Source organism: Bordetella tumulicola (assembly GCF_054779135.1).
Genome location: NZ_BAAGYU010000019.1, coordinates 1 through 57,671 on the forward strand (window position 1 = coordinate 1; position 57,671 = coordinate 57,671).

The window sequence follows — 57,671 nt, forward strand, 5'->3', positions numbered from 1 at the left end:
TGACGACTAACGGCTGAGGCATTTCTTTAATGCGAGTCCCCGTCAGGCTCGGCAATAGGGGCCATCGGCGTCTTTGAGCGCGGGGTAGTCCCGCGCAGCGGGACCTCGGCCCCTGGTACGGGCCGAGCCCGCGCGATGACGCCGATGGCCCCTATTGCCGAGCCTGACGGGGACGCCTTAAGAACGAAAACCTAAGCCAGCAAACAGCGACCCACTACCGAGGAGGTAACCGCAGCAACCGATTGATCGTTTCGAGATCCGCTTCGGACAGGATTCCGCCAGCAGCCCTGAGGCGTAGGCCGTCGAGCAGGGTGGTGTAGCGGGCTTGGGCGAGGTCGCGTTGGGTGGCGTAGAGTTGTTGTTGGGCGTCCAGGACGTCCAGGTTGATGCGGACACCGATTTCGTAGCCGGTTTTGTTGGCTTCGACGGAGGCTCGGCTGGATTTTTCGCCGGCCTGCAGGGCGCGGACGCGAGCCAAGCCGGTCATGACGCCGGTGTAGTACTGGCGGGCGGATTGGGCGGCTTGGCGGCGGGCGGCCTGGTAGTCGTTGCGGGCTTTTTGTTCGAGTTGGACTTTTTCGGTGACGAGCGACGAGACGCCACCGCCCGAATAGATCGGGATGGACAGGATGATACCGACCGAGGAGTCGACGGCGCGGCTGCCGGCTTGTTCGCGGTTGTTGCCCTCGGCGTTGCCGCTGCTGGCGCGCAGGCTCAGGGTGGGGTAGTGGCCGCCGCGGGCGACCTGGATGCCGCGCTGGGCGATCTGGGTCTGTAGCTGGGCGCGTGCGACTTCCAGGCTGGCGGCTTCGGCCTGGGTGGACCAGTCTTCGAGTCGGGCGGGCTGCGGCGCGGGCAAGGCGACGCTGGCGGGTAGTTCGGCGAGAGCGCCGGGAGGTTCGCCGATGATTTGCGTCAGTTGGCCGCGCAGCACAGTCAGGGTCTGCTGTTGCTGCAATTCTTGGGCGACGATCAGGTCGTAGCGTGCCTGGGCCTCGTAGGTGTCCGTGATGGTCGCGTTGCCAAGTTCGAAGTTTTGTTTGGCCGACTCGAGTTGGGCGGCGATTGAGGCTTTTTCGCCTTCGGTGGCGGTCAATGCGTCTTCGACGCCCAGGATGCTGAAATAGGTATCAGAGACGCGCAGTAACAGATCCTGGTAGGCCTGTTGTAATTGTAATTCCGCGTCGGCGACACCCAGCTTGGCCTGCTCATAGCGCTGCCAGCTTGACCAGTCGTAGAGAGGCTGGGTGAGGACGAGGTCCCAGGTGCCGCGGGCGCCGTCTTGAGTACGTCGGGACAGGTTGCGGGTGGTGCGGGTGTCTTCGTAGACGCCACCGACTTCGGCGTTGACCGCGGGCAATAGGCTGGCGCGTGCTTGCGGGACTTGTTCGACCGAGGCGCGATACTGGGCGCGGGCTGCGGCGTAGACGGGGTCGTTGGCCAAGGCTGCGCGCCAGGTTTGCATCAGGTCTTGCGCGGCGTTAGCGGGTAATCCCCAAATGGCGCTCAGCGCCAAGCCCAGCGTCGCTGCAAGCGATCGGGCGCGCATGAGGATGCCCGATCAGAACTTGAACTGCGAGACAGTGGTGCCCCGCAAGGGCTTGATGACCGTTTCGAACAGATTGACGGTTTCGAAACTGGCGGCCGTGGTGCGCGTGATACGGCAGGCGGTCATGACGGGGGCCTGGCCTACGACGACGACCAGACGGCCACCGACGCGCAGTTGATACTTCAGCGCGTCGGGTACGGCGGGGACGGAGCCTGTCACCAGGATCGCGTCGTATTCGGTGGTGCCCCAGCCATTGCGGGCGTCACCGGTTTCGATCTTGACGTTGGTGACGTTGTTCAGTTGCAGGTTGTTCTGTGCGAAAGCGACCAGACGGTTGTCGATCTCGACTGAGGTGACTTGCTGGGCCAGGTGCGCGAGCAGGGCGGCCTGATAGCCCGAGCCGGTGCCGATTTCCAGTACGCAGTCCGTGGGGGTCAATTGCAGCTCTTGGGCCAGACGGGCCTCGACCTTGGGTGCCAGCATGTTTTGGCGCGTATTGGTCGCATTGATTTCCAATGGGAGTTCCAGGTCGGAAAAGGCGAGGGCGCGCAATGCCGGTGGCACAAATTGCTCGCGGCGAACGGCAAACAGAGCGTCCAGTACCTTGGGATCAAGCACGTCCCAGGGACGGATTTGCTGCTCCACCATGTTGAAGCGGGCTTTTTCTACATCAGGCAGGGTCGAAGCGTTCATGACAGCGAAGAGGAAATCAGGGAGAACAACGGGACATTGTACTGATTCGTTGCGAATCTGGGTGACCCGATGACAAGGGCGATCAGGCGAGACGGCGACGTGGGGGATCAGGCGAAACGGCGATCAGACGAAATGGCGATGAGGCGGCGTTTGTGGCCGCCGCGATATCCCGAGATCGCCTCCCTATCGCCGTACGTCGTCAGCGGTCACCACCAGGCGTGAAAATGATGTGTTGGCCCGTGGCCCGATCCAACTTGCAAGCGGTCGGCATGGCGCAAGGCCTCGGCCAGGTAGGCTTTGGCTCGGCGGGCGACTTCGGGGACGTCGTCGATTTGCGGCAGCAGCGCGGCCAGGGCCGCCGATAAAGTGCAGCCCGTGCCATGGGTGTTGCGGGTTTCGATGCGTTGGCCTGGCAGTTCGATCATGCGGTCGCCGTCGTGTAGCAGGTCGATGGTGTCGTTGCCCGGCAGGTGCCCGCCCTTGAGCAGGACCCAGCGTTGCCCTGAGTAGGCCATGGTGTTGCGCAGGCGTTCGGCGACACGGCGCATTTCCTTGACGGTCTCGACGGGGCGTTCGTCTAGCAGGACGCCGGCTTCGGGCAGGTTGGGGGTCAGCAGGGTGGCCTGGGGCAGCAGGGCCTCGCGCAAGGCGCCGACGGCGTTGCGCTCGAGCAGATGATCACCGCTTTTGGCGACCATGACGGGATCCAGGACGACGTGCGCGGGACGCCACTTGGCCAATTTTTCCGCGACGACCAGCGTCACGGGTTGCTGGCCCAGCATGCCGATCTTGACGGCATCGATGCGTACGTCGGCAAACAGCGTATCGATCTGCTGGCCGACAAACTCGGGCGGTACGGGCGAGATGGCGGTGACACCCTGGGTGTTTTGGGCGGTGAGCGCGGCGATCACGGCGCAGCCGTAGGCGCCGAGCGCGCTCATGGCTTTGATGTCGGCTAGAACGCCTGCGCCGCCCGAGGGGTCGACGCCGGCGATGCTCAGGGCGTTGGGAATAGGCCGGTCGCTCGTTTGCGCGGCGCGCGAAGCACTCATCGGGTGTTGGCCGGGGCGGCGGTGATCAGGCCTTCGGTGGGCGAGCTCGGCGCGCCACTGTAGAGCTTGCGGGGCATGCGGCCGGCCAGGTAGGCATCACGACCTGCCTGTACGCCGTTTTTCATGGCACGCGCCATCAGGATGGGGTCTTGGGCGCCCGCGATAGCAGTATTCATCAAGATCCCGTCGCAGCCGAGTTCCATGGCGATCGCGGCGTCGGAAGCCGTGCCCACGCCGGCATCGACCAGCACGGGAACGCGTGCCTGGTCGATGATCAGCCGCAGGTTCCAGGGGTTCAGGATGCCCATGCCCGAGCCGATCAGCGAGGCCAGCGGCATCACCGCGACGACGCCCAGGTCTTCGAGCATGCGGCACTGGATGGGATCGTCGGTGCAATACACCATGACCTTGAAGCCGTCATCGACCAGGACCTTGGCCGCCTCGAGGGTGGCGGGCATGTTGGGAAACAAGGTGTGCGAATCGCCGAGAACTTCGAGTTTGACCAGGTCATGGCCGTCGAGCAGCTCGCGCGCCAGTCGCAGCGTGCGCACCGCGTCATCGGCGGTGTAGCAGCCTGCCGTATTGGGCAGCAGGGTGAACTTGGACGGGGGCACATAGTCCAGCAAGCTGGGCTCGCCGGGATTCTGGCCGATGTTGGTACGGCGAATGGCCACCGTCACAATTTCTGTGCCGCTGGCATCCAGCGCGGCGCGTGTCTGTTCGAAGTCTTTGTACTTGCCGGTGCCCACGAGCAAACGGGATTGATATTCGCGCCCGGCGATGGTCAAAGTATCTGGAGTCGTCATTGTTCTGCGTGCAAGAAAAAAGTGCGATGGCCGGCTCGCAAGAGGCGACCGGCAAGTACTCCATGATAATCCACCCGGACATTGTGTCGGAACCGTCAGCGAGGGCGCGGCGAGCGGCCTTTTCTGAGGGGTCCTCTGAGGCGCCGTCAGCCTGTCGCAGGACGTCATGGCCGGGCGCGCATCGGGGGCGGGAGTGTTTGGCTGGAAACGAGGCCGCGACTTGACGAAACGTTACTTGACGAGGCCTCTTTGCCGGCGGACATGGTCCAGATGCTCGCATAGCTGCTCTGCCATGTCGATCAACCGCGGCCCCGGTCGATAGAGCGCGTCGGCATCCAGGTTGAAAACGTGACCATCCCGGGCGGCCGGCAAGCCGTGGCGTTGCCAGGTTTGCAGATTACGCTGGGCATCGTCCGTGTCTGTCGCGCCGGCGATCACGGCGTCCGGGCGCGCCGCCAGCACGCTTTCCAGCGAGAGTTGAGGCGCCAGCGTAGATAGATCGGCAAAGACGTTCACGCCGCCGCACACCTGTATCGCGTCGTTGATGATGCTGCGGCCGCTCAGCGTATAGATCGGCTGCAAGCCGGCCTGGATGAAAACTCGCACCGGTGTGCTGTCGGCATAGCGCGCCGATAGCGTGGCCAGGCGTGTGCGCATCGCGTCGGCCGCCGCATTCGCTTGCGGCTCGGTGCCAAACAGGCGACCCATCGTTTGCACCGCGTCGGCAATGGCGGCCAGCGTGCGTGGATCGCTGTAGAACACGGACACGTTGAGGCGTTGCATCCAGTCTGCCAGTGGGTCGGATGCCGCGGGCTGCCAGGCGATAAGCAGATCGGGGCGCAACGACGTCGCGATTTCGAGGTTCGGGCGCAGCGCCGTGCCGATGGAGGGTAGGGCGAGGGTTGCGGCGGGATAGTTGCTGCCCTCTGCGGTGCCGGCGAGATAAGCCCCCGCGCCCGCCGCGTAGACGAGTTCGGTCGCATGAGGGGCCGATGTAATGGCCCGCCGAGCGGGACTCGACAGCGTGACAATACGTCCCTGGTCGTCGCGCACGACGATGTCTGCGGCCAGCGCCGAGGTCGTCGCCAACAGAAGTGGCGCGAGGAACCGCGCGAAAATTCGCACGGGAACCTGCACAAAGAACCGCACGGCGGCCGATGTCCGGCCGAGCCGTCTGGCTAGACTGGTAAGCCGGGCAATATGCGTCGTGGGTTCAAGGGAGCGCATCAGTCACGGTATCAATAACGAATCGTCAGGGACGCCTGGACGTTTCGGCCGGCCGCCGGATACAGGTTGTAGGCGCCGGTCGCGCCCGTGCTGCCCGAACGGATGCCATACGTCGCGTAGTCGCGATCAAACAGATTGTTGACGGCCAGCGTACCTGAGATGTTCTTCGTAAAGTCGTAGCCGATTTTGCCGTTGACCAGGAAGTAGTCATCGATCTGCTGGTCGAACTGATTGGCTTGATCGTTATCCATGCGTGCTTTGCCTACGTACTGGCCAGACAGGCTGACAAACAGTTTGTCAGTGGGACGCCAGGTCGCGCCCAGGTTCGCCATCCATTTGGGGGCCAGGGGCACGGTGTTGCCTGCCAGGTCCACACCGCCATAGGTCCCTGAACGGAATTTTGCCTGCATCCAAGTGACGTTGGCATCCAGGGTCAGCGTGCGCGTCAGGTCGTGATGGCCTTCCAGTTCTATCCCTTGGCGGCGCGTCGGGTCCAGGTTGACGTTCGAGAACGTCACCGGGTTGTACTGGATCTCGTTGGTCAGGTCGTAGCGATACCAGGTCAGCCGGGCGCTGGATGTGTCCGATTGCCACAAGATGCCGAGTTCTTTGTCCACCGACGTTTGTGGCTTGAGTGGCGTGGCCACGTAGAGCAGTTCGTCGGAATTGGCAAAGCGAAAACTGCGGCCTATCTTTCCGTAAGCGCTAAAGCCCGCGGCGATGTCCTGACGTACCGCCAATTGCCAGGCGCCCAAATGGCGCGTCTCGTCCGAGTTGCCGCTAAAACCCGACAAGGTTTCCAACTGGTCGTTGGCGTACTGCCGACGACCGCCCAGCGTAACGCGGGTGGTATCAGTGGCCTGCACTTGGGCCTCGGCAAAGACGCCGTGCTGGTGTTGTTTGGCTCGCCATTGGTCAGGCATCGTGGAGAACGAGTACTGATTGGTGGCATCCAGATCACTGTCCAGCATGTCGGCACCCAGGATCAGCGCGTGCTTGCCGGCAATCGGCAACTGATAGCGCAGGCTACTGGTGGTTTCGTCCAGGTCCTGGGTGCGGGTCGTGTCGCCAAAGCTACTGCCGGCAAAGCCAGTCAGGGATTTATTGCGTTGATTCAACTCGGCATATAGCGTGCCCGCGCCCAGTCGCTGTTCGATCTGCACGCCGAAGGCGTCGGTCTGCGTGTTGACAAAATCATCAGGCGTCGAGGTGCCGCGTGGATCGTCTTCGTATTCATTCAGGCCGGTCGCCGGATCGACCCGACGAGGGCCGGGCAGGCCCAGTTTCTGGTGCGTGGTGCGGGCATACAGGCGGATGTCGCCGTTGTCATGATGAAACGCCAGCCCCACGCCGCCGCTGTCGCGACTTTCGCGGTTGTTGTCGCGATAGTTGTCGGTACGCAGCGTCTGACCATAGACGTCTACTGTCACGTGTTCGTTTTGCAGGCTGACGTTCGCATCGAGCTGGCGCAGGCCGTAGCTGCCTACCGTACCCGTTGCGCTGGCCGAGACCGGTTGCCCGCTGGGGTTGCCCTGTTTGGTAATGATGTTGATGACGCCGCCGGTCGTTCCTCCGCCGTACTGCACCGAGCCGCTGCCGCGCACGATCTCGATGCGCTCGATGCGATTCAACGGTACCGTCCCCAGTGACGGGGCGGACAGGTCATTGGTGTTTTGCGGCACACCGTCGATCAGGATCAGGGTATTGCTGAATCCTGCGATTCCAAAGCCGCGCAAGTCCACGAGCCCTTGTTCGGCAGCCCCTGTGTTGTTGATCACATGCACACCCGCCTGGGTGGACAGCAGTTCTTGCACGGTCATGGCGCTGCTGGTGTGGATTTGCTCCGCTGTCAGTACCGAGACTTGTACGGGCTGATCGCGGGTTTCGGTCCGCACACGGGAGGCGGTGACGGTAATGGCGCTGAGTTCGGGAATTGCAGCGGTCAGGATGGGTTGTTGGGCGACCGCCAGCGTCGGGGCGGTGCAAAGCAAGATACTGGCGGCATACCAGCAATAACGGGACATGATCGGTCTGACCTCGGTGTGACGCGCGACCCCGCACGTCGTTCTCGGAAATGGGGCGCGTCAAGCGCGACCCCGTGGGCGGACTGGCCGGTATCGGGCTGCCATGCGGCGTAACGCGGCATGGGGACCGTTGCGGGGGCAGCACAGGCTGGACGCGCAGGGCGTCTTCCTGTTTCCCGTTTATCTTCTGCACGCATGACGCGCCAGAAGCACCAGTTCGGGGCGAAACTGTATCACTGGCAGGCAGGGCGCGACCCGTTTTGTTACCATCAAAGATCGGTTTTCAGGCAATTTTTGCCTTTTCACCACATTTCCGAGATATCCCGTGCCGTATCCCCGCCTGCCCTATCCGCTGTCGTCCTACACCCGTGGTAGTGACTTTGCCCGCCTGCTTGGTGAGCGCATCCTGATCCTGGATGGCGCCATGGGCACTATGATCCAGCGCTACAAGCTGGGCGAAGCCGATTTTCGCGGTCAGCGTTTCGCCGATCACGGCAAAGACCTGAAAGGCGACAACGAGCTGCTGTCGCTGGTGCGGCCGGACATCATCGATGAAATCCATCGCCAGTATCTTGAGGCGGGCGCCGATGTCATCGAGACCAATACCTTTGGGGCGACCTCAATTGCACAGGGCGACTATGACTTGCCCGGCCTGGCCTACGAGCTGAACCTTGAATCCGCACGCCTGGCGCGCGTCGCCTGTGATGCCTACAGCACGCCAGAGCGTCCGCGCTTTGTCGCGGGCGCGTTGGGGCCGCAACCCAAGACCGCGTCGATCTCGCCGGACGTCAACGATCCCGGTGCGCGCAACGTCACGTTTGATGAATTGCGCGTTGCCTATGTCGAGCAGCTCAACGGCTTGCTGGACGGGGGCATCGACATCGTCCTGATCGAAACCATTTTCGACACGCTCAACGCCAAGGCGGCGATCTTTGCCGTCGAGTCCGTCTTTGACGAGCGCGGCGTGCGTCTGCCCGTCATGATCTCGGGCACCGTGACCGATGCGTCGGGCCGCATTTTGTCGGGCCAGACCGTCGAAGCCTTCTGGAACTCCGTCCGTCATGCACGGCCCGTCACCATCGGACTGAACTGTGCGTTGGGTGCGGCCTTGATGCGTCCGTATGTGGCCGAGCTGTCCAAGATCTGCGAAACCTACGTCTGCGTATATCCGAACGCGGGCCTGCCCAATCCCATGGCGGAAACCGGCTTCGACGAAACCCCGGCCGATACCTCGAGCTTGCTAGAAGAATTCGCGCAAGCCGGGTTGGTGAATATGTCGGGCGGCTGTTGCGGCACGACGCCGGATCACATTCGCGCTATTGCCGACAAAGTCGCCACGCTCACGCCGCGTGTGGTGCCGGAGATTCCCATCAAGACTCGCCTGTCGGGCCTGGAGGCGTTGAACATCGACGAGGAGTCGTTGTTTGTCAACGTGGGCGAGCGCACTAACGTGACAGGCAGCAAGATGTTTGCACGCCTGATCCGCGAAGAAAAATACGACGAAGCCCTGGCCGTCGCGCGTCAACAAGTCGAAAACGGCGCACAGATCATCGACATCAACATGGATGAGGCCATGCTGGATTCGGTAGCGTGCATGCACCGTTTCCTGAACCTGATTGCCTCCGAGCCCGATATCGCTCGCGTGCCTATCATGATCGACAGCTCCAAATGGGAGGTCATCGAGACGGGCTTGAAATGCGTGCAGGGCAAGTCCATCGTGAACTCGATCTCCATGAAAGAGGGCGAGGATAGCTTCCGCGAGCACGCGCGTTTGTGCCGACGCTATGGCGCGGCCGCGGTGGTCATGGCATTTGACGAACAAGGCCAGGCCGACACGCTAGAGCGTCGCAAGGAAATCTGTGCACGCGCCTACAAAATTCTGGTCGAAGAAGAAAACTTCCCGCCCGAAGACATCATCTTTGACCCTAACGTGTTTGCGGTGGCCACCGGCATCGACGAGCACAATCACTACGCCATGGATTTCATCGAAGGCGCGGGCTGGATTCGGCAAAACTTGCCGCACGCACGCCTTTCGGGCGGAATCTCCAATGTCAGCTTCTCGTTCCGCGGCAACGAGGCGATGCGCGAGGCCATCCATACGGTATTCCTGTATTACGCCATCCAACAAGGCCTGACGATGGGTATCGTCAACGCGGGCCAGCTCGGCGTGTATGCCGATCTGGATGCGCAACTACGCGATTTAGTCGAAGACGTCATCCTGGACCGCCCCGAACCCGTCGGCAAAACCGACCCGGTCGATGAGCGCTCGCCCACCGAACGGCTAGTGCAGTTTGCCGATAGCGTCAAAGGTTCCGGCGCCAAAAAAGAAGAAGACCTGACCTGGCGTACCGCGCCCGTGCGAGAGCGTTTGTCGCACGCGCTGGTGCTTGGTATCACCAACTTCATCGTCGAAGACACCGAAGAGGTTCGCCAAGAGATCGCCGATCGTGGCGGCCGCCCCATTGAGGTCATCGAAGGCCCGTTGATGGACGGCATGAACATCGTGGGCGACCTGTTTGGCGCCGGCAAAATGTTCCTGCCCCAGGTCGTGAAATCCGCCCGCGTCATGAAGCAGGCGGTCGCGCATCTGATTCCCTTCATCGAAGAAGAAAAGCGCCAGATCGAAGCCGCTGGCGGCGATGTGCGCGCCCGGGGCAAGATGGTCATCGCCACCGTCAAGGGCGACGTTCACGATATTGGCAAAAACATCGTGTCCGTGGTCATGCAGTGCAATAACTTTGAGGTCGTGAACATGGGCGTCATGGTGCCCTGCGCGCAGATCCTCGACAAGGCCAAAGAAGAGAAAGCCGACATCGTCGGCCTATCCGGCCTGATCACGCCCAGTCTCGAAGAAATGGCCTACGTAGCCTCGGAAATGCAGCGTGATCCGTATTTCCGCGATCGCAAGATCCCCCTGATGATCGGCGGCGCGACCACCAGCCGCGTCCATACAGCCGTCAAGATTGCTCCTCACTATGACGGTCCCGTGATCTACACTCCCGACGCCAGTCGTGCCGTCGGCGTGGCCGCCAACCTGGTCTCCGATCAGGCACAAAGCTATATCGACGAAATCGCCGCAGAATACGAGACCGTCCGTCGTCGCCACGCCAATCGCAAGGCCACGCCGCTGGTCTCGCTAGCCGACGCGCGCGCCGCCCGTCCGCAGATCGACTGGTCAAGCTATGTGCCGCCCCGCCCGAAATTCATCGGCCGCCGCGCCTTCAAAAGCTACGACCTCGCCGAAATCGCCAAGTACCTGGACTGGACACCGTTCTTCCAGACCTGGAGTCTGTTCGGCCAATTCCCCGCTATCCTGGAAGACAAAGTGGTGGGTGAGCAGGCCCAGAAAGTCTACGCCGACGGGAAAGCCATGCTCAAACGCATCATCGACGGACGCTGGCTGACCGCCAACGGCGTCGTGGCGTTTTATCCGGCCAATACCGTCAACGACGACGACATCGAGATCTATACCGACGAATCGCGCAGCGAGGTGCTCTTCACCTATCGCAATGTGCGCCAACAAGGCGTCAAGCGCGAAGGCGTCAGCAATAAGTGTCTGGCAGACTACATTGCCCCCAAGTCCAGCGGCGTCGCCGACTACATCGGCATGTTCGCTGTCACGGCCGGCCTCGGTATCGAGAAAAAAGAAGCCGAATTCCAGGCCGACTTGGACGACTATTCCAGCATCATGCTCAAGAGCCTGGCCGACCGCCTCGCCGAAGGCTTCGCCGAGTGCCTGCACGCACGCGTTCGCCAAGACCTGTGGGGTTATGCGGTCGACGAGACCCTCTCCAACGACGAAATGATCGCCGAAAAATACGTCGGCATCCGTCCGGCCCCCGGTTACCCAGCCTGCCCGGAGCACGTCGTCAAAACCGACATGTTCCGCGTTCTGGATGGCGATGATATCGATATGCTCCTGACCGACAGCTATGCCATGTATCCGGCTTCGAGCGTCTCGGGCTTTTACTTCAGCCATCCGCAGTCGCAGTACTTCAACGTAGGTACCATCGGTGAGGATCAACTCGCCGATTATGTTGCCCGCAGCGGTCGTAGCGAAGAAGACGTGCGGCGGACGTTGGGTCCTAGCCTCGGTTGATGTTTACCCGCGTGGCGGGGTTGGGTGCTGCTAATGGCGCCGCGGTCGTCCGTGTAAAGGCCACGCCGGCCAAATCGCGCCGACTCGGCCCGTGATCAGGGGCCTCGGTCCCGCTACGCGGGACTAAATCGGCGCTCAAAAGGCCGGCGTGGCCTTTACACGGACGACCGCGGCTTGCGTTGTTCCCACTTTCCCGAATCGTTTCGTGCAGGCACGGTCATTGAATTTGTTGCGGTTTATCTTCGGTGATGCTGGTATGCAATGATGATTGCATGCAGCGACGAAGACATGCAATCACTGTGAGTTTCTGGCGGGTTCGCGGATTGGCCGCGCTGGCCTTTTGAACCTCGGGCAGTCCCGCGCAGCGGGACCGAGGCCCCTGGTCGGGCCGAGCCGAGGTGATTAGGCCAGCGCGGCCAATCCGCGAACCCGCCAGAAACGCCTTCACAGCGATCCCCTCCGCCAGCAACATACCTCGCATCCCAACGAAGTAACATGCCCTCAACGTACAACAACTTCACTGCCCTGTATGAGCACTACAGCACAACCCGGTACGCCGGTATTACATGAGAGTTCGACCCGTCGACGGCATGCGTTGGGAGAGTTTGTGCGGGCGGCGCGAGCGCGGATCACGCCGCAGATGGCGGGATTGCCCGAGGGGATGCGGCGACGCACGCCCGGGTTGCGGCGCGAGGAGGTGGCGCAACTGTGTGGCATCAGCGTGACTTGGTATACGTGGATCGAGCAGGGGCGTGAGGTCTCGGTGTCGCCGGCGGTGTGGGCGCGGATTGCCGGCGTGCTGCAGTTGGCGCGTGCTGAACGTGCGTATTTGTTTGAGTTGGCGGAATGCGCGGATCCGCAGCATCCGCGTGATGATGGGAGTGAAGCGCCGGGGTTGCTGCGAGAGTGCGTGGATGCGATCACTGCGCCGGCTTATGTGTTGGATCGGGCCTGGAATGTCTTGGTGCATAACGCGCCGATGAACGACTTGTTTGATGCGTGGCCCGTGCGTGATCCGCAGCCGAATTTACTGCGATATATATTTTTGAATCCGGCGGCGCGCCAACTGGTGGTGGATTGGGAGCAGCGCGCGCGTCGGGTGGTGGCGGAGTTTCGGGCCGATGCGGGAGCGCATTTGGACGAGCCCGACGTGTTGACGCTGTTGGACGAGTTGAATCGTGACAGTGAGGTGTTTGCGCACTGGTGGACGCGACACGCCGTCGTCGAGCGCGAGGGCGGTTTGCGAGAGTTTCAGCATCCGCAGTATGGGCGCCTGGCTTATCAGCAAACGACGTTTCGGTTGGCGACGCATCCGGACTTGAAGTTGGTGATGCTATTGCAGGATGCGTGAGTGTGCATGGGTATCAGGCGTGCATGATTGACGCCTGAGTCGTCGATGCGGCGCGCGGACCAATCGCAGGAACGACCTCCTAGTCGGGTAAACCAGCTTCTAATAGGCCGTCAAGCAGTTTGCGGATGGGGGCCGGAAGTGCGAGCGAGGGGAGCTCTGCCTGGCTGGCCCAGCGCTGCGGCATTGCGGGTTTGGCGGACGCAGTGGCGGACGCTATGGCGGGCGGGGCCAAGGTTTTCCGGCTGGACGTGACGACGTCTTTGACGGGTAGATACCACGGTTTGATGTGCAGGCGATAGTGCGTGAACGTGTGCGCGAAAGCGGCGAGCTCGTAGCGTTGCTGGGGCTCCAGGCCTAATTGCTGCGTGGCCTGGGTGGGGTCACCGCCGGCGTCGAATTCGGGCAGGCTCCAGAGCCCGCCCCAGATGCCGGGCGAGGGGCGTTGTTGCAGCAAGATGGCGCCGCCGCGTTGCAGGATCAGCATGCCGGTTTGGCGTTCGGGAATGGCTTTGCGGACTTTGGGAGTGGGAAGTTCGCTTTGGCGCCCGTCACGGCGCGCGATACAGGTTTCGGTGATGGGGCAGCGTGCACAGTCGGGTTTGCCGCGGGTGCACAGTGTGGCGCCCAAGTCCATCAGGCCCTGGGTATAGGTGGACATGTTCAGGCCGGGGGCGTTGGCGACTTGCTGCTCTGCCAGGGTCCAGAGTTTTTGTTCTACCTCGCGTCGTGCAGGGTCGCCTTCGATACCGAAATGGCGTGTGAAAACGCGTTTGACGTTGCCATCGAGGATGGGTGAGCGCTCGCCATAGGCGAAGGCGGCGATGGCGGCGGCGGTGGAGCGGCCGATGCCGGGCAGGGTGGCGATTTGTTCGGCGGTGGGCGGAAAGCGTCCGTTCCAGTCGCTCATGATGGTCTGTGCGCAGCGATGCAGATTGCGCGCGCGGGCGTAGTAGCCCAAGCCGGCCCAATAGGGCATGACGTCTTCTTGCTCGGCCGCGGCCAGGGTGGCGACGTCAGGAAAGCGCTCCAGGAAACGTTGATAGTACGGAATGACCGTCGCGACCTGGGTTTGCTGCAGCATGATTTCTGACAGCCAGATCCGATAGGGGTCTTGGGTATGTTGCCAGGGTAATCCGTGGCGGCCCTGGCTCGCTTGCCAGGTGACGATTCGAAGGGCGAAATCCATAGGGCGGAATTATCGCACCTGGACGCCGGCCCTCTTGCATCGGCCCGCGGCGACGAGTACAACCGTTACATAACAACGGCATGCCTCCCGATCCTGCTCACGCCCGTTTTCATAAGAAAGGGTGCGTATCGCGGGGTTGGGCATTCAAAACCCTGGAGTAGACATGAACGCCCCTCTTTCGTCCGCCCACAACGCGGCGTTGGCTTCGGTACAGCTGGATGACAAATACACCCTGGAGACAGGTCGCGCCTGGATGAGCGGTATCCATGCGTTGGTACGCTTGCCCATGATGCAGCGCGTTCGCGATCTGCAGGCGGGGTTGAACACGGCGGGATATATCTCGGGCTATCGCGGCTCGCCGCTGGGTGGCGTGGATCTGAATATGTGGAAGGCCGCCAAGTATCTCAAGGCGCACCACATCGAGTTTCAACCGGGCGTGAACGAAGACCTGGCCGCGACGGCGGTCTGGGGGTCGCAGCAGGTCAATCTGTTTCCCGGCGCACGCTATGACGGCGTGTTTGGCATGTGGTACGGCAAGGGTCCGGGAGTCGACCGCTGTGGCGATGTGTTCAAGCATGCCAATGCCGCCGGGACAGCGCCGCATGGCGGTGTGCTGGTCGTAGCCGGCGACGATCATCCAGCGAAGTCATCCACCCTGCCGCATCAAAGCGATCACATCCTGAAAGCCTGCATGATCCCGGTGTTGTTTCCAGCCAGCGTGCAAGAGGTCATGGATTACGGCCTGCACGGCTGGGCCATGAGTCGCTACGCGGGCGTATGGGTGGGCATGAAATGCATTACCGACATTGTCGAGGTTTCGGCCTCGGTCGATGTGGATCCGCACCGTGTGTCTATCGTTCTGCCGCAGGACGTGCCGTTGCCGCCCGACGGACTGAGTATTCGTTTTCCGGATACCCCCTTGCAACAAGAGGCCCGCCTGCTTGATTACAAGCTCTACGCCGCGCTGGCCTATGCGCGGGCCAATGGACTGAACCGCGAGCTGTGGCAGGTGCCGGCAGATCAGGCGCGCTTTGGCATCATGACGTCTGGCAAAGCGTATCTGGATACGCGTCAGGCTTTGTCCGATCTGGGTTTGACCGAGGCGGTCTGTCGCCGCATTGGCCTGCGCTTGTTCAAGGTGGGCATGGTATGGCCGCTGGAGGCTACCGGTGTGCAGCAATTTGCCGACGGGCTGGACGAAATCCTGGTCGTCGAGGAAAAGCGCCAGATCCTGGAGTATCAATTAAAAGAAGAGCTTTTTAGCTGGATTGGTAGCGGCAAAAAAATTCCCCGCGTCGTGGGCAAGTTTGACGACAAGGACGGTGGGGAATGGTCCGTGCCGCAGGGCAACTGGTTATTGCCGGCGCATTACGAGTTTTCTCCTGCCATGGTGGCCAAAGCCGTGGGTGCGCGCCTGTTGCGCTTTACGTTACCCGATGACGTTCGGGCCGGCATCGAGGCGCGACTGGCGTTTATCACGGCACGTGAGCAGGCGCTGGCCAAACCGCGCGTCGTCGCCGAGCGCAAGCCGTGGTTCTGTTCGGGCTGTCCGCACAATACCTCGACCCGGGTGCCCGAGGGGTCGCGGGGCATGGCGGGTATTGGCTGTCACTATATGGTGACCTGGATGGGCCGCAATACGCAGACCTATACTCAGATGGGCGGCGAAGGCGTGCCCTGGCTGGGACAGTCGCCTTTTACGGACGAGAAGCATGTGTTCGCCAATTTGGGTGACGGCACTTACTTTCATTCGGGGTTGTTGGCGATTCGAGCGGCGGTCGCGGCCAAAGCCCCTATTACCTACAAGATCCTGTTCAACGACGCGGTGGCCATGACGGGCGGCCAACCCGTGGATGGCCCCATCGATGTGCCGATGATCACGCGTCAGGTGGCCGCCGAAGGCATCGACAAAATCGTCGTCGTGACTGACGAACCCGACAAGTACAACGGTGTGAGCGATTTGGCGCCGGGCGTTCCGGTTCGCCACCGCGACGAACTGGATGCGGTCATGCGCGAGCTGCGCGAGTATCCCGGCGTGTCGGTGCTCGTGTATGACCAGACCTGCGCGACTGAAAAACGGCGTCGCCGCAAACGCAATGCTTATCCGGATCCCGCTCGCCGCGTCGTGATCAACGAACGGGTGTGCGAGGGTTGTGGCGATTGTTCCGAACAATCGCATTGCTTATCCGTCGAGCCGCTGGAAACCGAGTTTGGTCGCAAACGCACCATCAACCAGTCCAGCTGCAACAAGGATTTTTCCTGTCTGAAGGGCTTTTGCCCGAGTCTGGTGACAGTCGAAGGGGGCAAGCTGCGCAAACCTCAGGCCCTGGCGCAAGACGGCGCCATTGATGCCGGTGTGCCCCAGCCTGATGTTCCCGGGTTGGAACGGCCCTATGGTGTGTTCATTGCAGGTATTGGCGGCACGGGCGTGATCACCATTGGCCAGTTGCTGGGCATGGCCGCGCATCTCGAGGGCAAGGGCTGCTCGGTGCTGGATATGGCGGGTCTGGCCCAAAAAGGCGGCGCGGTGTTCTCGCACGTCATGTTGACCCAGAGACCGGACGATCTGCTCAATACCCGTGTGGCCATGGGCGAGGCGGATCTGATGTTAGCGGGCGATCTGGTCGTGGCAACGAGTCAGGAGGCGGTGGCTCGCATGCGCGTCGACCGTACCCGGGTATTGCTCAATAGTGACGTTGCTCCCACTGCGGCGTTCGTGAACGATCCAGATTGGCGATTGCCAGCCGCCGATCTGCAAACGACGTTGCGCAGCGCTTGCGGTGAGGACGGTGTCGATAGTGTCGATGCGGCGGGCCTGGCGGTACGACTGCTTGGTGACGCGATCTACGCCAATCCGCTGATGATGGGGTACGCCTATCAAAAGGGTTGGTTGCCCTTGGGAGAGGCCGCGCTGCTCCGGGCGATTGAGCTCAATGGGCAGCAGGTGCCGAATAACTTGACTGCATTTGCCTGGGGCCGTCGTGCGGCGCACGACCTGGCTGCGGTGCAGCGTCTAGTTGCACCGGCTGCGCCCGTGGTCAGCATCGACCGCCCCGTGGGCGAGCTGGATGCCTTGGTGGCCGTACGCAGCGAGTTTTTGATGGCCTATCAGAATGCGGCCTATGCGAGGCGCTATCGGGACCTGGTGCAGCAGGTCGCCCAAGCCGAGCAAGCCGCGACGGGAACGACACGTCTGGCCGCGGCCGTGGCGCGCTATTACTTCAAACTGATGGCTTACAAAGATGAGTATGAAGTGGCGCGTCTCTATACCGATGGCGAGTTTCTCAAACAGGTGGATGCCCAGTTCGAGGGCGACTGGAAACTGCATTTCCATCTGGCCCCACCGTTATTGGCGCGCCGGGACGCGCAGGGCCATTTGATCAAGCGTGCCTACGGGCCGAGCATGCTCAAGGCATTCCGCCTGCTGGCGCGGCTGCGATTCTTGCGGGGCACGCCATTGGATGTGTTCGGGTATACGGGTGAGCGTCGGGCCGAACGTGCTTTGATCGACACGTATTACAGCGATATACAAGCCATTTTGGCCAAACTGAGCCGGGCGAATCTGGATCAGGCCGTGGCATTGGCGAGTCTGCCCGATACGATTCGTGGCTATGGCCACGTTAAGGAAGCCAATATGCAGCAGGCCGCCGCCCGCCGGGGCGAACTCATGCAGACTTTCAGTGCTGCGGTCACCACCCTTACACGCGCTCGCGCGGCCTGACAGGTTTTGGGGGCGTCAAAATGCGTTAATTATTTTTTCTTTATGTAAGAAAAAATAAAATATACGCTCTGCCAATCCGCGGTTGGAGGAACGAAATCACGGAGCCGCCGGAAATTCGAGTTGATGCGTCCCCAAAATATTTCGGGGATACGGTGCGTGTTGCACGGTATCCCCGTCAAGTCGATCTGGACCGTTGCTCCCGTTGCCCAGCCGTCAAAATCGCGTGCTGCGCGTGACCGACCAGCGAGCTGCCAAGGCACCCAGGATGCCGGTGCCCACGATGGCAACGGCCAGGATCGGCAGCCCTGGCAAGCGCAGGGAAAAATCCGCGCCATAGCTACGGGCCAGCCCAAGCAGGGCATTGTTCAGCGGCGTCAGGGCAGCGGCCGCGGCGGCGATGGCAATCAACGCAGCCAGTACGCCGGATAGTGCGCCCAGATACAAGAACGGGCGACGAACGAAGGACTCGGTGGCGCCCACCAGACGCGCGACGGCGATTTCCTCTCGCTGCAGCATGGCTTGCATGCGCACAGTATTGAAGACTGCCGCCAGCACGACTGCCGCGACGCACGCGGCCAGGAATATCAGGCCCACGCGGGCAAAGCGCAAGATGGCTTCCAGCCGTTGTACCCAGTCGCTGTCGAGTTGCACCAGGTCGACGTGCTCCCATTTTTGCCAGGTTTCGGCGAGTTGACCCGCGCGTTGCGCGAGATGTTCGCCCTCGGTCAGCGTGGCGACCACCGCGTCGGGCAAGGGATTGTTGGGTAAAACCGCCAGCGCTTGATCCCAGGTGGGGTCATTGCGCAACTGTGCCAGGGCCTCATCGCGGGGGACAACGCGCACGGCTTGTACCTGTGCCGCGTGATCATCACGGATGCGCTGTGCAATGGCGTCAGCGGTGCCTGCAGGGGCGGTCGTGGCCAGGTATACCGTGACCTCGGGGGTGACCGATAGCTGGCGAGCGACCGGTTGTGCCGACACGAGTATCGCCGCGCCGAGCAACGGCAGTGCCAGGGCCAACGCCATGACCAGCAGGTTGGCCAGCGACGAAAAGGGTTGCGCCGCCAAGCGACGCAGGGTCACCATGAGCGCATAGCGATGCAATCGCAGCCAGGATTTCATGCGTGGGCTCCCGTATCGAAGAACTTGCCGGGTTCCAATCGCAGGGTGCGTGTGGCGTACTGGGCCATCAGCTCTTGATCATGAGAGGCGATCAGGGTGGTTACGCCCACCCGGTTAAAGTCGCGAAATACATTCAAAATGCGCCGTGCCGTCTCGTGATCCAGGTTGGCGGTGGGCTCATCCGCAATCAAAATCGCGGGGCGGTTCACGATCGCGCGCGCGATCGCCAGGCGTTGTTGTTCCCCGCCGGAGAGCTCGATCGGGTTCATGTCTTCTTTACCGGCCAGGCCGACTTTGTCCAGGGCGGCGCGTGCGCGGGCACTGGCCGAGGCGCGGGCTTGGCCGGTGACCGCCAATGGCAGCATGACATTCTGCAAGGCGCTGCGATCAAACAGCAGATGGGTGTCTTGTAAGATCACGCCCACTGCGCGACGCAGATAGGGGCGCGCACGTGCCGAAAGCTTGTCCAGGCGCTGGCCATTGACCTGGATGGAGCCGCGGCTGGCGGGCTCCAGCCCACCGATCAGCTTGAGCAACGTGGACTTGCCCGCGCCTGAAGCGCCCGACACAAAAAGGAATTCGCCGGCGGTCACGCGAAAGTTGATGTCGGCCAGAATATTGCGGCCGCGCCCGTACGATTTGAAAACGTGCTGGAATTCGATCATGGCGGCAAAAAAGGGTGAAGCTGCAATAGTACCGCGCGTACTATGCGAGGTTGTGGGCTCCGTTGCATATTTTTTCTGTCCCTATTTTTTGCTTAAGTTGTCGAGGGATTTCCCCCATGTCCCCGAATATCCCGAGCCGCTACCATGCCGGCGATGCTTGATTTGCCGAGCCCACGACGCACCCAGGCATTCCCTTACAGGAGATCCATAACATGAAAGCACTGAAATTAGCCGCGGTGGCTGCTGCACTGTTTGCTGCATCAGCGACCGCCAATGCAGGCGCCACGTTCGACAACGTCAAGAAGAAGGGTTTTGTCCAGTGTGGCGTGTCGACGGGGATCCCCGGATTCTCGATGGCCGACAGCAAGGGCCAATGGCAAGGTATCGACATCAACATGTGCCGCGCCATCGCAGCCACCATGTTCAATGATGCCAGCAAGTTCAAAGTCACGCCGCTGAACACTCAGCAACGCTTTACGGCGCTGCAGTCCGGTGAAGTCGACGTGTTGACCCGTAATACCACCCAGACGCTAACGCGTGACACCACGCTGGGGTTGATCGGCGCTGGCGTCAACTATTACGACAGCCAAGGCATCATGGTATCCAAGGAGCTGGGCGTTAAAAGCGCCAAAGAACTGGACGGCGCCACCGTGTGCGTTCAGCCCGGCACCACCACCGAGCTCAACCTGGCCGACTGGTTTCGCGGCCAAAAGATCGAATTCAAGCCTGTCGTGATCGATAAGTACGATGAAATCATCCGTGCTTTCTCGGCAGGTCGTTGCGATGCTTTCACGACTGACAAATCGCAATTGGCCTCGAGCCGCACCACGCTCGAAAATCCCGACAACTTCATCATCTTGCCGGAAGATTTCTCCAAAGAGCCGCTGGGCCCCATGGTTCGCCAGGGCGATGAGCAATGGTTCAACATTGTTCGCTGGTCGCTGAACGCGATGCTCGAAGCCGAAGAGTATGGCATCACGTCCAAGAATGTCGACGAAATGACCAAGAGCCCCAACCCCAACATCCAGCGCATTCTGGGTGTGACGCCGGGCATGGGCAAGAACCTGGGCGTGGACGACAAGTGGGCCTACACCATCATCAAGCAAGTTGGTAACTACGGCGAAAGCTTCGAAGCCACTTTGGGCAAGGACAGCCCGATGAAGCTTGAGCGCGGCTTGAACGCGTCGTACAAGGACGGCGGTCTGATGTACGGTTGGCCGGTGCGCTAAGCATCGCTGCCGGGCAAGGCGGGTGTGCCCGTCTTGCCCTGTGCCCGCGCGAGACGGGCGGCAGGAGTAAGGTGGCCCACATTTCACCAGGCCATTCCTGTTTTGACTTCTGTAGAAGCTTTTGATGACGACAAACAACCCACAAAGTCCAGTGGCAGCGCCCAAGCGCCGTCTCAGCTGGAACGACCCGGGCGTGCGCGCCGTGGTCTATCAGGTTGTCGCGCTAGCCCTGGTTGCCCTGGGCGTGTGGTTCCTGGTGTCAAACACGCTGCATAACTTGCAGGTTCGTAATATCTCTACAGGTTTTGGTTTTCTCGACCGCGAGGCCGGCTTTGCGATCGGTGAGACCTCCATTGCCTATTCGCCCGCCGATACTTATGGCCGCGCCATTTGGGTGGGCCTGGTCAATACGCTGCGTGCCGCGGTGCTGGGTATTATCCTGGCGACGATACTCGGCACCATGATCGGCGTTGGGCGACTGTCCAAAAATTGGCTGGTCGCCAAAGTCTGCTCGTTCTATGTCGAGGTGATGCGTAACGTACCGCTGCTGTTGCAGCTGTTTTTTTGGTACGCACTCATTACCGAAAACATGCCCGGCCCGCGTCAGGCCTACAACCCGCTGCCCGGGGTCTTCGTTTCCAATCGCGGTCTGAAAATACCCGCCCTGGAAGGCAACTCCATGGACTGGATCCTGGGGGGAGTGGCGCTGGCGATTGTCGGCATCATCGTGTTGGCGCATTGGGGCAAAAAGCGCCAGGAAGCCACCGGCCAGATTTTCCCCTTGGGGCGTTATGCAATAGGGCTGTTCATCGCGCTTCCTATTCTGGGCTGGCTCGTGAGCGGCGCGTCACTGGCATTGAGCATGCCCGAACTGAAGGGCTTTAACTTCAGTGGCGGCCTGACGCTGTCTCCGGAGTTCGCGGCTTTGCTGGCCGGCTTGGTGATCTACACCGCGGCCTTTATTGCCGAGGTCGTGCGCTCGGGCATCCAGGCGGTCAATCAGGGCCAATGGGAGGCCGCTGGTTCCCTGGGTTTGAGCCGTGCCCGCGTGCTGCGCCTGGTGATCCTGCCTCAGGCGCTGCGCGTGATCATTCCCCCCATGACCAGTCAATACTTGAACTTGACCAAGAACAGTTCATTGGCGGTTGCGATCGGTTATCCCGACATTGTGTCGGTGGTCAACACGATGATGAACCAGACCGGGCAGGCCATTGAGGGCATCCTGATCATCATGGCGGCCTACCTGACCGTTAGCTTGTCGATCTCGATTTTCATGAACTGGTACAACAAGCGCATTGCGCTGGTGGAGCGTTGAGATGAGTACGACTACGCCTATCCCCAGCGAAGGTTTGCCGCCGCCACGTAGCGAAGTCGGTGTGTGGCATTGGTTGAAAGCGAGCCTGTTCTCGTCACCCGTGCACATCCTGGCCACCGTATTGGTTGCCTGGGTGTTGTTGATGGCCGTTCCCGCTATCGTCGACTGGGCTTTTTTGCAGGCTGACTTTACGTCGACGACGGCCCAGGAATGCCGCAAGGCGGCCGGCGCATGCTGGGCGTTTATCGTCGAGAAGCATCGCCTGATCCTGTTTGGCACATATCCCTATGATGAGCAATGGCGTCCGCTGATTGCCACGATCATTCTGATTGGGGTCATCGTGTGCAGCGGCATGCGCCGCTTCTGGAACCTGCGCCTGTTGTTGATCTGGGTAGTTGGCCTGACGTCCGTCGCGATCCTGATGTGGGGCGGCATGTTTGGCATGACCTACGTCGAAAACTCGCTGTGGGGCGGCCTGCCGCTGACGCTGATTCTGTCGACCTTCGGGATTGCCTTTGCTTTTCCAATCGGGGTGTTGCTGGCCCTGGGCCGGAAATCAAAAATGCCCGCCATCAAGGCATTGTGTGTCGTCTACATCGAGTTGATTCGCGGCGTGCCGCTCATCAGTCTGTTGTTCATGTCGTCGGTCATGCTGCCGCTGTTTTTGCCGGTCGGCTTCTCTATCGACAAGCTGTTGCGCGCGCAGATCGCCATCATCATGTTTGCGGCGGCCTACATCGCCGAGACCGTGCGGGGTGGTTTACAGGCAATTCCCAAAGGACAGTACGAGGGCGCGGATTCGCTGGGCCTGAACTACTGGCAGCAGATGCGCAAAATCATTCTGCCGCAGTCCTTGCGCATCGTGATCCCGCCTTTGGTCAGCATCTTCATCGCACTTTTCAAAGACACCTCGCTGGTGGTGATCATCGGTATTTTCGATCTGACGCTCGCGGCCAAGGCCGCGTTGTCGGACGCCGCGTGGCGCGGTTTCGGGATCGAAGCCTACGTGTTCATCTCACTCATTTATTTCGTGTTCTGCTTTTCAATGTCGAAATACAGTCAGCGGCTGGAAGGCCATCTGGCAGCCGGGCAGAAACGATAGTTGCCGGGCCCGAGCCCGCTATGAGCGGCTCGGGCAGGCGCACTTTTTGGGAGTACAGGCATGAGCGATGCCATCATCCGCATGCAGGACGTGAACAAGTGGTACGGTCAGTTTCACGTACTGCGCAACATTAATCTGGACGTCGCTCCGGGCGAACGCATTGTGGTGTGCGGTCCATCAGGGTCGGGCAAATCGACCATGATCCGCTGCATCAACCGCCTGGAAGAACACCAGCAAGGGCAGATCATTGTCGATGGCACCGAACTGACCAACGATCTGAAGCAGATCGAAACCATTCGCCGCGATGTGGGCATGGTGTTCCAGCACTTCAATTTGTTTCCGCACCTGACGGTGCTGGAAAACCTGACCCTGGGTCCCACTTGGGTGCTCAAGAAATCGCGCGCCGAGGCCGAAGCCGCCGCCATGAAGTACTTGGAGCGCGTGCGCATTCCGGAGCAGGCCAACAAATATCCCGGCCAGCTTTCCGGCGGCCAGCAACAGCGCGTGGCGATCGCGAGGTCTTTGTGCATGAGCCCCAAGATCATGCTGTTTGATGAGCCGACTTCCGCGCTGGATCCGGAAATGGTGAAAGAGGTGCTGGACGTGATGGTGACGCTGGCTCAGGAAAGCGGCATGACCATGCTGTGCGTGACCCATGAAATGGCGTTTGCCCGCAAAGTGGCTGATCGCGTGATCTTTATGGATCGCGGCGAGATCATCGAGCAAAACAGCCCGGATCAGTTCTTTGATAACCCTCAGAACGAACGTACGCAGCACTTCCTGAGCCAGATCCTGCACTAAAGGGCGGCTAGGGCTGCAACGGCTGGGCTGCCATAGGCAGCCCGGTTACCGTCCGATATACGTGAGCGGTGCCTTCCAGAAAGCGCTGCAGGCCGAACGATTCCAGGCTCTTAAGGCGGGCAGCCCGCCCCATTTCGCGCAAGTCGTAGGTGCCACGAGCGATGTCGCGCAGCAACTCAGCCAGCGTTTCGGGCCGGGCCGGGGGGATTACCCAGCCGTCGCGGCCTCGGTCAATGTTCTCGGGCAAACCGGCATAGTCAGTCACGATTACGGGTTTTGCCATGGCCATCATCTCGCGGCAGGCAAACGAGATCGTCTCCACCCGGGTAGACAAAACGAAGCCCACATCGATCGCGGCAATGAAAGCGCGGACATCCTTGAGCGAGCCAGCATAGGTGACGCGGTCTTTCACGCCTGACGCGTCGAGTTCGGCCTGCTGAGACTTGCTGAATGCTTCGCCAGCCAGTGCAATATGGAAGCGATCGGCGATTTCGGGGGGCAGCAGGGCGACGGCGCGCACGATGTCGAGCCAGCCCTTGTAAGAGGCGGTGCCTGCATTGCTGCCCAGCACGATACGGCCTTCGATGTGTTCGCCCAACAAGTTGCGGCGAGCAGCGGCGGCCTCGGTGTCATTAGTCGGGCTGAAGAACGTCGTGTCCACGCCATTGAAGACGGTGCTGATGGCGCATGCGGCATAAGGGCTGTTCTGCACGGACCGTTCGACGTGTTTGCATACCGCGATAACGTGGTCGGTGCCAAAACGGGCGCGTAATGTGGCGCTGACGCGCGAGATAGGAATATTGTTGTGCTTGGTGAAGACGATACGCGGCTTGTTTTTCATGAAGCGCGTTGCCATGATCACCAATCGATGGTCAGCTGATCCGTTGACGTGCACGACATCGAAACGTCCTGCTTTCAACAGGGCGCGCATTGTGCGCAAGGCGGCAGCAAGTTTGTATATCCGCGAAGGGTAGTCCTGCGCGTGTCGCGCGACGCCGGGAATCTGTCCGGCCAGCGCGTACAGCGCGCTTGAGGCAGGGGCTGCCACAGTGACGCGACATTGTCCTGATAAGCCAGCCGCCAGCCGCGATACATAAATGGTGTGCCCACCGGCGTCCGGACCCGCGTGAAAGTTGGTGTAGAGGATGTTCACTGATTGAAGCTAACGTAAACCTCGAACGTTACCTATCAATCCGCTGTCATTATTATTTTATAATGTAAAAATAAGCATCTTTGTTATGCTGTGCCGCCTGCAACGATGCCCGGATAAACAGCCTGTCCTATCACGCAAACGGGGCTGGGGTATGCTAGCGGCCGCACGCAAGTCCATACTGGAGACCAAAACAAATGCGTAACCCGCACTATCTCTCTGTTTCCTCTACCCGTCGCGCCTTGGTACGCGGCGTCGTGGCTCTGGCCGCGGCCTGGTCTTGTGTGGGGCCGGCTGTCGCACAAAGTATTGATTTCCCCAACAAGCCTCTGCGCTTTATCGTACCGTATCCTCCAGGCGGCCCGCTGGACACGACCGCCCGTTTCCTGGCCGAGAAAGTCCGCGTCTCGCTGGGTCAGCCCATCATTGTCGAAAATCGTGCCGGCGCCGGTGGCAACATCGGCGCTGATCTGGTGGCCAAGGCCGAGCCCGACGGTTATACCCTGGGTATGGGAGCTGTCGCGACGCAGGCCATCAATCCCTGGCTATTCTCGAATCTGCCCTTCGATCCGGTCAAGGACTTCGCGCCTGTCACCCTCGTCGCCTCCGTGCCCAACGTGTTGGTGATGAACGTCGACTTCGCCAAGACCAACAATATCAACTCGCTGGCCGACCTGATCGCCTACGCCAAGAAAAACCCGGATCGCCTGAATTACGGTTCGGGTGGCAACGGCAGCGCAGGCCACTTGGCAGGCGAACTCCTCAAGGCCCGCGCCAGCATCCAGGCTGTGCATGTTCCTTACCAGGGGGCATCCCCCGCACAACTGGCCCTGCTTGGCGGGCAGTCCGATTTCATGTTCGACAACCTGGCTGCCTCCGCGCCCATGATCAAGGACGGCAAAGTCAAAGCCATCGCCGTGACCACGCTGGAGCGTTCGTCCCTGTTGCCCGACGTCCCTACCATGGACGAGTCCGGGGTCAAGGGCTTTGACCTGGGGACCTGGTTCGGCATCATCACCACGGGCGGTACCCCGCCAGAGGTGGTGGCCAAGCTGAACAAGGCCTACAGCGATGCGTTGCGCGATCCGGAGGTCCGTAAACGCCTGTTGGCCATGGGCTCCGAAGCCGAGCCGATGACGGCCGAAGCCTTCGCCGAATTCGCGAAAAAAGAAAAAGAGAAGTACCAGGAAATCGTCAAACTATCGGGCGCCAGCCTGAACTAAACACGTTCAGCGGCTGGGGCGACCTCAGCCGCTGAACGAGGCCGGCGCAGCGGGCCCGTCGATTCAGGCGTCGTCCGGTTGTGCCCAGCCTTTGGCGTGCTCTACCGCCTGGCGCCATCGCGCCAACCTTGCCGTACGTTGATCGGTACTCCATTGGGGTTCAAAGCGGCGTTCGGCTGCCCATTGGCTGGCGAACTCATCCTGTCCGGACCAAAAGCCGACGGCCAATCCCGCCAGTCCTGCGGCCCCGCGGGCCGTGGATTCCGATACACGCGGACGCACGACTGCCACCCCTAGCAAGTCCGCCTGCATTTGCATCAGCAGATCATTGCGTGCCGCGCCGCCATCGACGCGCAGCTCTGACAGTTCGATACCGCTGTCGGCTTTCATGCAGGTCATCAGTTCGGCGCTTTGCAGGGCAATGGCCTCCAGTGTGGCGCGCGCGATGTGGGCGCGTGTCGTGCCGCGCGTGAGCCCGACGAGCGTACCGCGTGCGTAGGGATCCCAGTCGGGAGCCCCCAGGCCGGCAAAGGCAGGCACCAGAAAGATATCTTCGGTATCCGGTACGCTCGCCGCCAGCGCCTCGACTTGGTCGGAGCGCTGAATAATGCCTAGCCCGTCACGGAGCCACTGCACTGCGGCGCCCGCCATGAAGACACCGCCTTCCAGCATGTAGGTGGGCTGCCCGGCTGCGATGGGTTGACCGGTGCGCGCCCCGGTCGATGGCAGGCTCCAGCCGATGGTGGATAACAGGTTGTTATGCGATGCCACGGGCTGGTTGCCGACGTTCATGAGCATGAAGCAGCCCGTGCCATAGGTGTTCTTGGCCATGCCGGGCTCGAAGCAGGCCTGGCCAAAGGTAGCGGCCTGCTGATCGCCCGCAACGCCCGCAATGGGGATCGGCCCGCCAAACCACTCGGGTAGGGTACGGCCGATCTCGGCGCTGCTGGGCGCCACCGAGGGCAGGACGCTGCGCGGGATGTTGAGCAGCGCCAGGATCTCGTCGCTCCAGTCCTGGGTGTGGATGTCGAACAGCAGTGTGCGCGACGCATTGCTGGGGTCGGTGCTGTGTACGGCGCCACCCGTCAGGTGCCAGACCAACCAAGTGTCTATGGTGCCAAACGCCAGCTCGCCGCGTTCCGCGGCCGCGCGTGCGCCCGGGACGTTGTCCAACAGCCAGGCCAATTTGGTGCCGGAGAAATACGCATCCAGCACCAGCCCCGTGCGCGCTTGCAACAGGCGGTCGTGGCCCTGCGCCCGCAATTCGTCGCAGAACGGTGCGGTGCGGCGATCTTGCCAGACAAGCGCACGGGCCAGGGGGCGTCCCGTGGCGCGATCCCAGATGACGGTAGTTTCGCGCTGGTTCGTGATGCCGATCGCAGCGATGTCGGCCGCCGTGGCGCCGGCATTGCGCAGCGCGATGCGAGCGACCTCCAGCTGGCTTTGCCAGATATCGTTGGCGTCATGTTCGACCCAGCCGGGCTGCGGATAGTGCTGCTGAAACTCCCGTTGCCCGACGCCACGTGCCATGCCCTGGCGATCGAACACAATGGCGCGTGAACTGGTGGTGCCCTGGTCCAGGGCCAGAATGAACGCGTTTTTCATAATGATTGGACCTCGGCGTAAGCGGGTTGGCGTGCGGCTACGACTGCTGCAACTGGGCGCCGGCGGCCGGTGGCAGTCGCCGAAAAGAAAACGTCGAGGCCGCGCAAAGCAGGCCAATGACGGTAAAGGCGATCATGATATCGCTGCTGGCGATACGTGCGGCATCGCGTGCGGCCATGCTCAGATTGATCGTCACCGCCGCCACGCCGACCCCCAGGCTGATACCCAGTTGCTGGGCCATGGCCGAGAAACTGCTGGCGCGGCTCATGCGTTCGGGGGTCATATCGGCAAAGGTCAACGTGTTGACGGCGGTAAATTGCAGCGAGCGAAAAAAACCGCCGGCCAGCAAAATGGCGATCATCACCCACGCCGGCGTGGCGGGTGTAAAGGCCACGCAAGCGACAATGAACGCGCCGGTCAGGAGGGCGTTGACGGTCAGGACGCGCCGAAAGCCAAAATGCTGCACGATGGGCGTGGCGACGAATTTCATCAGCAGCGCTCCGGCGGCGCTCGCAAAGGTAATCAGGCCGGCGGCAAACGGCGTCATATTGAAGGCTACCTGTAGCTGCAGCGCCAGCAGGAACGGCATGGCGCCTACCGCGAAACGGCAGAGGTTGCCGCCCAGCACCGAAATCGCGAACGTGGGCTCGCGCATCAGCGTCAGATCCAGGATGGGGTGCTCGGCACGCTTGGCATGCCACACATAGAGTGCGCCGCACAGCAATCCCACGACAGCCAGGCCGATCACGACCGGTGGCGAGACCAGGCTGTGCCCCAGCGCCTCAAACGCGCTGACCAGGGTGGCCAGACACACGGCGCTCAAGATAAAGCCCGGCCAGTCCAATCGGGGCGTCGAGGCCTCGCGGATTTCGGGGACGTAGCGAGTCACCAGCCAAATGCCGATGACCCCGATAGGGATATTGATCAGGAAAATCCAGTGCCAGGACATGTAGGTGACCATGAACCCCCCGACTGGCGGGCCGATGACCGGCCCCAGCAGAGCGGGAATGGACAGAAACGACATGGCCTTGAGCAGGTCTTGTTTAGGTACCACGCGTAGCAAAATGATGCGGCCCACCGGCACCATCATGGCGCCGGCCATGCCCTGCGCAATGCGTGCCAACACGAGGTGCGTAACGGTTGCTGCCGCGGCACAGGCGATGGAACTGAGGGTGAACAGTGCAATGGCTGCCATGAAGACGCGTCGCGCGCCGTACCGGTCGGCCGCCCAGCCGCTGATTGGCACAAAAACCGCCACCGCCAGCAAATAGGACGTGATCGCCACATTCAGCCGCACGGGTGTCGAGTTCAGCGCCTGCGCCATGGCGGGCAATGCCGTGGCGACGACCGTGGAGTCGAGCATCTGCATAAACAGTGCGCATCCCACGATGAAGGGGATCATTCGGGCTGCGCGGGCAGTGTCCGGCGCAGAGGAGGGAGGCGAGGTGGTACTAGTGGATTCGGGCGGCATGTCGACAGAGGGCGGAGGGGCCTCCTGATTGTAACGCCCGGGGATGTGCCGGGCTGAAGTAAACTTGCCGTATCCGCAACCTGTTGACCCTAATGTCATGGCCAAGAACTACGAATCTGAAATCACCCGCTTCCTCAAGGCCTACAAGGCGTCGCATCCCGATACCGAGGAACGTCAGCTTGAGGGGCGTGCCCGCCTCTGGGACCAACCGCAAAACCCCGAACTCCTCGAAGGTTTCCGTGCTGCCCGCGTGCCGCAAAAGCCCTACGTGTACCAGGCCGACTGATCGTCAGTCGACCGCGACACGTCACGCACCCATATGCCTTCGAAACCACCCGTTTCCGGCGACGCCATGGCTGCTCTGGTGGAACCCCAGATAGACAGCACGCCCGACGTCGTCGATAGCGTGGCGTTCGCGCGCCTGTATGGCGAGCCGCTGTTTCAGCTGCCGACCGATCTGTATATCCCGCCCGATGCGCTGGAGATTTTTCTCGAGACGTTCGAGGGGCCGCTCGATCTGCTGCTGTATCTGATCCGCAAGCAAAACTTCAACGTGCTCGATATCCCAATGGCGGATGTCACGCGTCAGTACTTGTCGTACGTCGATCAGATTCGGCTGCACAACCTCGAGCTGGCCGCCGAGTATCTGTTGATGGCAGCCATGCTGATCGAGATCAAGTCGCGCATGCTGCTGCCGGTCAAGAAATCCGACACGGGCGAAGAAGCCGAAGACCCGCGTGCCGAACTGGTGCGCCGCCTGCTCGAGTACGAGCAAATGAAGCTTGCTGCACAAAAGCTCGACGCGTTGCCGCAACTGGGCCGCGATTTCAGCCGCGCCCAGGCCGTCGCGGATATCAGTTTTGAGCGCATGGAGCCCGATGTCAGCGTCGACGACTTGCGTGCCGCATGGGCCGATATTCTCAAGCGCGCCAAGCTCAACCAGCACCACCACATCACTCGCGAGCAGCTTTCCGTTCGCGATCACATGACGCACATTCTGCGACGTCTGAACGATGTGCGATTCATGGAGTTCGGCGAGCTGTTCATGGAGCGCATCCTCGAGGGCGCACCCGTGGCGGTCGTGGTGGTGCATTTCATCGCCATGCTCGAACTCGCCCGCGAGTCGCTCCTGGAAATCACCCAGGCCGAGCCCTACGCCCCCATTTACGTGCGCTTGGCTTATACCAGTGTTGCTGCTGCAGCCTGAGCGCGCGGCCTCTCTTGTTTTCGGAGATCCTCTTTGAAAGTCGTTCACACGATTGAAGAACTGCGTGATCAGTTGCGTGGTCAGAACCGCGTGTCGTTTGTGCCCACGATGGGCAATTTGCACGAAGGGCATTTGTCCTTGATGAAAATGGCTCGCCAGCATGGCGATCCGGTCGTTGCCAGCATTTTTGTGAATCGCCTACAGTTCGGCCCGAACGAGGATTTCAACCGTTATCCGCGCACCCTGCCGGACGACATCGCCAAGCTCGAGCGTGAGCGCGATGTATACGTGCTGTTTGCGCCGGACGAGCGCGAGATGTATCCCGAACCGCAAAGCTATCGCGTGCAGCCCCCCGACGATTTGGGTGACATCCTCGAGGGTGAATTCCGCCCAGGCTTTTTTGGCGGTGTCAGTACCGTCGTGTTAAAGCTGTTGTCGTGCGTACAGCCGCGCGTGGCGGTGTTTGGCAAAAAGGATTATCAACAACTCATGGTTGTGCGTCAGATGTGCCGGCAATTTCAACTGCCCGTCGATATCCTGGCGCACGAAACGGTACGGGCCGAGGACGGTCTGGCGTTGTCATCGCGTAATCGCTTTTTGTCTCCCGAAGACCGTGCCGAGGCGCCAGCGCTTTACGCGGCGTTGCAGTCCATCAAGCAGCGTGTGGCCGCCGGCGAGCAGGACTTGGCGACCATCGAGGGTGACGCCACCCAGGCGCTTGATGCGCGCGGTTGGCAGGTCGACTATCTGGCGGTGCGCCGCCAGCGCGATCTGCTGCGCCCCGAGGCCGCCGAGATCGCCGCGGGCGAACCCCTGGTGGTGCTGGCCGCGGCCAAGCTGGGCGCGACGCGCTTGATCGACAATCTGGAGCTCTGACTGGCGCGCTAGGCATCGGACGGGTCGCCTCGCGACCGGTTGCATGACAACGTGACCCTGTCAGGATTGACAGCTGTCAGGCGACCCGCGACGCTGGCAAACTCTCTTGCAATATTACGATGCAAGAGAGAAATGAATGTCGGATTTCCCCGCGCTGCCTGGCGCCGTTGCGCGTCTATTGACGCCTCGCGAATGCGAGGTGGTGCCGTATCTGGCGACGGGTCAACCTAACAAGGTGGTGGCCATCGAGCTGGGCATTTCATTACGTACGGCCGAGGCGCACCGCGCGCGTATCCTGCGCAAATTAGGCGTGCGCAACACCGTCGAGCTGGCGTGCTGCCTGTGTCGTCACGGCAGTTGTCGCTTGCCCTCATAGCTATTGATGACCGCCGTAGCGGTCATGCCGATAAAAGGCCCGCCTCCGGCGTCGGGCAGTGCCCCAATGGCCGAGGCCGTTGCCCAGATCCCCTCATGGTTGCGTGCCATGACCTGATAGGTCTGCAGATGGCCGGCGCTGCGGGCCACCACATACAGTGTGCCGTGCAATAGGCGCATGGCCGGCAACGATGCCGCCTGGGACTCCAGTTGTGTGGCTTGCCCATTCTCGACCAGCCACAGCGGTCCGCCCGGACGCTCAAGTACCGATGCCACGACCTCACCGTTCTGGTCCAGACCTATCGCAGGCTTGCCCACATACTCGATGCCCAGGTCGGTGGCGGCCATCCACTGTAGAGGCTGTCCGATGACCGATTCCGCCGTTGGCGGGATGCGCTGGACGATGCGTGTCAGGTGTCGATTGTTCTGGTTGCGCAAGTACAGTTCGATAAGCCCGTTGCCGTTGCGAATCGCGGCCAATCCGCCCTCACTGAGAGGAATCGACATGCGTTGCCACGGGCTCCAGGCGAATGCCGTGGGTGGGCCATGCTGCGTGCTGACAAACACGTGGCCCGACTGGTCGGCGGCAAAGGCGATGAAACTATTATCGCTCGTCTTGGCAATGGCCGCATTGCCGCGCGCGTGGGGCAAAGGGGGCAGGGCTTGCCAGGTGGACCAGCCACTGTCCAGCCCGGTCAGCGCGGTCCAATAATAGCGGCCGTCGTTGCCCATGGCGATTGCGGCGGCATCGCCGTGGGGGGCCACCGCCGGGGGACGCGTGACGCGCAGGCCCGCCATGGCCTGCCAGCCTTTCCACGTCCCGTCAGGTTTTTGTTTGTTGACCCACAGCCCGCCTAGCGTATCGCGGGCAAAGAGCCCTACCGTGGCGTCCGGATAGACAAAGGACACGAGCGGGCCCGCCGTGCGGCCGCCCAGCGTGCTCCATTGACGGTTGCGGCCGTCCCACATATTGACGGCGTCGTTGTTTTCGCCGGCGGCGAAGACCATCAGGCCGCCCTGAGGGTCCGCAAAGAGCTCCGGCGCTACATCCTGGCGAGAGACATAGTACGAGCGGCGCACCCATGCCGCAGCGGGACCGGCCGGCTCCTGGCAACCTTGTGGTCCGGCGCAATAGTGATAGTCGTTCCAGGCGTATTGCCGAAAGATTTCCGATTTGTGGGCGATTTCGGTTTCGGCCAGATTGGCCTCGTGCTCCTGGCTGGGATAGTCGATATAACCTGTCTCGGCATAGTTGCCGGGAGCTTGCGCAATGGCCTCGCGTACCAATCGCGCGCTGGCAATGTGGTCAGGGTGTCCGTGACCCGCGCAGCGCCAGCAGAGCTTGGTATACGGAACGGCAATCGTATCGTCCAGATGGCGTACGGTGGTTGGGTTATAGCCATTGATGATGTTGGCTAGTGTCTGCACCAGGTCATCGCGCGTGTAGACGTCGCGATAGGGCCCCAAGGTCTCGACGCTCATGCCGGGCACGGACTCTGCCTGGCTCAGTGGTGTCAGGCTGCCCCAGCCTTTTCCCAGCCAAGGGTCTTTCAGGCGCATGTGCCACAGTTGTACATGCGGATTGCCTTGCAGGGTAAAGCGGGCGATATGGTAGGTGCCCACCTGCACCATGTCTTCTTTCCATAAATCAGGCTGTTTGGCCATGTACGCGTAAGCGGCCCTTACCCCGCGTTCGCGTCCGAGCATATAGCCTTCGCCCTCGCCGGCGTCACTGGCCGTCAGGTACACCACCTGTACGCAGGCCCCTGCCTGGATATTCGAGGCGATATCAGGGTTCATGAACAACAAATCGTCGTCCAGGTGCGCGACAAACGTCAGGTCCTTGACGCCTTGGCACTCGATCAGCGATGGCGGGGGCGGCACGACGAGCGTCGGCGCTCCCAAGGCCGTGGCGGCAAACATCAGCCCAATGAAATAGGCGAGCGCGAGGCGAATCGTGCGAGGCACACTAGCCGAATAGCGGCGCATGACGACTGAGCGCTAGCGAGATAACGCGGTGTGTAGATTCAGGCGCGCATCAGACGCACTTGGGGGCGGCTTCTTTTGAGAGCTCGTCGATGGGGTCGAGATCGGGCTGGCGCTTCAGGCTGTAGTTCAGATTGGGCGTGACACCCAGGACCGAGCCGACACGCAGGACGTTATTCGCCGAGACGATCAGTTCGATGCGTTGATTGCCAGCCGCATCCGCCAGCAGCACGCGTGGCGGGCGTTCTGCCGTGGCATCCCAGCAGCCTTGCTGGGCAAAGGGCGTGCCCTGCGTGCCAGCGCTATCGATATTCGCCGATCGGCTGCGCCAGCGGCCATTCGGCGCCAGGGTCAGGGTGATGCGCTGGGCGGCGCACTGTGCCGACGGCGTCATGCAGGGCAGGGTGCCCGTGTACGTCTGGGCCTGCGGCACCAGGGCATGGGCCGCGGCAGAGGTGCTGCCCGCGGCTTCGGCCGAGGCTTCGGCGCGTGCGTCGGCCACCGCTTGCTTCTGTGCGGCTTGTTCGGCGGTGGGAGCGGATTTGCGAGCCTGGCCAGGGGGCGGGGCTTTCAGTTCGATCTGCAATTGCGAAGGGGCCTGTACCAACGGCAGGTAATCCGATCCCTGGGCCTGATTCCACGCGTCGCTCGAGGAGCTGGCCCGAGGCGGGTTGTAGTAACCCTCAGTGCGCTGCTTTGCACAGCCGGTGATCAGCACGGCACCAGCCAAGGCGAGCACGATCAAGGATAGAGGGCGACGGCGAGACTGGATAAGCACAGAGGTGGACATGGCTGAGCGCAGCAGTAAATAGTGAGTATGTGCGGAATTCTACGCATTTATGCCCGCCTCCGATACCAGTAGTCTGATCCTTGGCGTGAGCGGATAAACGCTGGACGGCAGAGGTGAAGGATCGTCTTTGCAGGATCAAGCGAAAACCGCCCGATCCGTTAAATTGCCATGGGTGGTTTGAACTATTTCGCGCATGCCGGAATAATGCGGCGTTTCCCTGTGGGCTTTCCCGCCCTGTACGAATGCTTATGTGGCACCTCTTTGCTGTTGATCCCGTGTGGGCCATTGCCCTGGCCGCGGCATTGGGCCTGCTGGTGGGAAGTTGGCTCACCGTCGTGGGACATCGCCTACCGCGCATGATGGAGCACGACTGGCAGCAACAGGTCCAAGCCTATCAGCAGGGACAGCAGGGCGACTCGGCCCACCATGAGACGCTGACATCGACGTCGGCCTACACGTTGTGGCGACCAGGCTGGCACTGCCCGGCTTGTGCAGCGCCAATACGCGATTGGCGACGCGTGCCACTCCTGGGCTGGGCGCTGTCGCGCGGGCGCTGTGCGGTCTGCCGTGGGCGGATCGGTTGGCGCTACCCAGTCACTGAAATTCTGACGGCGGTCTTGTTCGCCCTGTGTGCCTGGCGTTTTGGGCCGACCCCGATCGCACTCTGTGCCATGGGATTCTGTGCGGCGCTGGTGGCGTTGTCGTGGATCGATCTGCAGACGAGCTTGCTGCCCGATGTCATTACCTTGCCGCTGGTCTGGACGGGATTGCTGGTCAACTTGAGCGGTGCGCTGACACCGCTGCCGCTCGCGGTGCTGGGGGCTGCAGTCGGCTATTTCTTTTTATGGTTGTTATTCCACATGTTTCGATTATTAACGGGACGTGAGGGAATGGGGTATGGCGATTTCAAATTGCTGGCCGCGCTGGGGGCGTGGTTTGGCTTGGCGGCGCTGCCAGGATTACTGCTGGTCGCGTCGCTGGCCGGCGTGGCCGCGGCGGTCTGCTTGCGCTTTAGCGGGCACGCGCAGCGCGGTCAGGCACTCCCCTTCGGACCCTATCTGGCACTGGCCGGCCTGGTAACGCTGTTCGCCGTGGCGGGGCGTGCAGCATGGTTTTGAGGGCATTGCTGCGAAACGCCGGGGCAGCGTATGCTCGAGCAACCAGTATGACTTCGTAGGGGATCCAGGATGTACAAGATCGGCCTGACCGGCGGGATCGGCTCTGGCAAGACGCGTGTCGCGGACATGCTGGCCGAGTGGGGGGCCGCGGTCGTGGATACCGATGCCATCGCACATGACCTGACCGCGCCGGGCGGAGACGCCATTGCCGCGATTCGCGAGGCATTCGGCGACGTGGCGATCACAGCCGGCGGGGCGTTGAATCGCACCTGGATGCGTGATCTGGTCTTTCGCGAACCCGACGCCCGCGCGCGACTGGAGGGCATTTTGCATCCTCTCATCGGTGCGCAAACCCAGCGCGCGGCCGCACAGGCGCAGGGCGATTATCTCGTCTATGTCGTGCCGTTGCTCGTTGAATCTGGCCGTTGGCGTGATCGCGTCGACCGGATCTGCGTGGTCGATTGCGACCCCAAAACGCAGATTCGCCGGGTGCAGAGCCGCAGTGGGCTGACGGCGGAGGCTATCCAGCGTATTATGGCAGCACAGGCCGCGCGGGCAACCCGACTGGCGGCAGCGGATGACGTTATCGTGAATGATGGCGCGACCACTGTCCAGGCGTTGCAGGCGCGGGCAAAGGTTCTGCACGACCGCTGGTGCCAGTTGGCGACGGCAGCGCGCCGACCGCTCATTGATGTGGCCGGCTTTCCTGAATAACCCGGCCCACGGGGTCGATCACCAACAGGCCTGTAGCAAGCGTGATTCTTTACGAATACCCTTTCAACGAGCGCATCCGATCCTATCTCCGGCTGGAATATCTATTCGATAGATTGTTCTATTTTGCCCGTGAGGGCGATTCACGCCACCATCAGATTGCCATCTCGACCTTGTTCGATATCCTTGATGCGACCGAGCGGGCCGACATCAAAACCTCCGTCTTGCAAGACCTCGAGCGCCAGCGCATGGCCCTAGTGGCCCTGCGCGATCATCCCGGCGTGGCGCAAGACGCTCTGGAAACGATGCTAGGCGACATGGAGCGCACCGTCAGCACCCTGGCGAGCCAGGGCCGCGCAGGTCAGCCCCTGCGTGAAAACGAATGGTTGATCAGCCTGCGGGGGCGCCTGGCAGTGCCGGGCGGCGCGACGCAGGTCGATATGCCGTCGTACCATGCGTGGCAGCACAAATCCGAATCTGACCGCTGCGCTGACCTGCAAACCTGGAGCGCGCCCCTGCGGCCCATGTACGAGGCGGTGGCGATGGCGCTGCGCTTGCTGCGCGAGGCCGGCCGTCGCAGCGACATCGTGGCCGAGCAGGGAGGCTACCAGCAAATGCTGGCCGGCAAGTTGTTTCAGCTGTTACGGGTTTGGGTAGATCCGGCTCAAGGCGCTTTCCCTGAAATCAGCGCCAACAAATACATGATCTGGATTCGGTTTTCGTCCCAGGATGGTGAGTCCAAGCCACAACAGGTGGCGAAAGATATCCACTTCCAGATGTCGCTGTGCAGTGCGTGATTTCCATTACGGTGTATTTCAGTTCGATGGCTGACATGACGTAATCCAGTCGACTTAGGGGACAATAGCGGCTCCCGACGCCTATGCATTGCCTCCTATGTCCGAAAGTCGACCTGCTACACCTCGCCGCAAGTACCGATTGGTCGCCGTGATCCTGTTGTTGCTGGCTGCCACGATCGTTGCGTGGTGGGTCTTCTATAAGCCGGACAGCCAGACGGCATCGTCCAGCGCGTCCTCCAGAGCAGGCGGGCGTGGCCCCAGGGGTGGGATGGGGACGTCGCTCGCGACACCGGTGCGCGCGGCCTCGGCGACAACGCAAAAGATCGACGTGGTGCTGCCTGCCCTGGGCACAGTGACTGCCTACAACACGGTGACCGTGCGTAGCCGGGTTGATGGCGAATTGATGCAGGTCAATTTCGACGAGGGCCAGCGTGTCAAGGCCGGCGACGTGCTGGCGCAGATCGATCCGCGCTCTTTCGAGGTGGCCCTGGCCCAGGCACAAGGCCAGCAGCAGCAAAACCAGGCCCTCCTGGCGAACGCCCGACGCGATTTGCAGCGCTACCAGACGCTGTTCAAACAAGACTCCATCGCGCGTCAGCAGCTCGACACGCAGGCTGCATTGGTGCGTCAATACGAAGGGACTCAGAAAGTCGATCAGGCGGCAGTCGACGATGCGAAGTTGCAACTGAGCTACACCAAGATCACCGCGCCGATTGGCGGACGCCTGGGCTTGCGCAAAGTCGATCCCGGCAACCTGGTGTCTTCGGGTGATGTCGACGGTCTGGTGGTGATCACGCAAACGGAACCCATTGCGGTGATGTTCTCTTTGCCCGAGACGCAATTGCCCGAGGTACTGGAGCAGGTGCGTGCGGGCAAAACCTTGCAGGTGCAGGCCTATGATCGTGCCGGCACCAAGATGATTGCGACGGGCCAACTGGAGACGATCGACAACCAGATCGATATCACCACGGGTACGGTCAAGCTCAAGGCGCGTTTTGATAACACCGACGAAAAGCTGTTCCCCAATCAATTCGTCAACGTGCGCTTGTTGGTCGAGACGCGCGAGAATGTCACGGCGATTCCGACCGCCGCCATCCAGCAAGGAACGGCAGGGCCGTTTGTCTTCCTGCTGCGCGATGGCAATACGGTGGATGTCCGGCAAGTGCAGTTGGGACCGATCAACGGCGATCGTGTGGCGGTCAATGACGGACTGGTACCGGGCGATCGTGTGGTCATCGAGGGTACCGATCGCTTGCGGTCCGGCGCCAAGGTGGTCGTCGTGACCGACAATGCCACCATCCCTTCGACACCGGGTGAGTCGCTGGGGGCCAAGCGGCCCGGGCGCGCCGCGCAAGGGCAACCCGCAGCGAAAGCGCCGTGAGCCTGTCCCGCCTGTTTATCCTGAGGCCGGTCGCCACCACGCTCGCGATGGTGGCGATTCTGATCGCGGGCTTTATTTCTTATCGGTTGTTGCCGGTATCGGCACTGCCCGAGGTCGACTATCCCACGATTCAAGTGGTGACGCTGTACCCGGGGGCCAGTCCGGACGTGATGACGTCGCTGGTGACCTCGCCCCTGGAGCGCCAGTTTGGTCAGATGCCCGGGCTGAACCAGATGTCATCGGTGAGTTCGGGCGGGGCATCGGTGATTACGCTGCAGTTCAGTCTGGATCTGGCCCTGGATGTGGCGGAGCAAGAGGTCCAGGCGGCCATTAATGCCGCCTCAAATTTGTTGCCCAGTGACCTGCCAGTGCCGCCGATCTACAACAAGGTCAACCCGGCCGATGCGCCGGTACTGACGCTGGCCATCAGTTCGCCGACGATGCCGTTGCCGCAGGTGCGCGACCTGGTCGATACTCGAATGGCGCAAAAGCTCTCGCAGGTACCGGGCGTTGGCCTGGTCAGCGTGGCCGGCGGCCAGCGGCCCGCCGTGCGCATCCAGGTCAATCCCGTGGCCCTGGCATCAGCGGGCATGTCGTTGGGCGACCTGCGCTCGGCCGTGGTGGGCGCCAACGTCAATCAGCCGAAAGGGAATCTGGACGGACCCGAGCGCTCGACGACGATCGACGCCAATGATCAGCTCAAGTCGCCCACCGAGTACAACGACCTGATCATCGCCTATCGCAATAATGCCCCGTTGCGTCTCTCTGACGTGGCGACTGCTGTACAGGGGGCCGAAGACGTTCGTCAGGCGGCGTGGGCCGACGGACAACCGGCGATCCTGCTGAACGTGCAACGTCAACCTGGCGCCAACGTGATCGATGTGGTGGACCAGATCCGCGTCATGATGCCGCAATTGCAGGCAGCGATGCCGGCAACGCTGGACGTCAGTATCGTTTCCGATCGCACACAGACGATTCGCGAATCCGTCGAAGATGTGAAATTTGAGCTGTTGTTGTCGGTGGCACTGGTCGTGATGGTGACCTTTGTCTTTTTGCGCAGCCTGACGGCGACCCTCATTCCCAGTGTGGTGGTGCCCCTGTCCTTGGTCGGCACCTTCGGCATCATGTACCTGGCGGGTTTCAGCGTCAATAACTTGACCTTGATGGCGCTGACGATTGCGACAGGGTTTGTGGTTGACGACGCGATCGTCATGATCGAAAACATCGCGCGCCATCTGGAAAAAGGCGAGACACCCCTGCAGGCCGCCCTGAAAGGGGCCTCGCAAATCGGATTCACACTGATTTCGCTGACCTTCTCGCTCATTGCGGTGTTGATTCCACTGTTGTTCATGACCGACGTCGTGGGGCGCCTGTTTCGCGAATTCGCGATTACGCTGGCGGTGGCGATCCTGATTTCCCTGGTGGTATCGCTGACGTTGACGCCCATGATGTGCGCCCGTTTGCTGCGCCCCGAATCCGAGCAACGCTATGGGCGATTCCATCAGGCGACCAGCGCGTTCATCGATCGCTGCATTGCGGGCTATGACCACATGCTGAAGTGGGTGCTGGCGCATCAGCCCTTGACGCTGCTGGTGGCGCTGGCGACCTTTGTGCTGACGGTGCTCTTGTATCTCGCCGTACCCAAGGGATTTTTCCCGCAGCAAGACAGCGGCATGATCCAGGCGATTACGGAGGCGCCGGCGTCGATATCGTTTACGGCGATGGCCAAACGTCAGCAAGCGGCCGCGCGGATCATCCTGCAAGATCCCGATGTGGCTTCGGTGTCGTCGTTTATCGGGGTGGACGGCACCAATGCCACGCTCAACAGCGGTCGCATGCAGATTGCACTGACGCCCGATAGCGAGCGTGACGCGGATCTGGCGACGATTTCTCAACGTCTACAGGATGCCCTGGCCGACGAGCAAGGCTCTGTGCCGCTGACGGTATACATGCAACCCGTGCAGGATCTGACGATCGAGGATCGCGTCAGCCGCACGCAATATCAGATGACGCTGTCGAACCCCGACATCAACGTGCTGACCGAATGGGTGCCCAAACTGGTTTCGCGGCTGTCCGCGCTGCCCGAATTGGTGGATGTGACGGACGATCTGCAAGACGATGGATTACAGACGTGGGTCGAGATCGATCGCGACGCCGCCGCGCGGTTGGGCATCACGACATCGGCCATTGACGACGCGCTGTATAACGCCTTTGGCCAGCGACTGATTTCCACCATTTTTACGCAGTCCAATCAGTATCGGGTAGTGCTGGAAGTCTTGCCGCAATTCCGCCAGACGCCCGAGGCCCTGAATCAGGTGTACTTGACATCTACGGAAGGTACGCCGGTGCCATTATCGGCGGTGGCTAGCGTCTCGCAGGGGAACACCATGCTGGCCATCAACCGGCTGGATCAGTTTCCCATGACGACGCTGTCGTTTAACTTGGCGCCGGGCGTTTCGCTGTCTGCCGCCGTCGAGGCGATCGGCGCGGCGCAGGCCGAGATCGAATTGCCTGCCAGCATCGAGACGCGGTTTCAAGGGGCGGCGCTGGCGTTCCAGAATTCTTTGTCCAGCACGCTGTGGCTGATACTGGCTGCCATCATCACGATGTACATCGTGCTGGGTGTGCTGTACGAAAGCTATATCCATCCCATCACGATTTTGTCCACGCTGCCTTCGGCCGCGGTTGGCGCCTTGCTGGCGCTGCTGATCAGCGGCACGCAACTCGACATGATCGGCATCATCGGCATCATCCTGTTGATCGGTATCGTCAAGAAAAACGCCATCATGATGATCGACTTTGCACTCGAGGCCGAGCGCAAGCGCGGCTTGGCGCCGCGCGAGGCCATCCATGAGGCGGCACTGCTGCGCTTTCGGCCGATCCTGATGACGACGCTGGCGGCCTTGTTCGGCGCGTTACCCCTGATGTTGTCCTCGGGTACAGGCGCCGAATTGCGCCAGCCGCTGGGGCTGGTCATGGTGGGGGGCTTGTTATTGAGCCAAGTCTTGACGCTATTCACCACGCCGGTGATTTATCTCATGTTTGACCGTCTGGCCCGCCGTTATCGTGGTCAGACCAAGCCCGTGGCGGAGCCGCGATGATTCTGTCGGCGCCATTCATCGTTCGGCCGGTTGCCACGGTGTTGCTCACTCTGGGGCTGGTGCTGGCGGGAATACTTGCCTATCGATTGCTGCCGGTGGCGGCGCTGCCCCAGGTCGATCTGCCGATGATTTCAGTGACGGCCAGTTTGCCGGGCGCCAGTCCAGAAACGATGGCGTCCAGCGTGGCGACGCCGCTCGAGCGTTCGCTTGGCAGTATCGCCGGCCTGACCGAAATGACCTCGCGCAGTTCGCAGGGCTCCACGCGCATTACGCTGCAATTTGACCTCAGCCGTGATATCAATGGCGCCGCGCGCGATGTGCAGGCCGCGATCAACGCGGCCCGATCGCTGTTGCCGACGGGGATGCGCAGCAATCCCACCTACCGCAAGGTCAATCCGTCGTCGGCGCCCGTCATGGTGCTGGCGATGACGTCGGACTCGTTGAGTCAAGGCAAACTGTACGACCTGGCCTCGACGATCGTGGCGCAAAAGGTGTCGCAGATCAATGGCATCGGCGAGGTTTCCGTGGGAGGCAGTTCGCTGCCCGCGGTGCGGGTGAATCTGATTCCCGGCGCGCTATCGAGTCGTGGCGTATCGCTCGACGAGGTGCGCTCGACGCTCAGCGAGGCTAACGCCAACAAGCCCAAAGGTATGATCGAAAACGACGAGACTCACTGGCAGATCATGGCCAGCGATCAACTCGAGACTGCCGAGCAGTACCGGCCCTTGATTGTGGCATGGCGCGATGGCGCTGCGATCCGTCTATCGGACGTGGCAACAGTTGAAGACTCGGTCGAAGACCTGTTCCAGACGGGCTATTACAACAATCGCAAAGCGATCTTGTTGATTTTGCGGCGCCAGGCCGATGCCAACATCATCGAAACGGTGGAGGCCGTGCGCGCGCAGTTGCCGCAATTGCAGGCGTTATTGCCGGGGGATGTCGATCTGACGGTGGCACAGGACCGTACCCCAAGTATTCGCGCCTCGTTGAACGAAGCCGAGTTGACGTTGGTGGTCTCGGTGGGATTGGTGGTGCTGGTGGTGCTGCTGTTTTTACGGCATTGGCGTGCAGCGCTGATTCCCAGCGTGGCCGTTCCCGTATCGCTGATCGGCACGTTCTGCATCATGTACTGGTGCGGCTTTACCCTGAACACGATCTCGTTGATGGCGCTCATCGTGGCCACGGGCTTTGTGGTGGATGACGCCATTGTGGTGCTGGAGAACATCATGCGCCACATCGAGCGTGGCGCATCGCCATTGCGCGCGGCATTGCGTGGCGCGCGCGAGGTGGGTTTTACCGTGTTGTCGATGAGCGTGTCGCTGGTCGCCGTGTTTATTCCCATCTTGTTGATGGGTGACATCGTGGGACGCTTGTTTCGCGAGTTTGCAGTGACCTTGTCAGCCGCGATTCTGGTGTCGATGGTGGTGTCGTTGACGCTGACGCCCATGATGTGTGCGCGCTTGTTGCGTCAGCAAAAACCCGATCATGCCGAGCGTCCACCCAACCGTCTGTCTCGCGTGCTCGAGTCGGGTTTTCAAGCCATGTTGAATGGCTATCGGCGCAGCCTTTCCTGGGCGTTGGCGCATGGCCGCATCATGTTGTTGCTGTTGGTGGCGACGATCGGATTGAATGTGTACTTGTACGCAGTTGTGCCCAAGGGTTTTTTTCCGCAGCAGGATACGGGGCAGTTGATCGGTATGTTCCGGGCAGATCAGGGGACGTCGTTTCAGGCGACGGTGCCCAAGCTGGAATACTTTCGCGAGGCCATTCTGGCGGATCCCGCCGTGGCCAGCGTCACGATGTACTCCGGCGGCCGGGGCGGCAGTAATAGCAGCTTCATGATGATTCAGCTCAAGCCGCAGGACGAACGCAAGGTCAGTGCCAACGACGTGGTGAACCGGTTGCGAGGACAGTTGCAAGGCACGGCGGGCGCCCGCGTGTTTCTGGTGCCACAGCAAGACATTTTTTTGGGCGGCAGGCAGGGGAGTGGTTCGTATGACTACACCTTGCTCGCGGGGGAGTTGTCGCTCTTGCGCACTTGGGCCCCCAAGGTGCGGCAGGCCATGGCCCAGTTGCCCGAGCTCACCGACGTCGACTCCAGCGTCGAGGACAAGGGCCGCCAGGTGAATCTGGTGATCGATCGCGAGGCCGCCACGCGCCTGGGCATCAGTATGTCCGATATTTCAGCGGTACTGAATAACTCGTTCAGTCAGCGTCAGGTGTCGGTTATGTATGGGCCGTTGAACCAGTACCACGTGGTACTGGGCGTCGATCAGCGTTTTGCGCAGGATGCCGAGTCGCTCAAGCAGGTGCATGTCATCACCCAAGATGGCGCGCGTGTGCCATTGGCCTCATTCGCGCGTTTCGAGACGGGTAATGCCCCGCTGAGTGTGCAGCATAATGGCCTGTTCGCCGCCGAGGAGATTTCCTTTAATCTCGCGCCCGGCGTCTCGCAGGGTGAGGCGGTTGCGGCTATCGACGCGGCGGTGGCGCGTATCGGGTTGCCCTCGGATCAGGTTCAGGCCGGTTTTCTGGGTACGGCCAAGGCGCAGCAGAAGATGCAGGCGCAACAACCGTGGCTGATCCTGGCAGCGCTGGTCACCATGTATATCGTGCTGGGGATGCTATACGAGAGCTGGGTGCATCCCCTGACCATTTTGTCGACCCTGCCGTCCGCGGGCGTCGGTGCGTTGCTGGCATTGATGCTGGTGGGCAGCGAGTTCACGATCATTGCCTTGATCGGGGTGTTCCTGCTGATCGGTATCGTCAAGAAAAACGCCATCATGATGGTCGACTTTGCTCTGGACGCCGAACGGCGCTTGAACCTGTCGCCGCGCGACGCGATTTTCGAGGCCTGCCTGACACGCTTTCGGCCCATCATGATGACTACGTTGGCCGCTATCTTTGGCGCGTTGCCGTTGCTGCTGGCCACCGGGGCCGGCGTGGAGATGCGCCAACCGCTGGGGGTCACCATCGTGGGGGGGCTGATTGTTAGCCAGGTATTGACGCTGTACACCACGCCCGTAGTCTATCTTTATCTGGACCGTTTCCGTTTATGGGCCCGCCGTCGTGCTGCGTATCGCACGACGAACCCGCAACCTGATGTAGATCGACCATGAGCCGCGCATCAATTTCGCCTCTAGCCTTCCCGTTCACCTTGTTTGCCCAAGCACGTCTGTTGCGTGGCGCGATGGTTGCCCTGTGCTGCGCCCTGTTGGCTGCGTGTGCCGTGGGGCCCGACTATCAGCGACCTGAGATGGATGTCGGCGAGGTGTACAAACAGGCGCCGGGCGACGCTGGGCAGGACGCGCAACCCGTGGAGGGCTGGACGCCCGCTCGACCGGGCGATCATATTGAGCGCGGCGCCTGGTGGCAAGTCTATGGCGATACGACGCTCAGTGGCCTGATGGACCAACTCAACACCGCCAATCAATCCATCGCTCAGGCCGAGGCCAACTACCGGCAGGCACAGGCCTTGGTCAGGGGCGCGCGCTCGAGCTTTTTCCCGACGGTGGGCGCCGGGGCGGGTGCGACGCGCTCGGGTGCGGGGAGTGGTTCCACGAGCGGTTCGGGGAATCAATACGACCTGAGTGGGTCCGTCAGTTGGGAGGCCGATATCTGGGGACGTGTGCGCCGCGAAGTCGAAGCCAGCCGGGCCGAAGCGCAAGCCAGCTTTGCCGATCTGGCCAATATTCGCTTGAGCTCTCAGGCCGCGCTAGCGCAAAACTACTTCCAGTTGCGTGTGCTGGACGAGCAGAAGCGCCTACTGGAAGCCACGGTGGCGGCGCATGAGCGCTCATTGAAACTGACGCAAAATCTCTATGATGCTGGTGTCGTAGGCAAGTCTGACGTGACGTTGGCGCTGGCGCAGTTGGAAGGCACACGTGCACAGCTAGTGGATCTGGCGTGGCAGCGTGGGCAGTTCGAGCATTCGATTGCGGTCTTGATCGGCTTGGCGCCCTCACGCTTTACGCTGCCCGCGCAATCGTTTGCGCAGGCAATTCCGCAAATCCCCGCCGGTTTACCGTCTCAGTTGCTCGAGCGCCGTCCCGATGTGGCCGCCGCCGAACGCCAGACGGCAGCCGCCAACGCGCAGATCGGCGTCGCGCAGGCGGCCTGGTTCCCTGATCTCGTGTTGAGCGCCGATGGCGGATTTCGCAGTGGTCAGTTTGCACAGTGGTTGACCGCACCCGCGCGCTTCTGGTCGTTGGGTCCGGCATTGGCCCTGACCCTGTTTGACGGAGGCGCGCGCCAGGCCCAGGTGGACCAGGCCCGCGCGGCTTATGATGCCCAGGCGGCGGCCTATCGCCAGACCGTGTTGACGGCCCTGCAAGAGGTCGAGGATTATCTGATCCAGTTGCGCGTCCTGGGCGAAGAGCAGGTCGTACAGCGCCGTGCGCTCGAGGCGGCACGTGAGGCATTGCGCCTGGCGCGTAATCAGTATGAGGCCGGCACGATCAACTATCTGGACGTGGCGACGCTGGAGGCAAGCGCCCTCAATAGCGAACGCACCGCGCTGACGCTGATGGCCAATCGCCTGACCGCCAGCGTGCAGTTGATTGCCGCGCTGGGCGGTGGATGGGACGGCTTGCCGGCGCAGGAGTAATGCCGCGGGCCACTGCACCCGCCCTTGTCGGGGCAGGGCTCGATGGCAGCGGACTAAATCAGTCCTCGAATCCCGGCGATGCCGTGCGCGCCATGCCGATGGGCGTCGTTCAGCGTATCGTCTGATTGGCCGCCCAGGGCGTACACGGGAAGGCCCGCATCCTGATTTCCGGCCACAAAGCCCTCCCAGCCCAAAGCCGGTTGTCCGGGGTGGGATGGGGTTTCGAGTACCGGACCCAGCACGGCAAAATCGGCTCCAAGCTCTCGTGCGTGCACGATCTGGGCATTGTCGTGGGCAGAGACGCCTACCAGGGCCCCCTCGGGCACGGCGGGCCGTTCTGACAGCGTCGCCGCATCTTGCCAGCGCAAATGCACGCCATCGGCCTGGCGCCACCACGCATCGGGATGCACGCTATTGATCAGCACGCGTGCGCCCGCGGCATGACAGTGTTTGATGATTGTCCTCGTGGCGTCGCGCAGTGATGTCGCGCCTGGACCATCGGGCCAATCGGGTTCGCGTAATTGCACGAGCTTCAGGCCACGCGCGAGCGCGCGTTCCAGGCGCTCCAGAAACGCGGGCAGGCCCGCGCGTCCGCCGATGGAGGTAATGCCGTAGGTCGTGGGTAGCTGCAGCCAGCGTAGCGGAGGCAGGGTAGCGGGTAATAGATCGCCAACCGTGTCGGCCTCGGCGGGATTGACCCACGCGAGTCGCTGGTTTTCCAGCCCGCGCGGTTCGCCGTTCCATCCCGTCACATGGCAAAACGCCAGTCGCACCGTGGTATGTGGGTAGGCATGGACGTAGGTGACCCAGGGCACGGCCCGGGTGACTTCGATGCCGATTTCTTCGCGTAATTCGCGGCTGAGCGCCTGCAGCACGGTCTCGCCAGGCTCGAGCTTGCCACCGGGCAGTTCCCACCATCCGGCCCAGGGTTTGCCTTCAGGGCGCTGCCCCAGCAGGAGCTGGCCATCAGGGCGCAGAATCAGGCCCGCGGCGACATTGATGATGCCGTCAGACATGGCGGGCCGCCCAATCGCGAGCAAACTGATAGGCCACCCGGCCCGAGCGGGATCCCCGCTCCAGCGCCCACTGCAACGCCTCGGTACGGCTGGCTTCGATATGCTCGGTGGGGCAGTTCAATTCTCGTAGCCAGTGATAGACGATATCCAGATAGTCATCTTGCTTGAAGGGATGAAACGACAGCCACAGACCGAAACGTTCGGACAGCGAGATTTTTTCTTCGACGGTTTCACCGGGATGAATTTCGCCATCGGCCTGATGTTGGGCCTGCAGGTTTTCGCTCATGTATTCCGGCATCAGGTGGCGCCGATTGGATGTCGCGTAAATCAGCACGTTATCGCCTGAAGCGGACACCGAGCCATCCAGCACGGATTTCAGGGCCTTGTAGCCGGCCTCGCCTTCTTCGAAGGACAGATCGTCGCAAAAGACGATGTAGCGTTCAGGACGCGCCGCGACCAGCTCGACGATGTCGGCCAGGTCGCCCAGGTCGGACTTGTCGACTTCGATCAGGCGCAGGCCCTGGTCGCCATAGGCGGCCAGCATGGCCTTGACCAGCGAGCTTTTCCCCGTGCCGCGCGCACCGGTCATCAGGACATTATTGGCCGGCTTTTGCTGGAGAAATTGACGGGTGTTGCGATCGATGATGTCTTTCTGGCGTTCGATATGCTGCAGATCGTCGACCTCGATCCGGGCAATATGGCGCACGGTATCCAGCCATCCGCGCGCACCGCGCTTGCGCCAGCGGTAGGCATGGGCGGACCAGTCGATCTCGGGCGGTGCGGCGGGCAGCCAGGCTTCGAGTTGCGCCAGCACGCGTTCGGCGCGTTCGATCAAAATAGAAAAATCAGCAGCACTCACGTCAGTATTTTCCAGCAGGTACAGTCACGGATAATCAGGAACGGTAATCAGCGTTGATGCTGACATACTCGTGCGAGAGGTCACAGGTATAGACCGTATCAGAGGCTTGGCCGCGCGCCAATGCCACCCGAATGCTGATTTCCGCCTGCTTCATCACGCGTTGGCCGTCTTCTTCCTGGTAGTCCGGATTGCGGCCGCCATCGCACGCGACCAGGACGTCGTCCAGCCACAGGCGCAATTTCGAGACATCCAGATCATCGACACCGGCGTAGCCGATAGCCGCCAGGATGCGGCCCAGGTTGGGATCCGATGCGAAGAACGCCGTCTTGACCAGCGGCGAATGCGCGATCGAGTAGCCGATCTTCAGGGCTTCGTCGGTGGTCAGGGCTTCTTCGACGTGAATCGTGATGAACTTGGTGGCGCCTTCGGCGTCGCGTACGATTTTCTGCGCCAGATCCAGGGCGGCGGTGGCCAGTGCGTCGCGCACAGCCGAATAGTGCGGATCGGCTTCGGAGGTGATCTCCAGGCCCGACTGGCCGGTGGCAGCGATGATGAAGGAGTCGTTGGTCGACGTGTCGCCATCGATGGTAATGCGGTTGAACGACTGGTTGGCGATTTCCAGCGCGAGCTTGCGCAGCACCGGTTGAGAAATCCCGGCGTCAGTGGCCAGGAAGCTCAGCATCGTGGCCATGTTCGGGTGGATCATGCCGGCGCCTTTGCTGATGCCGGTCAACGTGATGGTCTTGCCGTCGATCTGCATGCGCCGCGAATGGATTTTGGGCAAGGTGTCGGTGGTCATGATGCCGTGGGCGGCATTGAACCACTCGTTCGGGCCCAAATTGCCTAGGGCGGCGGGCAGGGCGGCGGTCAGGCGGTCCAGGGGGAGAGGTTCGAGAATGACTCCCGTCGAGAATGGCAGAATTTGCTGCGCGGGAACGTTCAGCAATTGGCCCAGGGCTGCGCAGGTGTCTTGGGCTTTTTTCAGGCCCTCATTACCGGTGCCTGCATTGGCGTTGCCGGTATTGATGACCAGCGCGCTGATCGGGCCGCCGGCTGCCAGATGCGCTTCACAGACCTGAACCGGCGCCGCGCGGAAACGGTTGCGGGTAAACACCCCGGCCACAGTGGTGCCCGGGGCCAGGCGGAAAACGGTCAGATCGCGTCGGTTGGCCTTGCGAATGCCGGCTTCGGTGACGCCGATATCAACACCGGCAACGGGAAAAATGTCGGACTCGGAGGGGATCTGCAGATTAACGGCCATGACAACGCCTCTGTGGCTGAGCGGTAAGGGATCTTCGGAAAACCCGCCGGGTGAGCGGGGACTTTCGCGTATTATCCCATCATCACGCGACCGGTCTGCCTCGGGCTGCCACGACCTGCAATTTCAATTCCCCCAGCGCCTGATACAAGGCGTCCCGGTGCGCTTCGGGCAGGTCGGTGAACATCCCCTTTACCCAGCCTTCGTGCGCGCGCGCCATGCGCGTGAAGAGCCGACGCCCCTGTGGTGTCAGCTTCAAGACGGAACTACGCCGGTCGGTTTCGACTTTGGCGCGCATCACCAGCCCTTCTTTTTCGAGCTGATCGGCGATGCCAGTGATGTTGCCGTTAGTGACCATCATGCGGCGCGATAGCTCGCCCATTTTCATGCCTTTGGGCGCGCGCTGTAGTTGTGCCATGAGATCGAAACGGGGCAACGTGGTGTCGAATTCGGTGCGCAGACGGCCACGGATTTCGGACTCGATGAGATTGCAGCACGTCAGCATACGTAGCCACAGACGCAGCGCGTGATGGTCGTCGGGGGCGGCGCGTGTTTCCAGGTCGGGCGTGTCAATCATGGTATGGCGCAGAGCGAGCCTCGGTAAAACTAGTCATGTATTGCCAGATACTTTAAATCTAAACTATGTGGCGCGCCAGCCCTGCCCTTCGCCGATCCTGTCGAATTCGGTATTGCTAATGATATATCGGGATCGTTCTCCGCGCAGCGCGCAGTCAGCCAGCAGATTGCGCCGCGCTGGATACGGATCGTGGCGTCCGGGAGCGGTACGTGCACGTTTAGTTCAATCTCGGTTGCGAGGTATTCACCACGCTTTTGAGTTCAGTGTTTTCCCTAGGATAGGCCTTTGCCGACCTATGGGTACTAACCATTAGTCGGCGAGGCGCTGCGCTGGGTGAGGGTCCCCGTTACGACGAGGGATATAACCCTGGGGAATAGATGCCGCACTCAGGCGACTTTGACGCCATGGCATAGCAGTTCTACCTTGACTCCCGTTGTCACGTTATCGCTGTCCTTCGCAACGTCGCTCCCAAGGGGAATCATGAAACGTCCTGCACTTTCCATTCTCGCCACCGGTCTGTTTGTGTTCGGCGCCGGGCTACCCATCCACGCTGATGCTCAGGAGCGCCCGATGCTGCGTATCAGTTCCGGCGCTGCCGACAACGCCACGCTGGATCCGCATCGCGCGACGTCCACCGTCGACAAAGGCGTTGCTTCCGAAATGTTCGACGGCTTAGTGCGTTTCCCGCCAGGCAGCGCTGATCCACAGGCATTGGAGGCCGATCTGGCCGAAAGTTGGGAGACATCATCCGACAGCAAGGTCTGGACTTTCCATCTGCGTAAAGGCGTGCGGTTTCATGGTGGTTATGGGGAAATGCAAGCCGAAGATGTGGTGTATTCGCTGCAGCGCGCCGCGGACCCGAAGCGATCGAGCTTCGCCGCGACCTTCGCCGGCGTAGACAAGGTGGAAGCGGTGGATGACTACACCGTGCGCGTCACGCTGAAATACCCTGATGCCGGTTTTCTAGGACGTGTGTCGGACTATCACGGTGGCAACATCGTCAGTAAAAAGGCTGCCGAGAAATTGGGCGACAAGTTCGGTGCCGCGCCTATTGGCACGGGTCCCTTCGCGTTTGGTGAACACGTGACGCAGCAGTACGTGAAACTAGTGGCCAACGATGAGTACTTCCGCGGAAAACCGAAACTGGGCGGTTTGATCTATCGCATGATTCCCTCGGATAGCGCGCGCGAATTGGCGTTTGTGTCCAATGAGATCGATCTTATGCAAGGCAAGCGCGAGCAGCGCTGGGTCGAGCGATCCATCAAGCGCGACATGAAAGTCGATGTGTTCGAACCCGCCGAATTCCGCACGCTACACCTGAATCGCACCGTCAAACCGCTGGACAATCTACAAGTACGCCAAGCGGTGGCGGCCGCTGTCAATGTCGACGAAATCGTGAGATATGTGGGCAAAGATGTGGCCACGAAAGGCTGTTCGGTCGTGCCCAACGGCTATCAAGGGCACGATTGCAGCGCCGGAGCCTATCCCTATGATGTGGAGCGCGCGAAGCAGTTGCTGGCCGAAGCCGGCTTTCCGAACGGTATCACCCTGAAATCGGTGGTGTCGAACATTGCCGCCCAACAACCGATTATGGAGATCGTCCAGGCGCAGTTGGCCAAGGCAGGCATAAAGCTCGACATGGAGGTGGTAGACCACGCGACTTATCAGGCCAAGAGCCGTAAAGATCAAAGCGCCGTGGTCTTCTATGGTGCTGCGCGTTTCCCTGTGGCCGATTCCTATCTGACAGAGTTCTACGATTCCGCCTCGGCCATCGGCGCGCCTACCGCCATGTCGAATTTCTCGCATTGTTCCGTGGCCGATGAGGCGATACGGGCGGCACGCGTCGAGCCTGATGCCAAGCGGCAATTGGCTTTGTGGAAAGAGGCACAGACCAAGATCCACGCCGACGTTTGCGGAATTCCGCTATTTGGCCTGAAGCAGGTTTGGGTGCATAGCGATCGGGTCGATTACGGCTACGACTTCCAGGGCGCGTTGAATTTGCAGCCGCCGGTGACTGAACGGACGACCGTCACTGCCCCTTGAGGAGCTCACGGGAAACCTGTGCCGCCACGGCACGGGCTTCCTGGACGAAGGCTTCCACCAGGACCGCATTGCGAGAGGCCTGCACGCGACATAACTGGAAGTGAAAGAGCATTTCCGGATCGAAACGCCGCAGTACCAGGCGATTCTGCAACCCATCGGCAAATAGTGGATGAATAAGCGAAACTCCCAAACCGGACGCGACGAATTCGCACAAGGTAGGCGCGGTATCGGTGCTGAGCACAACGTTCAGCTCGACTTGTGCGTTTTCGAAAGCCTTGACGACCAGGCTTTGCGTCTGGCTGTCAGTGCCGAACGACAGGAACGGTTTACCCGCAAGGTCCTTCGGTCGAATCACACGTTTGCGCGTCAGCTCATGATTGACCGGCATTGCGCAGATCAGCGGATACTGGAACAACGGTTCCCGGTCAATATAGGGGTTGTCGGCGCGACTGCCGACCAACGCAACGTCGATTTGTCGAGTGGCCAACCGATCGACCAGAAACAGCGAACCGCGCGTGTTGATGGATACCCGCACGTCAGGGTGATGTTTCAGAAAGTTCATGGTGGTACGACGGATGAACGAACCCGACAGGGCCGGCAGTACGCCGACGTTAAGCGTTCGCTGTTCGTCGCGGCGGATCGAGTCGACGGCTTGTTCGACTTGGCGCAAACCGCTGAACACGCGGTCGATTTCACGGTACAGCCGCATGCCGTGAGGCGTACAGGCCAGTTTGCCGCGTACGCGGTCAAACAACGTCAAACCGGTTTCTGCCTCCAGGTGTGCCAGCAGCTTGCTGACCGCTGGTTGCGTTACCCCCAGCACCTCGGCGGCCTGGCTGACAGTGCCCTGTTCGATGATTGCCTTGAAGGCTTCGACCTGACGCAGGTTCAGTGTGTGCCGCATGTTGGTATCCACAAGAAGCGCAGCTCGGAAACCTGGCCGCGAGTACGAAGAATAATGACAATGCCGGTCGCTAGATTACCGCATGCCCGCGCGACTACTGGAGCAGCGACATGACACATGACTACGACGTCATTGTGGCCGGTGCCGGTATGGTCGGCTCGGCCATTGCCTACGGTTTGGCCGGGGCGGGACGACGCGTGCTCGCGCTGGATGGCGCCGACACCGACTATCGGGCCGCCAAGGCCAACTTTGGACTGGTATGGGTGCAAGGCAAGGGCCTGGGAAACGCGCATTATCAGCGTCTGTCCTATCAGGCGGCTGCGCTATGGCCGGCGTTCGCGCGTGATCTGGAACGCGAGAGCGGGGTACCGCTGAATTACGAAAACCGTGGAGGTCTGCATTTTTGTGTAGGCGAGGCGGAGTTCATGCAGCGTGCCCAGCGCTTGGAGCGCTGGCAGGCGCAGGCGACCGAACTGCCGCCCTGTACCGAAATGCTGGATCGCGGCGCGTTGCAGCGCCTGTTTCCGCAGTTGCGTCTGGGGCCGCACGTGACGGGAGCCAGTCTGGGTACCCGTGATGGTCATGTGAATCCGCTGCGATTGTTGGCTGCTATGCAGGCGGCATTTGTGCGGCGTGGCGGTCAGTTGTATCACGGGCAGGCGGCCGAACGGCTCGTTGCTTTGCCCGGCGGTGGTTTCGAGGTGCAGAGCGCAGGCCAACGCTGGCGTACGCAGCATCTGGTCATTGCCGCAGGATTGGGTTCGCGTACGTTAGGCCCCATGGTCGGTCTGAGTGTGCCACTGCGGCCGCAGCGCGGCCAGATCCTGGTCACTGAGCGGATTGCGCCGTTGCTGCCATTGCCCGCCAGTGGCATTCGCCAGACAAACGAAGGTTCAGTGCTGGTGGGGCTGACCCAAGAGGAGGTGGGCTACGACCTCGCAACGACCACTGAGGCTGCCGTGCGCATGAGCCGCAAGGCGCTGCACGTGTTGCCAGATTTGGCGCGGGCGCGGCTGGTGCGCCACTGGTCGTGCCTGCGCATCATGACTCCCGATGGCTGCCCGGTCTACGCCGGGGCGGCCGATTATCCCGGCGCGTGGATCGCGCTGTGTCACTCCGGCGTGACGCTGGCGTCGTTTCACGCAGGGCCGCTGGCCCATGCGCTGGCCGGCGGCACGTTGCCAACTTTCTTGGATGTTTTTCACCATGAGCGCTTCAATGTTCCGCAAGCTGCATGATGCTGGCGCACCCACGTTGACCTTGACCATCGACGGTGCAGCGGTGTCCGCCACGCCGGGCGAAACGGTCGCAGCCGTTTTGCTGCGCCAGGAAACCCCGGCCACGCGGACCACGCCGGTGTGCGAAAGTCCGCGTGCCCCGTATTGCATGATGGGTGTCTGCTTTGATTGCCTGGCTATTGTCGACGGTGTGGCCTCGACCCAGACCTGCCTGGTGACGGTACGTGATGGCATGCGCGTCGAGCGCCAATTCGGCAAGCGGAGTGTGCTGTCATGACACGTGATGTGGATGTGTTGATCGTGGGGGCCGGGCCGGCCGGCATGAGTGCGGCAATTACGTTGCGCGAGACCGGTCTGGATGTGATGGTCGTGGATGAGCAGCCCACCCCGGGTGGGCAGATATGGCGCGCCGTGGAAACGGTGGCCGCAACGCCGACGGGGGCGTTGCTAGGCGACGAATACCGTGCAGGCGCGGCGCTGGCCGAACGCTTTCGCGCTTGCGGCGCCGAGTATCGTCCGGCAACTCAGGTTTGGCAGATCGAACCCGGCTGGCATGTCTACATGAGCAGCGCGGGTCAGGCGGAAGTCTGTCGTGCCAGGCAAGTATTGCTAGCCACTGGTGCACAGGAACGCCCGGCGCCGTTTCCCGGCTGGACGTTGCCGGGAGTCTTGACGGTGGGGGCGGCACAGATCTTGTTGAAGACTTCGCACCAAGTGCCCCGTGAGCCCATCTGGGTAGCGGGCAACGGGCCGCTCGTGATCTTGTATATGGCGCAATTGCTGCGCGCAGGCGGTCGCATCGCCGGCTGGCTGGATACGACGCCCGCGGGGCAATGGCGCCGTGCCTGGCCACACTGGGCGGCTGCGGCGTCGCGCTGGCGCGATTTGACCAAGGGCCTGGGGTGGCTGCGCCAGTTGCGGGCGGCGGGGGTCAAGCGAGTTCGGAATGTTGTCAGTTTTCGCGCAGTGGGCGACACCCACCTAAGTGACATTGAATACACGCTGGGCAATGGCCGCAGCGAACGGGCGCCGGCTCGCGTACTGTTGGTGCACGAGGGCGTGGTCCCCTCTATCCATATGACGCGCGCCCTGGAATGCCGACACCATTGGAACGCGGCGCAGGCTTGCCTCGTTCCTGATGTGGATGATTGGGGGCAGAGCAGCCAGGCGGGCGTCTACGTGGCGGGCGATGGCGTCGGTATCGGTGGCGCCCAGGCGGCGTGCGTGCGAGGAGAGCTAGCCGCCATCGGGTTGATATTGGGGGCAGGGAAACTTAGCGTCGACCAAGCGCAAGATCGCGCACGGCCGCTTCGTCAACGCCTGGTTGCTGAATTGCAACTGAGGCCGCTTCTCGATGCCATGTACCCGCCGCGTGCGGCGATCTTTGCCCCCAGTGACGACACGGTCGTGTGCCGTTGCGAAGAACTCACTGCCGGAGATATTCGCAAGGCCGCGGCGATAGGGCGCCCAGGTCCCAACCAAATCAAGTCGATTACCCGGGCGGGCATGGGACCTTGCCAGGGGCGGCAGTGCGGCTACACCATTGCCCACATCCTGGCGCAGACACAGCAACGACCCGTGGCGGACGTGGGGTTTTATCGCATTCGTCCACCGTTAAAGCCACTGACGCTGGGTGAGTTGGCGTCGCTGGATGTCGAGGAAAAAGCACCATGAGCAATCGTCAATGTGACGTGATTATCATCGGCGGCGGTTTGCATGGTCTGTCGGCGGCCATGCATCTGGGACGCGCCGGCCAGCGCGTCACTGTGCTGGAGCGCTCTTGGGTGGGGCGGCATGCTTCGGGGGCGACCGCAGCCGGCGTGCGCACGCTCAATCGCGATCGCGGCGAGCTGGATTTGTCGTTGGAGGCGATCGAGATGTGGCATCGTCTGCCCGAGTTGGTGGGCGACGATTGCGGTTTTCATCCCAACGGGCAGATCTGTGTTGCCGAGACGCCAGCCGCGCTGCAGCGCCTGCAAGCGCACGTGCATGCCTTGCGCACCGACGGCTACACCCATGAAGAACTGATCGGATCGGCCGAGTTGCGGCAGTGGCTGCCGGAGTTGAGCCCTCATTGTCTGGGTGCATCGCTGGCCCGTCGCGATGGTGCCGCCGATCCGCACCAAGCGCTGCGAGCCTTTCGTCGTGCTGCCGAGACGGCTGGCGCCAGCATCGTCGAGCAATGTGGCGTCACCTTCATCGAACATCATGGTGACGATTGGCGAGTGCAAGCCGGCGGCAAAGAGTGGCGTGCGCCGGTACTGGTTAACGCTGCCGGCGCTTGGGGTGCAAGGGTCGCGGCGATGGTCGGCGATGAGATTCCGCTTGCGACCAAGTCTTCCATGATGATGGTGAGCGAACGGCTGCGTCCATTCATCAAACCGGTGGTTTCGATCATGGGGCGCTCGTTGTCGTTTAAGCAGTCCGATCAGGGAACGTTGGTGATTGGTGGCGGTCTGCAGGGCGTGCCCGACCTTGATCGCGAGACGTCCACGGCCCGGATGGGGGTGTTGGCCAAAGGTGCGCGTGCGGCCACTGACCTGTTTCCGCTCGTGCGCGACGTACGCATCGTGCGAGTTTGGTCGGGCTTGGAAGCCAAGACCGAAGATATGTTGCCCGTGATTGGAACGTCGCCGAACGCCCCGGGCGTGTTCCACGCTTTTGGATTTTCCGGCCATGGTTTTGAATTGGTACCTGTGGTGGGAGCGGCATTGACCGACCTGGTGGTACGCGGCACTACCACGCGCGCCATCGGTAATCTTTCGGCGCAACGCCTGATGGCGCCCGCCGCCAAGGAGAATCGTCCATGATGCGCTATGCGATACGGCGTCTGTTGCTGGCCGTACCCACGTTGCTGGCTATGTTGACGGCCGTGTTTATCTTGGTGCGTTTGGTGCCGGGCGATCCTGCCGCTGTCATGCTGGGGGATCAAGCGAGTGCCGAGGCGCTGGCCGCGCTGCGCGATCGCCTTGGCCTGGATCTTCCCACGCATGTGCAGTACCTGCACTTCCTGGGCGACATGCTGTCGGGCAATTTCGGCGTGTCGATGGCCAGCGGCCGCACGGTGCTGCAGGAAGTCATGCTGGTACTACCCTGGACACTGGAGCTGACGATGGCCGCCATGTTGATCGGCGTGCTATTTGGGCTGCCCATGGGGATATGGGCGGCGTTGCGGCGCAATGCCTGGCCGGACTACCTGGGCCGCGTGCTGTCGCTGACTGGTCTGTCGTTTCCGGCGTTCGTATCGGCCATCCTCATGTTGCTGATATTCGCCATTCACCTTGGATGGTTTCCGGTGATCGGTTCATCGATATCGGGCGATTGGGGCACACAACTGCGTGGCTTGGTGTTGCCGGCATTCAATCTGGGCTTGATCATGACTGCCTACGTCATGCGGGTGACGCGCTCATCCATGCTGGGGGTCATGGGCGAAGATT

General features: G+C 61.5%; 44 protein-coding genes and 1 riboswitch (1 of these 45 running past the window's edge). Of the genes, 25 read left to right on the forward strand and 19 right to left on the reverse strand.

Annotation, left to right across the window (positions count from 1 at the left end; genetic code table 11):
• Positions 1 to 214: 214 nt before the first annotated feature.
• The 6 genes from ACYVDM_RS26090 to ACYVDM_RS26115 form a co-directional block, all read right to left on the reverse strand.
• A complete protein-coding gene (locus tag ACYVDM_RS26090) occupies positions 215 to 1,549 on the reverse strand; it encodes a TolC family outer membrane protein (protein ID WP_415792292.1) in 1,335 nt (444 codons plus the stop codon).
• 12 nt (positions 1,550 to 1,561) lie between these two features.
• Positions 1,562 to 2,242 (reverse strand): protein-L-isoaspartate O-methyltransferase family protein, encoded by a 681-nt coding sequence (locus ACYVDM_RS26095; protein ID WP_415792291.1) that lies wholly within the window; start codon positions 2,240 to 2,242, stop codon positions 1,562 to 1,564.
• A 206-nt stretch (positions 2,243 to 2,448) separates the two neighbouring features.
• Entirely contained in the window at positions 2,449 to 3,294 is an 846-nt protein-coding gene (gene thiD, locus ACYVDM_RS26100; RefSeq protein WP_415792290.1) for a bifunctional hydroxymethylpyrimidine kinase/phosphomethylpyrimidine kinase, read from the reverse strand.
• Complete coding sequence (locus ACYVDM_RS26105; RefSeq protein ID WP_415792289.1) at positions 3,291 to 4,100, reverse strand: thiazole synthase; 810 nt, start codon at positions 4,098 to 4,100, stop codon at positions 3,291 to 3,293. The genes thiD and ACYVDM_RS26105 overlap by 4 nt, the downstream gene beginning before the upstream one ends.
• Before the next feature lie 231 nt (positions 4,101 to 4,331).
• On the reverse strand, positions 4,332 to 5,327 hold the full coding sequence (locus ACYVDM_RS26110) for a cobalamin-binding protein (protein WP_415792288.1): 996 nt from the start codon (positions 5,325 to 5,327) through the stop codon (positions 4,332 to 4,334).
• 11 nt (positions 5,328 to 5,338) lie between these two features.
• Positions 5,339 to 7,351 carry a TonB-dependent receptor gene (locus ACYVDM_RS26115; RefSeq protein WP_415792287.1) on the reverse strand — a complete coding sequence of 671 codons (2,013 nt, stop codon included), beginning with the start codon at positions 7,349 to 7,351 and terminating at the stop codon, positions 5,339 to 5,341.
• 68 nt (positions 7,352 to 7,419) lie between these two features.
• Positions 7,420 to 7,583, reverse strand: a riboswitch (cobalamin riboswitch).
• A gap of 93 nt (positions 7,584 to 7,676) precedes the next feature.
• Here ACYVDM_RS26115 and metH point away from each other — a divergent pair.
• Entirely contained in the window at positions 7,677 to 11,450 is a 3,774-nt protein-coding gene (gene metH, locus ACYVDM_RS26120; protein ID WP_415792286.1) for a methionine synthase, read from the forward strand.
• A 529-nt stretch (positions 11,451 to 11,979) separates the two neighbouring features.
• Entirely contained in the window at positions 11,980 to 12,801 is an 822-nt protein-coding gene (locus ACYVDM_RS26125) for a helix-turn-helix transcriptional regulator (RefSeq protein ID WP_415792284.1), read from the forward strand.
• Between the two features lie 79 nt (positions 12,802 to 12,880).
• Here the strand turns inward: ACYVDM_RS26125 and mutY are convergent, their stop codons facing one another.
• Positions 12,881 to 13,987, reverse strand: a complete 1,107-nt coding sequence (mutY, locus tag ACYVDM_RS26130; RefSeq protein WP_415792282.1) for an A/G-specific adenine glycosylase — start codon at positions 13,985 to 13,987, stop codon at positions 12,881 to 12,883.
• A gap of 163 nt (positions 13,988 to 14,150) precedes the next feature.
• Between mutY and ACYVDM_RS26135 the strand changes: the two genes are divergently transcribed.
• Positions 14,151 to 17,708 carry an indolepyruvate ferredoxin oxidoreductase family protein gene (locus tag ACYVDM_RS26135; protein ID WP_415792281.1) on the forward strand — a complete coding sequence of 1,186 codons (3,558 nt, stop codon included), beginning with the start codon at positions 14,151 to 14,153 and terminating at the stop codon, positions 17,706 to 17,708.
• Between the two features lie 213 nt (positions 17,709 to 17,921).
• On the opposite strand, the gene ACYVDM_RS26140 is transcribed toward ACYVDM_RS26135, so the two are convergent.
• Together ACYVDM_RS26140 and ACYVDM_RS26145 are read right to left on the reverse strand one after the other, a co-directional pair.
• Positions 17,922 to 18,830, reverse strand: a complete 909-nt coding sequence (locus ACYVDM_RS26140) for a cell division protein FtsX (protein ID WP_415792280.1) — start codon at positions 18,828 to 18,830, stop codon at positions 17,922 to 17,924.
• Positions 18,827 to 19,495 (reverse strand): cell division ATP-binding protein FtsE, encoded by a 669-nt coding sequence (locus tag ACYVDM_RS26145; protein ID WP_415792279.1) that lies wholly within the window; start codon positions 19,493 to 19,495, stop codon positions 18,827 to 18,829. Before ACYVDM_RS26145 ends, ACYVDM_RS26140 begins: the two co-directional genes overlap by 4 nt.
• A gap of 212 nt (positions 19,496 to 19,707) precedes the next feature.
• On the opposite strand from ACYVDM_RS26145, the gene ACYVDM_RS26150 reads away from it, so the two are divergent.
• The 4 genes from ACYVDM_RS26150 (at position 19,708) to ACYVDM_RS26165 (ending at position 23,942) form a co-directional block, all read left to right on the forward strand.
• Positions 19,708 to 20,724, forward strand: a complete 1,017-nt coding sequence (locus ACYVDM_RS26150; protein WP_415792278.1) for an amino acid ABC transporter substrate-binding protein — start codon at positions 19,708 to 19,710, stop codon at positions 20,722 to 20,724.
• A gap of 124 nt (positions 20,725 to 20,848) precedes the next feature.
• Complete coding sequence (locus ACYVDM_RS26155) at positions 20,849 to 22,039, forward strand: amino acid ABC transporter permease (protein ID WP_415792277.1); 1,191 nt, start codon at positions 20,849 to 20,851, stop codon at positions 22,037 to 22,039.
• Position 22,040: 1 nt separating this feature from the next.
• Positions 22,041 to 23,141, forward strand: a complete 1,101-nt coding sequence (locus ACYVDM_RS26160) for an amino acid ABC transporter permease (RefSeq protein WP_415792276.1) — start codon at positions 22,041 to 22,043, stop codon at positions 23,139 to 23,141.
• Between the two features lie 60 nt (positions 23,142 to 23,201).
• Complete coding sequence (locus ACYVDM_RS26165) at positions 23,202 to 23,942, forward strand: amino acid ABC transporter ATP-binding protein (RefSeq protein WP_415792275.1); 741 nt, start codon at positions 23,202 to 23,204, stop codon at positions 23,940 to 23,942.
• Positions 23,943 to 23,949: 7 nt separating this feature from the next.
• On the opposite strand, the gene ACYVDM_RS26170 is transcribed toward ACYVDM_RS26165, so the two are convergent.
• Positions 23,950 to 25,095: a glycosyltransferase family 4 protein gene (locus tag ACYVDM_RS26170; RefSeq protein ID WP_415792274.1), complete on the reverse strand. Its 1,146-nt coding sequence runs from the start codon at positions 25,093 to 25,095 to the stop codon at positions 23,950 to 23,952.
• Between the two features lie 194 nt (positions 25,096 to 25,289).
• Here ACYVDM_RS26170 and ACYVDM_RS26175 point away from each other — a divergent pair, with 194 nt between their 5' ends.
• Entirely contained in the window at positions 25,290 to 26,315 is a 1,026-nt protein-coding gene (locus ACYVDM_RS26175; protein ID WP_415792273.1) for a Bug family tripartite tricarboxylate transporter substrate binding protein, read from the forward strand.
• Positions 26,316 to 26,378: 63 nt separating this feature from the next.
• Here ACYVDM_RS26175 and glpK read toward each other — a convergent pair whose 3' ends face one another.
• Together glpK and ACYVDM_RS26185 are read right to left on the reverse strand one after the other, a co-directional pair.
• Positions 26,379 to 27,923: a glycerol kinase GlpK gene (glpK, locus tag ACYVDM_RS26180; protein ID WP_415792308.1), complete on the reverse strand. Its 1,545-nt coding sequence runs from the start codon at positions 27,921 to 27,923 to the stop codon at positions 26,379 to 26,381.
• Positions 27,924 to 27,957: 34 nt separating this feature from the next.
• The gene (locus tag ACYVDM_RS26185) at positions 27,958 to 29,322 is read right to left on the reverse strand and encodes a DHA2 family efflux MFS transporter permease subunit (protein ID WP_415792272.1); all 1,365 of its coding nucleotides are present in this window, start codon (positions 29,320 to 29,322) and stop codon (positions 27,958 to 27,960) included.
• 166 nt (positions 29,323 to 29,488) lie between these two features.
• On the opposite strand from ACYVDM_RS26185, the gene ACYVDM_RS26190 reads away from it, so the two are divergent.
• The 4 genes from ACYVDM_RS26190 to ACYVDM_RS26205 all read left to right on the forward strand — a co-directional run bounded on the left by ACYVDM_RS26190 (position 29,489) and on the right by ACYVDM_RS26205 (position 31,850).
• Entirely contained in the window at positions 29,489 to 29,677 is a 189-nt protein-coding gene (locus ACYVDM_RS26190; protein WP_415792271.1) for a DUF3460 family protein, read from the forward strand.
• A 33-nt stretch (positions 29,678 to 29,710) separates the two neighbouring features.
• Complete coding sequence (locus ACYVDM_RS26195; protein ID WP_415792270.1) at positions 29,711 to 30,598, forward strand: segregation and condensation protein A; 888 nt, start codon at positions 29,711 to 29,713, stop codon at positions 30,596 to 30,598.
• Positions 30,599 to 30,631: 33 nt separating this feature from the next.
• A complete protein-coding gene (gene panC / locus ACYVDM_RS26200) occupies positions 30,632 to 31,474 on the forward strand; it encodes a pantoate--beta-alanine ligase (RefSeq protein ID WP_415792269.1) in 843 nt (280 codons plus the stop codon).
• Positions 31,475 to 31,610: 136 nt separating this feature from the next.
• Entirely contained in the window at positions 31,611 to 31,850 is a 240-nt protein-coding gene (locus ACYVDM_RS26205; protein ID WP_415792268.1) for a LuxR C-terminal-related transcriptional regulator, read from the forward strand.
• Here the strand turns inward: ACYVDM_RS26205 and ACYVDM_RS26210 are convergent.
• A complete protein-coding gene (locus ACYVDM_RS26210; RefSeq protein WP_415792267.1) occupies positions 31,823 to 33,838 on the reverse strand; it encodes a PIG-L family deacetylase in 2,016 nt (671 codons plus the stop codon). The two genes, ACYVDM_RS26205 and ACYVDM_RS26210, sit on opposite strands and share 28 nt — an antisense overlap.
• A gap of 49 nt (positions 33,839 to 33,887) precedes the next feature.
• Positions 33,888 to 34,625: a copper resistance protein NlpE N-terminal domain-containing protein gene (locus ACYVDM_RS26215; RefSeq protein ID WP_415792266.1), complete on the reverse strand. Its 738-nt coding sequence runs from the start codon at positions 34,623 to 34,625 to the stop codon at positions 33,888 to 33,890.
• A gap of 248 nt (positions 34,626 to 34,873) precedes the next feature.
• Between ACYVDM_RS26215 and ACYVDM_RS26220 the strand changes: the two genes are divergently transcribed.
• The 7 genes from ACYVDM_RS26220 to ACYVDM_RS26250 all read left to right on the forward strand — a co-directional run bounded on the left by ACYVDM_RS26220 (position 34,874) and on the right by ACYVDM_RS26250 (position 46,339).
• A complete protein-coding gene (locus ACYVDM_RS26220; RefSeq protein WP_415792265.1) occupies positions 34,874 to 35,743 on the forward strand; it encodes a prepilin peptidase in 870 nt (289 codons plus the stop codon).
• Between the two features lie 69 nt (positions 35,744 to 35,812).
• Positions 35,813 to 36,457 (forward strand): dephospho-CoA kinase, encoded by a 645-nt coding sequence (coaE, locus tag ACYVDM_RS26225; RefSeq protein WP_415792264.1) that lies wholly within the window; start codon positions 35,813 to 35,815, stop codon positions 36,455 to 36,457.
• A gap of 41 nt (positions 36,458 to 36,498) precedes the next feature.
• A complete protein-coding gene (gene zapD, locus ACYVDM_RS26230) occupies positions 36,499 to 37,251 on the forward strand; it encodes a cell division protein ZapD (protein ID WP_415792263.1) in 753 nt (250 codons plus the stop codon).
• A gap of 97 nt (positions 37,252 to 37,348) precedes the next feature.
• Positions 37,349 to 38,632 (forward strand): MdtA/MuxA family multidrug efflux RND transporter periplasmic adaptor subunit, encoded by a 1,284-nt coding sequence (locus tag ACYVDM_RS26235; protein WP_415792262.1) that lies wholly within the window; start codon positions 37,349 to 37,351, stop codon positions 38,630 to 38,632.
• Positions 38,629 to 41,733, forward strand: coding sequence for an MdtB/MuxB family multidrug efflux RND transporter permease subunit (locus ACYVDM_RS26240; RefSeq protein WP_415792261.1), 3,105 nt, complete (start codon positions 38,629 to 38,631; stop codon positions 41,731 to 41,733). Before ACYVDM_RS26235 ends, ACYVDM_RS26240 begins: the two co-directional genes overlap by 4 nt.
• Positions 41,730 to 44,852, forward strand: coding sequence for a multidrug efflux RND transporter permease subunit (locus tag ACYVDM_RS26245; RefSeq protein ID WP_415792260.1), 3,123 nt, complete (start codon positions 41,730 to 41,732; stop codon positions 44,850 to 44,852). The genes ACYVDM_RS26240 and ACYVDM_RS26245 overlap by 4 nt, the downstream gene beginning before the upstream one ends.
• Positions 44,853 to 44,923: 71 nt before the next feature.
• The gene (locus ACYVDM_RS26250) at positions 44,924 to 46,339 is read left to right on the forward strand and encodes an efflux transporter outer membrane subunit (RefSeq protein ID WP_415792307.1); all 1,416 of its coding nucleotides are present in this window, start codon (positions 44,924 to 44,926) and stop codon (positions 46,337 to 46,339) included.
• 53 nt (positions 46,340 to 46,392) lie between these two features.
• On the opposite strand, the gene ACYVDM_RS26255 is transcribed toward ACYVDM_RS26250, so the two are convergent.
• The 4 genes from ACYVDM_RS26255 to ACYVDM_RS26270 all read right to left on the reverse strand — a co-directional run bounded on the left by ACYVDM_RS26255 (position 46,393) and on the right by ACYVDM_RS26270 (position 50,049).
• Positions 46,393 to 47,355, reverse strand: coding sequence for a Nudix family hydrolase (locus ACYVDM_RS26255; RefSeq protein ID WP_415792259.1), 963 nt, complete (start codon positions 47,353 to 47,355; stop codon positions 46,393 to 46,395).
• Positions 47,348 to 48,214: an ATP-binding protein gene (locus ACYVDM_RS26260; RefSeq protein WP_415792258.1), complete on the reverse strand. Its 867-nt coding sequence runs from the start codon at positions 48,212 to 48,214 to the stop codon at positions 47,348 to 47,350. Before ACYVDM_RS26260 ends, ACYVDM_RS26255 begins: the two co-directional genes overlap by 8 nt.
• A gap of 34 nt (positions 48,215 to 48,248) precedes the next feature.
• Positions 48,249 to 49,475, reverse strand: a complete 1,227-nt coding sequence (argJ, locus tag ACYVDM_RS26265) for a bifunctional glutamate N-acetyltransferase/amino-acid acetyltransferase ArgJ (protein ID WP_415792257.1) — start codon at positions 49,473 to 49,475, stop codon at positions 48,249 to 48,251.
• Between the two features lie 82 nt (positions 49,476 to 49,557).
• Positions 49,558 to 50,049, reverse strand: a complete 492-nt coding sequence (locus ACYVDM_RS26270) for a MarR family winged helix-turn-helix transcriptional regulator (RefSeq protein WP_415792256.1) — start codon at positions 50,047 to 50,049, stop codon at positions 49,558 to 49,560.
• Between the two features lie 480 nt (positions 50,050 to 50,529).
• Here ACYVDM_RS26270 and ACYVDM_RS26275 point away from each other — a divergent pair, with 480 nt between their 5' ends.
• Positions 50,530 to 52,092 (forward strand): ABC transporter substrate-binding protein, encoded by a 1,563-nt coding sequence (locus tag ACYVDM_RS26275; protein ID WP_415792255.1) that lies wholly within the window; start codon positions 50,530 to 50,532, stop codon positions 52,090 to 52,092.
• Here the strand turns inward: ACYVDM_RS26275 and ACYVDM_RS26280 are convergent.
• A complete protein-coding gene (locus ACYVDM_RS26280) occupies positions 52,079 to 52,996 on the reverse strand; it encodes a LysR substrate-binding domain-containing protein (RefSeq protein ID WP_415792254.1) in 918 nt (305 codons plus the stop codon). The genes ACYVDM_RS26275 and ACYVDM_RS26280 overlap by 14 nt on opposite strands.
• 110 nt (positions 52,997 to 53,106) lie before the next feature.
• Here ACYVDM_RS26280 and ACYVDM_RS26285 point away from each other — a divergent pair, with 110 nt between their 5' ends.
• The 5 genes in view from ACYVDM_RS26285 to ACYVDM_RS26305 are tightly spaced (each overlapping or abutting the next) and all read left to right on the forward strand, a layout consistent with a single transcriptional unit that may run on beyond the window.
• Complete coding sequence (locus tag ACYVDM_RS26285; protein WP_415792253.1) at positions 53,107 to 54,234, forward strand: NAD(P)/FAD-dependent oxidoreductase; 1,128 nt, start codon at positions 53,107 to 53,109, stop codon at positions 54,232 to 54,234.
• Positions 54,215 to 54,511 carry a (2Fe-2S)-binding protein gene (locus tag ACYVDM_RS26290; RefSeq protein WP_415792306.1) on the forward strand — a complete coding sequence of 99 codons (297 nt, stop codon included), beginning with the start codon at positions 54,215 to 54,217 and terminating at the stop codon, positions 54,509 to 54,511. Before ACYVDM_RS26285 ends, ACYVDM_RS26290 begins: the two co-directional genes overlap by 20 nt.
• On the forward strand, positions 54,508 to 55,908 hold the full coding sequence (locus tag ACYVDM_RS26295; RefSeq protein WP_415792252.1) for an FAD-dependent oxidoreductase: 1,401 nt from the start codon (positions 54,508 to 54,510) through the stop codon (positions 55,906 to 55,908). Before ACYVDM_RS26290 ends, ACYVDM_RS26295 begins: the two co-directional genes overlap by 4 nt.
• A complete protein-coding gene (locus tag ACYVDM_RS26300; protein WP_415792251.1) occupies positions 55,905 to 57,044 on the forward strand; it encodes an NAD(P)/FAD-dependent oxidoreductase in 1,140 nt (379 codons plus the stop codon). Before ACYVDM_RS26295 ends, ACYVDM_RS26300 begins: the two co-directional genes overlap by 4 nt.
• Positions 57,041 to 57,671: the 5' portion of an ABC transporter permease gene (locus ACYVDM_RS26305; protein WP_415792250.1), read on the forward strand. It continues 311 nt past the right edge of the window; only the first 631 of its 942 coding nucleotides appear in the window; the start codon lies at positions 57,041 to 57,043; the stop codon falls past the right edge of the window. The genes ACYVDM_RS26300 and ACYVDM_RS26305 overlap by 4 nt, the downstream gene beginning before the upstream one ends.

What these genes read in the sequence shown, in the direction of transcription:
- ACYVDM_RS26215 (WP_415792266.1), bottom strand. Translation starts at nt 34,625, where the DNA reads ATGTCCACCTCTGTGCTTATCCAGTCTCGCCGTCGCCCTCTATCCTTG.
- ACYVDM_RS26235 (WP_415792262.1), top strand. Translation starts at nt 37,349, where the DNA reads ATGTCCGAAAGTCGACCTGCTACACCTCGCCGCAAGTACCGATTGGTC.
- ACYVDM_RS26150 (WP_415792278.1), top strand. Translation starts at nt 19,708, where the DNA reads ATGAAAGCACTGAAATTAGCCGCGGTGGCTGCTGCACTGTTTGCTGCA.
- ACYVDM_RS26185 (WP_415792272.1), bottom strand. Translation starts at nt 29,322, where the DNA reads ATGATCCCCTTCATCGTGGGATGCGCACTGTTTATGCAGATGCTCGAC.
- ACYVDM_RS26135 (WP_415792281.1), top strand. Translation starts at nt 14,151, where the DNA reads ATGAACGCCCCTCTTTCGTCCGCCCACAACGCGGCGTTGGCTTCGGTA.
- ACYVDM_RS26160 (WP_415792276.1), top strand. Translation starts at nt 22,041, where the DNA reads ATGAGTACGACTACGCCTATCCCCAGCGAAGGTTTGCCGCCGCCACGT.
- ACYVDM_RS26290 (WP_415792306.1), top strand. Translation starts at nt 54,215, where the DNA reads ATGTTCCGCAAGCTGCATGATGCTGGCGCACCCACGTTGACCTTGACC.
- ACYVDM_RS26280 (WP_415792254.1), bottom strand. Translation starts at nt 52,996, where the DNA reads ATGCGGCACACACTGAACCTGCGTCAGGTCGAAGCCTTCAAGGCAATC.
- ACYVDM_RS26115 (WP_415792287.1), bottom strand. Translation starts at nt 7,351, where the DNA reads ATGTCCCGTTATTGCTGGTATGCCGCCAGTATCTTGCTTTGCACCGCC.
- ACYVDM_RS26190 (WP_415792271.1), top strand. Translation starts at nt 29,489, where the DNA reads ATGGCCAAGAACTACGAATCTGAAATCACCCGCTTCCTCAAGGCCTAC.
- ACYVDM_RS26110 (WP_415792288.1), bottom strand. Translation starts at nt 5,327, where the DNA reads ATGCGCTCCCTTGAACCCACGACGCATATTGCCCGGCTTACCAGTCTA.
- ACYVDM_RS26095 (WP_415792291.1), bottom strand. Translation starts at nt 2,242, where the DNA reads ATGAACGCTTCGACCCTGCCTGATGTAGAAAAAGCCCGCTTCAACATG.
- ACYVDM_RS26255 (WP_415792259.1), bottom strand. Translation starts at nt 47,355, where the DNA reads ATGTCTGACGGCATCATCAATGTCGCCGCGGGCCTGATTCTGCGCCCT.
- ACYVDM_RS26285 (WP_415792253.1), top strand. Translation starts at nt 53,107, where the DNA reads ATGACACATGACTACGACGTCATTGTGGCCGGTGCCGGTATGGTCGGC.
- ACYVDM_RS26245 (WP_415792260.1), top strand. Translation starts at nt 41,730, where the DNA reads ATGATTCTGTCGGCGCCATTCATCGTTCGGCCGGTTGCCACGGTGTTG.
- mutY (WP_415792282.1), bottom strand. Translation starts at nt 13,987, where the DNA reads ATGGATTTCGCCCTTCGAATCGTCACCTGGCAAGCGAGCCAGGGCCGC.
- ACYVDM_RS26210 (WP_415792267.1), bottom strand. Translation starts at nt 33,838, where the DNA reads ATGCGCCGCTATTCGGCTAGTGTGCCTCGCACGATTCGCCTCGCGCTC.
- ACYVDM_RS26155 (WP_415792277.1), top strand. Translation starts at nt 20,849, where the DNA reads ATGACGACAAACAACCCACAAAGTCCAGTGGCAGCGCCCAAGCGCCGT.
- ACYVDM_RS26205 (WP_415792268.1), top strand. Translation starts at nt 31,611, where the DNA reads ATGTCGGATTTCCCCGCGCTGCCTGGCGCCGTTGCGCGTCTATTGACG.
- ACYVDM_RS26145 (WP_415792279.1), bottom strand. Translation starts at nt 19,495, where the DNA reads ATGATCGAATTCCAGCACGTTTTCAAATCGTACGGGCGCGGCCGCAAT.
- ACYVDM_RS26250 (WP_415792307.1), top strand. Translation starts at nt 44,924, where the DNA reads ATGGTTGCCCTGTGCTGCGCCCTGTTGGCTGCGTGTGCCGTGGGGCCC.
- ACYVDM_RS26270 (WP_415792256.1), bottom strand. Translation starts at nt 50,049, where the DNA reads ATGATTGACACGCCCGACCTGGAAACACGCGCCGCCCCCGACGACCAT.
- ACYVDM_RS26220 (WP_415792265.1), top strand. Translation starts at nt 34,874, where the DNA reads ATGTGGCACCTCTTTGCTGTTGATCCCGTGTGGGCCATTGCCCTGGCC.
- ACYVDM_RS26195 (WP_415792270.1), top strand. Translation starts at nt 29,711, where the DNA reads ATGCCTTCGAAACCACCCGTTTCCGGCGACGCCATGGCTGCTCTGGTG.
- ACYVDM_RS26275 (WP_415792255.1), top strand. Translation starts at nt 50,530, where the DNA reads ATGAAACGTCCTGCACTTTCCATTCTCGCCACCGGTCTGTTTGTGTTC.
- ACYVDM_RS26165 (WP_415792275.1), top strand. Translation starts at nt 23,202, where the DNA reads ATGAGCGATGCCATCATCCGCATGCAGGACGTGAACAAGTGGTACGGT.
- coaE (WP_415792264.1), top strand. Translation starts at nt 35,813, where the DNA reads ATGTACAAGATCGGCCTGACCGGCGGGATCGGCTCTGGCAAGACGCGT.
- ACYVDM_RS26105 (WP_415792289.1), bottom strand. Translation starts at nt 4,100, where the DNA reads ATGACGACTCCAGATACTTTGACCATCGCCGGGCGCGAATATCAATCC.
- argJ (WP_415792257.1), bottom strand. Translation starts at nt 49,475, where the DNA reads ATGGCCGTTAATCTGCAGATCCCCTCCGAGTCCGACATTTTTCCCGTT.
- ACYVDM_RS26125 (WP_415792284.1), top strand. Translation starts at nt 11,980, where the DNA reads ATGAGCACTACAGCACAACCCGGTACGCCGGTATTACATGAGAGTTCG.
- thiD (WP_415792290.1), bottom strand. Translation starts at nt 3,294, where the DNA reads ATGAGTGCTTCGCGCGCCGCGCAAACGAGCGACCGGCCTATTCCCAAC.
- ACYVDM_RS26300 (WP_415792251.1), top strand. Translation starts at nt 55,905, where the DNA reads ATGAGCAATCGTCAATGTGACGTGATTATCATCGGCGGCGGTTTGCAT.
- ACYVDM_RS26175 (WP_415792273.1), top strand. Translation starts at nt 25,290, where the DNA reads ATGCGTAACCCGCACTATCTCTCTGTTTCCTCTACCCGTCGCGCCTTG.
- ACYVDM_RS26090 (WP_415792292.1), bottom strand. Translation starts at nt 1,549, where the DNA reads ATGCGCGCCCGATCGCTTGCAGCGACGCTGGGCTTGGCGCTGAGCGCC.
- ACYVDM_RS26140 (WP_415792280.1), bottom strand. Translation starts at nt 18,830, where the DNA reads ATGAAATCCTGGCTGCGATTGCATCGCTATGCGCTCATGGTGACCCTG.
- ACYVDM_RS26295 (WP_415792252.1), top strand. Translation starts at nt 54,508, where the DNA reads ATGACACGTGATGTGGATGTGTTGATCGTGGGGGCCGGGCCGGCCGGC.